This is a genomic window from Paenibacillus faecis, from assembly GCF_008084145.1.
Lineage (GTDB): Bacteria > Bacillota > Bacilli > Paenibacillales > Paenibacillaceae > Fontibacillus > Fontibacillus faecis.
The window spans coordinates 288,358-346,028 of record NZ_VSDO01000002.1; the positions used below are offsets into that span (position 1 = coordinate 288,358).

Annotated in this window: 53 protein-coding genes, 1 tRNA gene, 1 pseudogene and 1 other annotated feature (2 of these 56 only partly in view); of the genes and pseudogenes, 39 read left to right on the forward strand and 16 right to left on the reverse strand. The window is 53.7% G+C overall.

The window, feature by feature from the left end; genetic code table 11:
• From FRY98_RS09115 to FRY98_RS09135, 5 genes are all read left to right on the forward strand, one after another.
• A protein-coding gene (locus tag FRY98_RS09115) for a sensor histidine kinase (protein WP_148451458.1) crosses the window boundary here: on the forward strand, window positions 1-82 show its 3' portion. The gene continues 1,697 nt to the left of window position 1, outside the view; 82 of the gene's 1,779 nt are visible here — the last part of the coding sequence; the start codon falls outside the window, past its left edge; its stop codon occupies window positions 80-82.
• A 93-nt stretch (window positions 83-175) separates the two neighbouring features.
• The gene (locus FRY98_RS09120) at window positions 176-1,156 is read left to right on the forward strand and encodes an ABC transporter permease (RefSeq protein ID WP_148451459.1); all 981 of its coding nucleotides are present in this window, start codon (window positions 176-178) and stop codon (window positions 1,154-1,156) included.
• A 15-nt stretch (window positions 1,157-1,171) separates the two neighbouring features.
• Window positions 1,172-2,074: a carbohydrate ABC transporter permease gene (locus FRY98_RS09125; protein ID WP_148451460.1), complete on the forward strand. Its 903-nt coding sequence runs from the start codon at window positions 1,172-1,174 to the stop codon at window positions 2,072-2,074.
• A gap of 256 nt (window positions 2,075-2,330) precedes the next feature.
• Window positions 2,331-4,058: an ABC transporter substrate-binding protein gene (locus tag FRY98_RS09130; protein ID WP_148451461.1), complete on the forward strand. Its 1,728-nt coding sequence runs from the start codon at window positions 2,331-2,333 to the stop codon at window positions 4,056-4,058.
• Window positions 4,059-4,161: 103 nt separating this feature from the next.
• Window positions 4,162-6,534 (forward strand): glycoside hydrolase family 95 protein, encoded by a 2,373-nt coding sequence (locus FRY98_RS09135; RefSeq protein ID WP_148451462.1) that lies wholly within the window; start codon window positions 4,162-4,164, stop codon window positions 6,532-6,534.
• 40 nt (window positions 6,535-6,574) lie between these two features.
• Here the strand turns inward: FRY98_RS09135 and FRY98_RS09140 are convergent, their stop codons facing one another.
• Window positions 6,575-7,408 (reverse strand): AraC family transcriptional regulator, encoded by an 834-nt coding sequence (locus tag FRY98_RS09140; RefSeq protein WP_148451463.1) that lies wholly within the window; start codon window positions 7,406-7,408, stop codon window positions 6,575-6,577.
• 120 nt (window positions 7,409-7,528) lie between these two features.
• Here FRY98_RS09140 and FRY98_RS09145 point away from each other — a divergent pair, with 120 nt between their 5' ends.
• Both FRY98_RS09145 and FRY98_RS09150 read left to right on the forward strand, forming a co-directional pair.
• Window positions 7,529-9,565, forward strand: coding sequence for a beta-galactosidase (locus FRY98_RS09145; RefSeq protein WP_148451464.1), 2,037 nt, complete (start codon window positions 7,529-7,531; stop codon window positions 9,563-9,565).
• A 116-nt stretch (window positions 9,566-9,681) separates the two neighbouring features.
• Entirely contained in the window at window positions 9,682-10,638 is a 957-nt protein-coding gene (locus tag FRY98_RS09150; RefSeq protein WP_148451465.1) for a phosphotransferase family protein, read from the forward strand.
• 672 nt (window positions 10,639-11,310) lie between these two features.
• Here FRY98_RS09150 and FRY98_RS09155 read toward each other — a convergent pair.
• Window positions 11,311-12,384 carry a M42 family metallopeptidase gene (locus FRY98_RS09155; protein WP_148451466.1) on the reverse strand — a complete coding sequence of 358 codons (1,074 nt, stop codon included), beginning with the start codon at window positions 12,382-12,384 and terminating at the stop codon, window positions 11,311-11,313.
• Window positions 12,385-13,242: 858 nt separating this feature from the next.
• Here FRY98_RS09155 and spoVAC point away from each other — a divergent pair.
• The 17 genes from spoVAC (at window position 13,243) to FRY98_RS09240 (ending at window position 28,967) form a co-directional block, all read left to right on the forward strand.
• The gene (gene spoVAC, locus FRY98_RS09160; RefSeq protein ID WP_148451467.1) at window positions 13,243-13,749 is read left to right on the forward strand and encodes a stage V sporulation protein AC; all 507 of its coding nucleotides are present in this window, start codon (window positions 13,243-13,245) and stop codon (window positions 13,747-13,749) included.
• Window positions 13,749-14,774: a stage V sporulation protein AD gene (gene spoVAD, locus FRY98_RS09165; protein ID WP_148451468.1), complete on the forward strand. Its 1,026-nt coding sequence runs from the start codon at window positions 13,749-13,751 to the stop codon at window positions 14,772-14,774. Before spoVAC ends, spoVAD begins: the two co-directional genes overlap by 1 nt.
• Window positions 14,771-15,121 carry a stage V sporulation protein AE gene (gene spoVAE / locus FRY98_RS09170; RefSeq protein ID WP_148451469.1) on the forward strand — a complete coding sequence of 117 codons (351 nt, stop codon included), beginning with the start codon at window positions 14,771-14,773 and terminating at the stop codon, window positions 15,119-15,121. The genes spoVAD and spoVAE overlap by 4 nt, the downstream gene beginning before the upstream one ends.
• Before the next feature lie 181 nt (window positions 15,122-15,302).
• Window positions 15,303-16,277, forward strand: a complete 975-nt coding sequence (locus FRY98_RS09175; protein ID WP_373317698.1) for an AAA family ATPase — start codon at window positions 15,303-15,305, stop codon at window positions 16,275-16,277.
• 3 nt (window positions 16,278-16,280) lie between these two features.
• Window positions 16,281-17,531: a DUF58 domain-containing protein gene (locus FRY98_RS09180; protein WP_148451471.1), complete on the forward strand. Its 1,251-nt coding sequence runs from the start codon at window positions 16,281-16,283 to the stop codon at window positions 17,529-17,531.
• Window positions 17,528-19,795, forward strand: coding sequence for a DUF4129 domain-containing transglutaminase family protein (locus FRY98_RS09185; protein WP_148451472.1), 2,268 nt, complete (start codon window positions 17,528-17,530; stop codon window positions 19,793-19,795). Before FRY98_RS09180 ends, FRY98_RS09185 begins: the two co-directional genes overlap by 4 nt.
• Before the next feature lie 133 nt (window positions 19,796-19,928).
• Window positions 19,929-20,456 carry a YqeG family HAD IIIA-type phosphatase gene (locus FRY98_RS09190; RefSeq protein WP_148451473.1) on the forward strand — a complete coding sequence of 176 codons (528 nt, stop codon included), beginning with the start codon at window positions 19,929-19,931 and terminating at the stop codon, window positions 20,454-20,456.
• Window positions 20,453-21,580, forward strand: coding sequence for a ribosome biogenesis GTPase YqeH (yqeH, locus tag FRY98_RS09195; RefSeq protein ID WP_148451474.1), 1,128 nt, complete (start codon window positions 20,453-20,455; stop codon window positions 21,578-21,580). The genes FRY98_RS09190 and yqeH overlap by 4 nt, the downstream gene beginning before the upstream one ends.
• A 40-nt stretch (window positions 21,581-21,620) precedes the next feature.
• Window positions 21,621-22,484, forward strand: a complete 864-nt coding sequence (locus tag FRY98_RS09200; RefSeq protein ID WP_148451475.1) for a shikimate dehydrogenase — start codon at window positions 21,621-21,623, stop codon at window positions 22,482-22,484.
• 68 nt (window positions 22,485-22,552) lie between these two features.
• A complete protein-coding gene (yhbY, locus tag FRY98_RS09205; RefSeq protein WP_148451476.1) occupies window positions 22,553-22,843 on the forward strand; it encodes a ribosome assembly RNA-binding protein YhbY in 291 nt (96 codons plus the stop codon).
• Between the two features lie 21 nt (window positions 22,844-22,864).
• Complete coding sequence (locus FRY98_RS09210; RefSeq protein WP_148451477.1) at window positions 22,865-23,458, forward strand: nicotinate-nucleotide adenylyltransferase; 594 nt, start codon at window positions 22,865-22,867, stop codon at window positions 23,456-23,458.
• Window positions 23,442-24,029 (forward strand): bis(5'-nucleosyl)-tetraphosphatase (symmetrical) YqeK, encoded by a 588-nt coding sequence (gene yqeK, locus FRY98_RS09215; protein WP_148451478.1) that lies wholly within the window; start codon window positions 23,442-23,444, stop codon window positions 24,027-24,029. Before FRY98_RS09210 ends, yqeK begins: the two co-directional genes overlap by 17 nt.
• A 52-nt stretch (window positions 24,030-24,081) precedes the next feature.
• Window positions 24,082-24,429 (forward strand): ribosome silencing factor, encoded by a 348-nt coding sequence (gene rsfS, locus FRY98_RS09220; protein ID WP_148451479.1) that lies wholly within the window; start codon window positions 24,082-24,084, stop codon window positions 24,427-24,429.
• Window positions 24,426-25,331: a CvfB family protein gene (locus FRY98_RS09225; protein ID WP_148451480.1), complete on the forward strand. Its 906-nt coding sequence runs from the start codon at window positions 24,426-24,428 to the stop codon at window positions 25,329-25,331. Before rsfS ends, FRY98_RS09225 begins: the two co-directional genes overlap by 4 nt.
• 60 nt (window positions 25,332-25,391) lie before the next feature.
• Window positions 25,392-26,165 (forward strand): class I SAM-dependent DNA methyltransferase, encoded by a 774-nt coding sequence (locus FRY98_RS09230; protein WP_148451481.1) that lies wholly within the window; start codon window positions 25,392-25,394, stop codon window positions 26,163-26,165.
• Window positions 26,166-26,277: 112 nt separating this feature from the next.
• Window positions 26,278-26,961: an SGNH/GDSL hydrolase family protein gene (locus tag FRY98_RS09235; RefSeq protein ID WP_249043376.1), complete on the forward strand. Its 684-nt coding sequence runs from the start codon at window positions 26,278-26,280 to the stop codon at window positions 26,959-26,961.
• Window positions 26,962-27,206: 245 nt separating this feature from the next.
• Window positions 27,207-28,967, forward strand: a complete 1,761-nt coding sequence (locus tag FRY98_RS09240) for a ribonuclease J (RefSeq protein ID WP_148451482.1) — start codon at window positions 27,207-27,209, stop codon at window positions 28,965-28,967.
• A 648-nt stretch (window positions 28,968-29,615) separates the two neighbouring features.
• On the opposite strand, the gene FRY98_RS09245 is transcribed toward FRY98_RS09240, so the two are convergent.
• From FRY98_RS09245 to FRY98_RS09255, 3 genes are all read right to left on the reverse strand, one after another.
• The gene (locus FRY98_RS09245) at window positions 29,616-30,566 is read right to left on the reverse strand and encodes a DUF4179 domain-containing protein (protein WP_148451483.1); all 951 of its coding nucleotides are present in this window, start codon (window positions 30,564-30,566) and stop codon (window positions 29,616-29,618) included.
• Between the two features lie 20 nt (window positions 30,567-30,586).
• On the reverse strand, window positions 30,587-31,573 hold the full coding sequence (locus FRY98_RS09250; protein ID WP_148451484.1) for a DUF4179 domain-containing protein: 987 nt from the start codon (window positions 31,571-31,573) through the stop codon (window positions 30,587-30,589).
• Window positions 31,574-31,709: 136 nt separating this feature from the next.
• A complete protein-coding gene (locus FRY98_RS09255; protein ID WP_225038906.1) occupies window positions 31,710-32,261 on the reverse strand; it encodes a sigma-70 family RNA polymerase sigma factor in 552 nt (183 codons plus the stop codon).
• Between the two features lie 346 nt (window positions 32,262-32,607).
• On the opposite strand from FRY98_RS09255, the gene FRY98_RS09260 reads away from it, so the two are divergent.
• The gene (locus FRY98_RS09260) at window positions 32,608-33,582 is read left to right on the forward strand and encodes a sugar kinase (protein ID WP_148451485.1); all 975 of its coding nucleotides are present in this window, start codon (window positions 32,608-32,610) and stop codon (window positions 33,580-33,582) included.
• A gap of 96 nt (window positions 33,583-33,678) precedes the next feature.
• Here FRY98_RS09260 and kduD read toward each other — a convergent pair whose 3' ends face one another.
• The 3 genes from kduD to kduI form a co-directional block, all read right to left on the reverse strand.
• Window positions 33,679-34,434, reverse strand: a complete 756-nt coding sequence (gene kduD, locus FRY98_RS09265; protein ID WP_148451486.1) for a 2-dehydro-3-deoxy-D-gluconate 5-dehydrogenase KduD — start codon at window positions 34,432-34,434, stop codon at window positions 33,679-33,681.
• Between the two features lie 39 nt (window positions 34,435-34,473).
• Window positions 34,474-35,223, reverse strand: coding sequence for a DeoR/GlpR family DNA-binding transcription regulator (locus FRY98_RS09270; RefSeq protein ID WP_148451487.1), 750 nt, complete (start codon window positions 35,221-35,223; stop codon window positions 34,474-34,476).
• A 64-nt stretch (window positions 35,224-35,287) separates the two neighbouring features.
• Window positions 35,288-36,121, reverse strand: coding sequence for a 5-dehydro-4-deoxy-D-glucuronate isomerase (gene kduI / locus FRY98_RS09275; protein WP_148451488.1), 834 nt, complete (start codon window positions 36,119-36,121; stop codon window positions 35,288-35,290).
• A 299-nt stretch (window positions 36,122-36,420) separates the two neighbouring features.
• Here kduI and FRY98_RS09280 point away from each other — a divergent pair, with 299 nt between their 5' ends.
• Window positions 36,421-37,086, forward strand: a complete 666-nt coding sequence (locus FRY98_RS09280) for a bifunctional 2-keto-4-hydroxyglutarate aldolase/2-keto-3-deoxy-6-phosphogluconate aldolase (protein ID WP_148451489.1) — start codon at window positions 36,421-36,423, stop codon at window positions 37,084-37,086.
• A gap of 616 nt (window positions 37,087-37,702) precedes the next feature.
• On the opposite strand, the gene FRY98_RS09285 is transcribed toward FRY98_RS09280, so the two are convergent.
• From FRY98_RS09285 to FRY98_RS09300, 4 genes are all read right to left on the reverse strand, one after another.
• Complete coding sequence (locus FRY98_RS09285) at window positions 37,703-38,830, reverse strand: Gfo/Idh/MocA family protein (protein ID WP_148452615.1); 1,128 nt, start codon at window positions 38,828-38,830, stop codon at window positions 37,703-37,705.
• Between the two features lie 18 nt (window positions 38,831-38,848).
• On the reverse strand, window positions 38,849-39,583 hold the full coding sequence (locus FRY98_RS09290) for a ThuA domain-containing protein (protein WP_148451490.1): 735 nt from the start codon (window positions 39,581-39,583) through the stop codon (window positions 38,849-38,851).
• Window positions 39,584-39,633: 50 nt separating this feature from the next.
• The gene (locus FRY98_RS09295) at window positions 39,634-40,800 is read right to left on the reverse strand and encodes a Gfo/Idh/MocA family protein (RefSeq protein ID WP_148451491.1); all 1,167 of its coding nucleotides are present in this window, start codon (window positions 40,798-40,800) and stop codon (window positions 39,634-39,636) included.
• 131 nt (window positions 40,801-40,931) lie between these two features.
• A complete protein-coding gene (locus tag FRY98_RS09300) occupies window positions 40,932-41,759 on the reverse strand; it encodes an AraC family transcriptional regulator (protein ID WP_148451492.1) in 828 nt (275 codons plus the stop codon).
• Between the two features lie 192 nt (window positions 41,760-41,951).
• Between FRY98_RS09300 and FRY98_RS09305 the strand changes: the two genes are divergently transcribed.
• The 5 genes and pseudogenes from FRY98_RS09305 to FRY98_RS09325 all read left to right on the forward strand — a co-directional run.
• On the forward strand, window positions 41,952-42,998 hold the full coding sequence (locus tag FRY98_RS09305; protein WP_170287067.1) for an ABC transporter ATP-binding protein: 1,047 nt from the start codon (window positions 41,952-41,954) through the stop codon (window positions 42,996-42,998).
• 6 nt (window positions 42,999-43,004) lie between these two features.
• On the forward strand, window positions 43,005-43,796 hold the full coding sequence (locus FRY98_RS09310; RefSeq protein WP_148451493.1) for an ABC transporter permease: 792 nt from the start codon (window positions 43,005-43,007) through the stop codon (window positions 43,794-43,796).
• A 1-nt stretch (window position 43,797) separates the two neighbouring features.
• Complete coding sequence (locus tag FRY98_RS09315) at window positions 43,798-44,607, forward strand: ABC transporter permease (RefSeq protein WP_249043377.1); 810 nt, start codon at window positions 43,798-43,800, stop codon at window positions 44,605-44,607.
• Between the two features lie 257 nt (window positions 44,608-44,864).
• Window positions 44,865-45,554, forward strand: coding sequence for a helix-turn-helix domain-containing protein (locus FRY98_RS09320; protein ID WP_170287068.1), 690 nt, complete (start codon window positions 44,865-44,867; stop codon window positions 45,552-45,554).
• A gap of 265 nt (window positions 45,555-45,819) precedes the next feature.
• Window positions 45,820-46,428: pseudogene (locus FRY98_RS09325) on the forward strand (IS3 family transposase); the annotation flags it as partial.
• Window positions 46,429-46,565: 137 nt separating this feature from the next.
• Here the strand turns inward: FRY98_RS09325 and FRY98_RS09330 are convergent.
• Window positions 46,566-47,852, reverse strand: a complete 1,287-nt coding sequence (locus FRY98_RS09330; RefSeq protein ID WP_148451496.1) for a Gfo/Idh/MocA family oxidoreductase — start codon at window positions 47,850-47,852, stop codon at window positions 46,566-46,568.
• A 131-nt stretch (window positions 47,853-47,983) separates the two neighbouring features.
• Here FRY98_RS09330 and FRY98_RS09335 point away from each other — a divergent pair, with 131 nt between their 5' ends.
• Window positions 47,984-48,823 (forward strand): helix-turn-helix transcriptional regulator, encoded by an 840-nt coding sequence (locus tag FRY98_RS09335; protein ID WP_148451497.1) that lies wholly within the window; start codon window positions 47,984-47,986, stop codon window positions 48,821-48,823.
• A gap of 109 nt (window positions 48,824-48,932) precedes the next feature.
• Window positions 48,933-49,601: a uracil-DNA glycosylase gene (ung, locus tag FRY98_RS09340; RefSeq protein WP_148451498.1), complete on the forward strand. Its 669-nt coding sequence runs from the start codon at window positions 48,933-48,935 to the stop codon at window positions 49,599-49,601.
• A gap of 751 nt (window positions 49,602-50,352) precedes the next feature.
• Here the strand turns inward: ung and FRY98_RS09345 are convergent.
• The gene (locus tag FRY98_RS09345; protein ID WP_148451499.1) at window positions 50,353-50,721 is read right to left on the reverse strand and encodes a DUF423 domain-containing protein; all 369 of its coding nucleotides are present in this window, start codon (window positions 50,719-50,721) and stop codon (window positions 50,353-50,355) included.
• A 203-nt stretch (window positions 50,722-50,924) separates the two neighbouring features.
• Here FRY98_RS09345 and FRY98_RS09350 point away from each other — a divergent pair, with 203 nt between their 5' ends.
• Together FRY98_RS09350 and FRY98_RS09355 are read left to right on the forward strand one after the other, a co-directional pair.
• Window positions 50,925-51,611, forward strand: coding sequence for a hypothetical protein (locus FRY98_RS09350; RefSeq protein WP_338114595.1), 687 nt, complete (start codon window positions 50,925-50,927; stop codon window positions 51,609-51,611).
• Between the two features lie 202 nt (window positions 51,612-51,813).
• The gene (locus FRY98_RS09355; protein ID WP_249043378.1) at window positions 51,814-52,065 is read left to right on the forward strand and encodes a DUF1266 domain-containing protein; all 252 of its coding nucleotides are present in this window, start codon (window positions 51,814-51,816) and stop codon (window positions 52,063-52,065) included.
• A 195-nt stretch (window positions 52,066-52,260) separates the two neighbouring features.
• Here FRY98_RS09355 and FRY98_RS09360 read toward each other — a convergent pair.
• Window positions 52,261-52,334, reverse strand: a tRNA-Pro gene (locus FRY98_RS09360).
• 161 nt (window positions 52,335-52,495) lie between these two features.
• Window positions 52,496-52,712: a binding site (T-box leader), on the forward strand.
• Window positions 52,713-52,796: 84 nt separating this feature from the next.
• Here FRY98_RS09360 and leuS point away from each other — a divergent pair.
• Window positions 52,797-55,238 (forward strand): leucine--tRNA ligase, encoded by a 2,442-nt coding sequence (gene leuS / locus FRY98_RS09365; protein WP_148451501.1) that lies wholly within the window; start codon window positions 52,797-52,799, stop codon window positions 55,236-55,238.
• On the opposite strand, the gene comER is transcribed toward leuS, so the two are convergent.
• Window positions 55,235-56,086 carry a late competence protein ComER gene (comER, locus tag FRY98_RS09370; RefSeq protein ID WP_148451502.1) on the reverse strand — a complete coding sequence of 284 codons (852 nt, stop codon included), beginning with the start codon at window positions 56,084-56,086 and terminating at the stop codon, window positions 55,235-55,237. The genes leuS and comER overlap by 4 nt on opposite strands.
• 151 nt (window positions 56,087-56,237) lie before the next feature.
• Between comER and FRY98_RS09375 the strand changes: the two genes are divergently transcribed.
• The 3 genes from FRY98_RS09375 to FRY98_RS09385 all read left to right on the forward strand — a co-directional run.
• On the forward strand, window positions 56,238-56,843 hold the full coding sequence (locus FRY98_RS09375) for a ComEA family DNA-binding protein (protein WP_249043379.1): 606 nt from the start codon (window positions 56,238-56,240) through the stop codon (window positions 56,841-56,843).
• Between the two features lie 20 nt (window positions 56,844-56,863).
• Window positions 56,864-57,382, forward strand: a complete 519-nt coding sequence (locus tag FRY98_RS09380; protein ID WP_148451503.1) for a deoxycytidylate deaminase — start codon at window positions 56,864-56,866, stop codon at window positions 57,380-57,382.
• Between the two features lie 90 nt (window positions 57,383-57,472).
• On the forward strand, window positions 57,473-57,671 hold the start of the coding sequence (locus FRY98_RS09385; protein ID WP_249043380.1) for a ComEC/Rec2 family competence protein. It continues 2,486 nt past the right edge of the window; 199 of the gene's 2,685 nt are visible here — the first part of the coding sequence; the start codon lies at window positions 57,473-57,475; the stop codon falls past the right edge of the window.

Consider the following 57,671-nt stretch of genomic DNA (forward strand, 5'->3'; position numbering starts at 1 on the left):
CGGGGAGCCGCATGGCTTGAAGATTTCCAGTAAATACGGCAAAGGGACGGAGATTTCGTTTACCATTCCATGTAATGTCTAATTTTTATATGGTTTTCTCTAAAATCTACCGGGTATTTCCGATTTTCCCCCTGCTTTATCATAGAGGTATAGCAGAGAAGGGGGGATTGGACACATGGAAACGCTGTCAGCAAAACCCGGGACCAGAAATGAAAGCGCCATCCCAAAGCCGCCCAAGAAGCGGAAGCAAGGGTTTTGGAAGAGTGTGGTACAGCAGAAATATCTTTACCTAATGTCCTTACCATTCGTTATTTGGTTATTCGTATTTAACTATCTGCCGATCTGGGGCTGGACGATGGCCTTTCAGAACTATAAACCGGCTAAGTCTTTTACCGATCAGAAGTGGGTGGGTTTTAAAAACTTCGTGGAATTGTTCCAGGACGAGAGATTTTATCTGGTCTTGAGAAATACGCTGGCCATGAGTCTTATGGGCCTGGTCGTAGGATTCATCGTTCCGATCGCTTTTGCCGTATTCCTGAACGAGCTTCGGGGGAAACACTTCAAGCGCACCGTACAAACGGTATCCTACTTGCCTCACTTTGTGTCTTGGGTCGTTGTAGCGGGGATCATTACGAAAATGCTCTCCAGAGACGGCGGGGTCGTGAACGATATCCTGCTGTCGCTAAACATCATTAACGAGCCGATCCAATTTATGGCCGAAGGGAAATGGTTTTGGGGAATTGTAACCGCTTCAGATATGTGGAAGGAAACCGGTTGGAACGCCATTATCTACTTGGCGGCGATTACCGGGATCGATAAAGAACTTTACGAAGCAGCCCGGGTGGATGGTGCGGGCCGGTTCAGACAAATTTGGAACATCACGCTTCCGGGGATCCGAACTACGATCTCTGTGCTTCTGATTATGTCGATCGGTCACCTGATCGGAATCGGGTTCGAGAAACAGTTCCAATTGAGCAATTCGCTTGTAACGGATTACTCCGAAGTGCTTGACTTGTATGCATTGAACTACGGCATTAATATAGGCCGCTTCTCCTACGGTACGGCGATCAGTATGTTTACTTCCGTAGTAAGTATCATTCTGTTGCTGTTGGCCAACGGCATCATGAAGAAAACAACGAAAGAAAGCATCATGTAGGAGGAGGGGACGAAAATGGCGACACAAGCATCATTTAACGCTACCAAGTCCGAACGGATCTTCGATGTCGTTAACGTGATTATTATGACGGTCATCCTCGTCATCACGTTATATCCATTCCTGAACGTGCTGGCGATATCCTTGAACGATTCAACGGATACGGTCCGCGGCGGCATTCATATCTGGCCGCGTGAATTCACATTAGAAAACTATAAAACGATTTTCAGCTACAGCGGTTTGATCCAAGGGTTTAAGATCACGATTCTGCGTACAATTTCAGGAACGCTGCTGGGCTTGCTGAGCGCTTCGATGCTGGCATACACCCTAAGTCGACCGGATTTTACATCACGAAAATTCGTTTCCGTGTTCCTGGCGCTTACGATGTATTTTTCCGGCGGTCTGGTGCCGACGTATATGCTGATGAGACATTTGGATCTGATCGGCACATTCTGGATTTATATTCTTCCCGGGATTGTCAGCGCCTTTAACGTCTTCGTCATCCGCTCCTTTATCGACGGGTTGCCTTATGCGTTACAGGAATCGGCGAAACTCGACGGAGCCAATGATTTTACGATTTACTGGAGAGTGATTCTTCCGCTCTGTAAGCCGGTTTTGGCGACAATCGCGCTGTTCCTGGCGGTAGGCCAGTGGAATTCCTGGTTCGACACGTACTTGTATAACGGGAATAAGCCACATTTGACAACGTTGCAGTTCGAATTGATGAAAATTCTCCAAAGTACAAACCAAGGCGCCAACATGGTGAACGCCAATGACATGGCCAACCAGATGGCACAGGTTTCGCCGGAGTCGATCAAAATGGCTATCACGATTGTTGTTACGCTTCCGATATTGTTCGTCTATCCGTTCCTTCAGCGGTATTTCGTTTCGGGCATGACGCTTGGCGCGGTTAAGGCGTAATAATAGGTGCAGCAAACTGAATGTTACAGTTCCGCCGCTGTCAGGGTTCGGCGCGGCGGAACACGTTTCTTGAAGTAAAGTCAGACCCTTTTAAAAGAGCAACAATGTAAGCCTTTACTTCATTCGAATGGATGAGGGATGTTTCGAAAAAGAATTTGAACACGCTTAAATTGGTAAAAGGTTTCTTAATTGAGGTATATGCAGGAGTACCTGTTATACAATATAGCTTCTATATTTATATGAGGGGGAACTAGAAATGAAGTGGAAAACGCCTAAGACTTTTGCAGCGCTTCTATTGGCAAGCACTCTGCTTGTCGGGGGCTGCGGTAACTCCGGCAAATCCGGTAACGATAGCGCTACAGGAAACAAGGGAAATGCGGGGCAGGAGCAAAAGGCGGACGATAACAGTCCAATTACATTTACTTTCTTCGGCGCTGACGCCAGCCCGAACTGGAATAACATGCAGGACGATGTCGGTAAAGTCATCACCGAAAAGACGGGCGTTACGATCGATGCCGAATACGACGTAGGCAGCGGCGGCGGCGAGCAGAAGATTTCGCTGATGGCGGCGAGCGGCGAAGTGCCGGATATCATTTTCGCTAAAGGCAATCTTGGAAAGCTAATTGACGCGGGTCTGCTGGTTGACCTGGCTCCGTTGATCGAGGAGCACGCTCCTAACATCAAGAAAATTTTCGAAAAAGACATGAACCGTTTGAAATACAGCAATGAAGACCAGGCTATCTATTCGATCATGACCAATGGCGGCGTGGACCAACAATCTTTCGACGCTACCGGCGGTTTCGAGATCCAGCAGCGGGTTCTGAAAGAATTGGGGTACCCGAAAGTTCGTACGGTCAAAGACTTCGAAAACGTACTGAAGCAATATGTGGAAAAGCATCCGACCACCGACGGACAACCTACGATTCCGCTTACTTTGAATGCGGACGACTGGAGAATCATGATTACGGTAACGAATCCGGCATTCCTGGCGACGGGTGCTCCGGATGACGGCGAATACTATGTAAATCCGGAAACTTATGAAGCTAAACTGCATTACAAACGTCCTGAAGAGAAAGAGTATTTCCGCTGGTTGAATCATATGTACAATGAAGGTCTGCTCGATAAAGACAGTTTCGTCCAAAAAGAAGACCAATACAAAGCCAAAATCGCCAGTGGGCGCGTTCTCGGTCTGATCGACCAAGAATGGGGTTATCAAGATGCGGAAAACGCCTTGAAAACGGCCGGTAAAGACGAATACACTTACGCTCATTTCCCTGTAACCTTGACGGAAGAATACGAAGATCATTCCTTCCAATCCGCCGGAGTCGACGGGTACGGTATCTCGATCACGACAGCTTGTAAAGATCCGGTTCGCGCCATTAAATTCCTGGACTGGATGTCCTCCGAGGAAGGCCAAATTCTCCGCAACTGGGGGATTGAAGGCAAGCATTATACGGTTGATGCAAATGAAACGCGCGTAATTCCTGCAGAGATTCAGGATCGTAAAGTCAACGACGCTACGAACTTCCAAAAAGAATCGGGTATCGGGATGTACCTGACTTTGGGCGCCCGTTACGGCGATGGCGTTAAAGATTCGACAGGCAATTATTATACAACGAACTTCCCAGAGCAAATTATTGCCGGCTATACCGAAGCGGAAAAAGAAACGTTGAAGGCTTATAACTTGACAACTTGGAAAGACCTGTTCCCGGCGGAAGACGCCTTCCCTGCGAAAGAGTGGGGCGCACTGTATAACATGCCGGTTCCGACCGATGGCGATTACCAAGTTATTTTCAAGAAGACCCAAGACATTATCCGCAAACGGATTCCGGAAGCGATCCTCGCAAAACCGGCGGATTTCGACAAAATTTATGACGCTTTCCTCGCGGAACTTGACAAAGCCGGAGCAGAGAAGATGGAAGCGGAATACACCGAACTGGTTAAAGCCAGAGTCTCGCTGTTCACAGGCAAAGAGATTCAATAAAATAAAGCGTTTGCAGCAGCCAATATTATAGTATATTTTATGGAAAAGGCCCGTCGTTACGTTCGGGCCTTTTCTACAAGTTTCAGGGAGTGGAGGCGTTAGAATGAAGGATGGGAACAAGCGAACGGAAAGGCACTTGAAGCTGTGGTATAAAGAGCCCGCTTCCCGCTGGGAGGAAGCGCTGCCGATCGGAAACGGTCGGATCGGCGGGATGGTATACGGAGGCGACCGCAAAGAGGTGGTCGCCTTGAATGAAGATACGTTATGGTCCGGATATCCCCGGGATACGCAAAACTACGACGCGCTCCGTCATTTGGAGCGGGTAAGAGAAATGATATTTTCCGGGAAATACAAAGAGGCGGAGCAATTGATCGATGCGAAAATGCTCGCCAGAAGAACGGAGTCCTATCAACCTTTGGGTAACTTGGAGCTGGAGCATCCCGGGGATGCGCCCGCTACGGACTATTACCGGGATCTCGACTTGGAAACCGGGATTGCCGGTGTTTCCTGCAACCGTGGGGACCGGAGGTATAAGCGGGAGATTTTCGTCAGCGCACCGGATCAGGTGATGGTTGTCCATTATACCGCTGCTGAAGGAGCTAGTCTGGACTTGACGGTTGCCTTAAATTCGCCGCTTCCCTATGAATGCAAGGCCATTCTTGAAGGAACGGGTTTGCAAATGAAGGGAACCGCGCCCAGCCATGTCGCCGACAATTACCGGGGAGACCATCCCCAATCGGTTCTGTTTGAAGAGGGGCGGGGGATTGCGTTCGTAACCGAGGTGCGGGTCGTTCAGGAGGGAGGAACTGCCGCTGCCGACCAAGAGGAAATTCGCATAGAAGGTGCATCCTCAATCACCATTCTGCTGGCGGCGGCGACGAATTTCCGCGGCTACCAAGTGATGCCGACGACGGAAGGGGCCGAAGAAGCGGCCGACGCCTGCGCGGCTGTTTTGGATGCCGCCCAAAAGCTCGGGTACCGGGAGCTTCGCCGCAGGCATGTGCAGGATCATCAAGCGCTGTTTAGCCGGGTGGAGATCGAATTAGGCCGCAGCGACAGCAGCCTGCTGCCAACGGATGAACGGTTGGAACGTTACCGGGCGGGTAATGAGGATCCCGCTTTGGAGGCGCTTTATTTTCAATACGGAAGATATTTGCTGATGACCAGTTCCCGACCGGGGACCCAGCCCGCTCATTTGCAGGGGATCTGGAATCCGAGAATTCAACCGCCGTGGAACAGCAACTATACGACCAATATCAATACCCAGATGAATTATTGGCCTGCCGAAGTCTGCAACCTGAGCGAGTGCCATGAGCCTTTGTTCGACTTGATCCGGGAATTGAGCGAAACAGGCTCGAGAACCGCCCGGATTCATTATGGAGCCAGGGGATGGGTCGCCCATCACAACGTCGATCTCTGGCGGATGTCCACCCCGAGCGACGGGGAGGCCAGCTGGGCGTTCTGGCCGATGGGCGGGGTCTGGTTATGCCAGCATCTCTGGGAGCATTTCGCTTTTACCGGAGATGAAGCCTTCCTGCGGGAAACGGCCTATCCGTTAATGAAAGGCGCCGCGGAGTTCTGCCTCGATTGGCTGGTTCCGACCCCCGACGGGCGGCTGGTCACCGCTCCGTCCACGTCCCCGGAGAACAAGTTTTTAACCGGGGACGGGGAACCCTGCAGCGTATCCGCAGGCTCCACCATGGATATCACTTTGATTCGCGAGATCTTCGAGCACTGCATCCAAGCGGCGGGGCTGCTCGGCACGGATCATGAATGGTCCGGGCAGCTCAGCGCAACGCTGGAAAGAATGGCGAAGCCGCAAATTGGTCCGGACGGCCGCCTGATGGAGTGGAGCGAGAATTTCAAAGAGGCGGAGCCCGGACACCGACACGTCTCTCATTTGTACGGTCTATATCCGGGGAACTCCATAACTCCGAAAGAGACGCCGGAATTGGCCGAAGCCGCCCGCCTGTCGTTGGAGAACCGGATCGGCCAAGGGGGAGGCCATACGGGCTGGAGCTGTGCCTGGCTGATCAACCTATATGCCAGACTCGGAGACGGCGAATCGGCGTACCGTTTTGTGCACACGCTTTTGGCCCGGTCGACTTATCCGAATTTGTTTGACGACCATCCTCCGTTCCAGATCGACGGGAATTTCGGAGGCGCGGCGGGGATCGCCGAAATGCTGCTGCAGAGCCACCGTGGCGGAATCGACCTGCTGCCTTCGCTGCCGGAAGCCTGGTCGACAGGACGGGTCGGCGGGTTGAAAGCGAGAGGAGGGTATACCGTCGACATCGTTTGGCAAGAGGGGCGGCTTGCCGAGGCCCGTATCCAAGCCTCACGCCCAGGGTGGTGCAGAATCGTTTGTTTGAACCATACGCTACGCGTATCCCTTTCGAACGGTGCGCAGGCGAAGCGCGAAGGGGACGCCTTTTGGATGGAGGTCGGGAAAACGTATACAGTGACCTTAGCCTAAAAATCGAACAGGCCGGTTTAACGCCCTTCGCTTTTCCGGCTTAGTGAAGCTTGCGGAATTGCTGCGGCGTCATGCCCGTATGTTTGCGGAACGTGGCGACGAAGTGGCTGGTGTCGCGAAAACCGGTTTCCGCCGCAATGCTGGCCACCGTATGGTCCGGAAAGCCGGCCAGCCGTTCTTTGGCTTTGTGAATCCGCTTCCGCACCAGGTAGGCGTAAGGGGACAGCTCGAAAGTCAACTGAAAGAGTTTGCTCAGATGCCGGCTCGAAATGCCGAGCACTTCGGCTAGCGTATCCAGTCCGATATCCGGGTTGCCGTAGTGCTGTTCCATCCAGGCAAGCAGGGGCTCAAGCTTTTCCATGTTGCGCGTAACCGAGATGGCGCTGGGTTGGCCATACTTGCTGAGAAGACCGAGAAACCGGTAGATCCCGGCCGAAGCTTCCAGACCGAACCGGTCGGTTCCGGCTTCAAGCATCCCCAGCATGGAGCTAAGCAGTGCCGTCAAGGGAGCATCGGATTCCCAACGAAAAAAGGCCGGCTCCCGAATCATATACGAAGACAGGATCGAGGGGGCCGCATGACCGCCAAAAGTGAGATACATCGTTCTCCATACACCGCTGCCGCTGGCCTCATACCAATGGGGAAGACCGGGGGGCAGCAGAATACCGCTATACGGCTCCAGAAGGACCGTCTCCGTTCCGTATAACAACGTCCCTTGCCCGGACTCGGTCTGAATCCAATGGTAACAGGGATAACCTTCGGGGCGGACGATGGGTTCCTGGTAAGGATTATAGCCGATGCTTTCTACCACCAGCGGAAGATGGGGGTTACCTGCTGGCGAAAAGACAAACCTGCGAACGACAGGGGGGTTCATTCGAGTCACCTCAAGTACCATATTATTATATACCGTGACAATAATATTATATGTAAAGCCATTTCAATACATTTTACAATGAGAATATAATTATATCATGAATAAAGGATGTGTTCCGCAGTGATCAATGAAAAGCTGCCGAAAATATGGTACGGCGGGGACTACAACCCTGAACAATGGGAGCCCGAGATCTGGAAAGAGGATGAACGGATGTTCAAACTCGCCGGCATCGACGTGGCTACGGTCAATGTCTTTTCCTGGGAGCTGAACCAGCCCGATGAACATACTTACGATTTCACGCAACTGGACGAAACGATGGATCGACTTTATAAGAGTGGCGTTTATGTTTGCCTCGCGACCAGCACAGGGGCTCATCCCGCTTGGATGGCCAGAAAATATCCCGATGTCCTGCGCGTGGACGTGCAGGGGAGAAAACGCAAATTCGGCGGACGCCATAATTCCTGTCCCAATTCGCCGACATACCGGAAATATTCCACGCTTATGGCCGGAAAGCTGGCGGAAAGATACAAGGACCATCCCGGCCTGCTCATCTGGCATATCTCCAACGAATACGGGGGCTACTGCTATTGCGACAATTGCGCGGCCGGCTTCCGCGAATGGCTGAAGGAGCGTTACGGCAATCTGGATGCTTTGAATAAAGCTTGGAACACCCGGTTTTGGGGACATACCTTTTATGATTGGGAAGAAATCGTCCCTCCGAGCGAGCTGAGCGAGGAATGGGGAGGAAACCGCACCAATTTCCAAGGCATTTCCCTGGATTACCGCCGCTTTATGTCTCACAGTCTGTTGGAATGCTATCGGCTGGAATACGAAGAGATTAAGAAGCACACCCCGAATATTCCGGTCACGACCAACCTGATGGGCTTTTATCCGGAGCTGGATTATTTCGAGTGGGCGAAGTACATGGATATCGTATCATGGGACAATTATCCGTCTCTGGATACGCCGGTCAGCTTCACGGCGATGACGCATGACCTGATGCGCGGCCTGAAGAGCGGAGATCCGTTCATGCTTATGGAACAGACGCCGAGCCAGCAAAACTGGCAGGCCTACAATTCCCTCAAACGCCCTGGGGTTATGCGGCTTTGGAGCTATCAGGCTGTCGCGCGCGGCGCGGACACGGTGCTGTTCTTCCAGCTCCGCCGCTCCATCGGAGCCTGCGAGAAATATCACGGCGCGGTCATCGAGCATGTGGGCCATGAGCATACCCGGGTATTCCGGGAGGTTGCCGAGCTTGGCCGCGAGCTGCAGCAACTGGGCGATACGCTGCTGGACGCCCGCACGGAAGCAAAAATCGGCATCGTCTACGATTGGGAGAATCGATGGGCAACCGAATTGTCCAGCGGTCCGACCATCGCTTTGAACTATGTTAATGAAGTCCACAAATATTATGACGCGCTCTTCCAAATGCATGTGGAAAGCGATATGGTGTCGGTCGAAGAGGACTTTGGCAAATATGAAATCGTCATCGCCCCGGTCATGTATATGGTTAAACCGGGCTTTGCCAAGAAAGTGGAGCAATTTGTGGCCGCGGGCGGAACGTTCGTAACCACTTTCTTCAGCGGCATCGTCAATGAGAACGATCTGGTGACGACCGGCGGGTATCCGGGCGAGCTTCGTTCCGTTCTGGGGATCTGGGCCGAGGAAATCGACGCGCTGTTCCCGGACCAAAAGAACCAGATCGTGATGAAGCGGTCTTGGGGGAGTTTGGAAGGGCCGTATGAATGCGGATTGCTCTGTGACCTCATCCATTCCGAAGGCGCGGAAGTGCTGGCGGAGTACGGTTCCGATTTCTATAAAGGTATGCCGGTGTTGACGGTGAATAAATTCGGAAAAGGACGCGCTTATTATGTGGCCAGCAGCCCCGAGGCCGATTTCCTGCAAGGGTTGATGAAGAACCTGTGCGAGGAGAAAGGCATTAAGCCTCTTCTCGATGCTCCGGTAGGGGTGGAAGTGGCCCGCCGGGTCAAGAACGGGCTGGAATATCTGTTCCTGCTGAATCACAACGCGGAAGCTTCCGCGGTGGAAATCGGCGCCTCCGAACGCAAAGATCTGCTTGCGAATGCCGTGGTAACGGGTTCCGTGACGGTTCCGGGCCGAGGGGTTGTCATTTTGGAAAGCAAACCACAGTCCTAATCCTATATAATAGAAGCACAACGAAGAACCGCCGACCCTCGAACAACCGGCGGTTCTTTTTGTTCATTATCCGACGATTCCGTCGGCCAATATTCAGACGATGGGAGTAAGCCGTAATGCAAAATGCGATTAAGCCCCAGCTGTCCGGCCAGGAACTCGAGACTTTGGTTCATCGGGCTTTTCAAGGACAAAGAACGCTGGCACACTATGAAGAATTAACGGACGGGTGGTTCAACTCGGCCTATGCGCTTACCTGCAATGACGGGTTGAAAGCGGTTTTAAAGGCAGCCCCCCGATCAGGGGACGGAATGATGTCTTATGAACGGGACGTGATCCAAGCGGAGGTGGAGGTGCTGCGCTTATTGCGAAACGCCGGGAGTGTTCCCGTTCCGGCCGTCTTTTACGATGAAATCGGATCCGAGGACGGGGCTTGGTTTCTGATGGAGTTTATTGAAGGCAGTCCTTACAACAAAGTGAAGGAAAGCCTACCGGGTGAGGAACGCGTCCGGATCGAGGAGGAGTTGGGCCGACTGAACCGGTGCATCAACCGTATTCAAGGTGAACGGTTCGGATATTACGCCCGGGAAGAATGGCAGGGGGAGGATTGGCCGGCCGTGTTTTCGGGCATGGTTGCGGGATTGTTGAAGGATGCCCGGGTAAAAAGCATAACCCTTCCTGCGGACGAAGACGCCATTTTGGATCTTATAAGCCGGCGTAAAGCCAGTTTGGCGGAGGTAACCGTTCCGAGCCTGGTCCATTGGGACCTATGGGACGGCAATGTGTTCGTAAAAGAAGGGCGGATTATCGCGTTGATTGACTGTGAGCGGGCGTTGTGGGGCGATCCGCTGATGGAATTTTACTTTCGCTCCGTAGCCGGAGGGAGCCAGGCCTTCTTCCGCGGTTACGGGAAGGAGTCGTTTACGTCCGCCGACCGGGAGCGGATGGAGCTGTACGATTTGTATCTGGCTTTAATTTTTCATATTGAGTGCTATTATCGGGGATACAGCGACGAGAATCATATCCGTTGGGCCCAGGAACATCTGGTGAACACCTGGAACACGGTTAACCGGTGATCACCTTCGGGTAAACGGCGGGATGCCGAACAACAAAAAGCGCGGGTATCAGGGGATCACTCTCCTGTACCCGCGCTTTTATTTGGGGCTTTAGCCAGTTGAGCTGGCGAAGCGTGCGAAACCAAAAACCACCTGCTATGCGGGTGGTGTAGTGCTGCTTATGGCAAAAAACGACCTGATGGGTTCGTAACATAGGAGTGTTCAAGCTGCTACTATTTATAACGAAAGGAAAAGGTAGTTTAATGGCTAATCGAAGTGATACGTCACATACAAAGAGGCGCCTAGTGAGTGTGCTTCCAAACTTCGAACTCCAAAAAGATGCAAATCTGCAGGTATTTAAGCCTGATTCCCGAGGGAATGCGAAAAAAGATGCAAATCTGCAGGCATTTCCAGCGATTTTAGAGAAACGGGCCGGTTTCGTCGAAAATTCCTGCAGATTTGCAGGTATTTAGAAATTTTGGGCCCCGAACAAGAAAAAACATGCACATATGCAGGAATTTTATGTTATCAAGGTGGTCGGTAGGGGACTGGTTATAATCGCACCCCTTCAGGGGAGGCAAAAGCGGCAACGGCATAGTAGCTTGAACGAGGTGAAAGCTAGCGCCTTAAGACGCTAGCCAGTAAATAGTCTTAGAGCAAACCACCCGTTCACACGGGTGGCTTTGATTACGGTTAGCTGCGCTCCAAAATCGTATTCAGCGTGGTGCGGTCCAGCCCTTTGACCAGACGGATCAACAATTCCTTGGCCGCCGCATAGTCATCCGTGTGAATGATCGAGGACGACGTGTGGATATAGCGGGAGCAAATCCCGATCACCGTCGACGGCACGCCGATCCCGCTGAGGTGCACTTGCCCCGCATCCGTTCCTCCCGGTGAAACGAAATACTGATACTTGATTTTGTGGGTATCGGCCGTGTCCTGAATGTATTCGACCATCCCGCGATGCGTGAGCATGGTCGGATCGTAAATGCGCAGCAAGGCGCCCTGGCCGAGTTGTCCAAAGGCTTTCTTGTCCCCGGTCATATCGTTCGCCGCGCTGGCGTCGAGGCCGAAGAAAATGTCCGGCTGAATCAAGTTAGCCGACGTCCGGGCTCCGCGCAAGCCGAGCTCCTCCTGCACGGTGGCGCCGCAGTACAGCGTGTTCGGCAGCTTCTCCTGGTGCAGCGCCTCCATCAGCTCGATCGCCAGGCCGACGCCGTAGCGGTTATCCCAGGCTTTGGCCATGATTTTCTTCGGATTAACCATCGGCGTAAATTCGCAAATCGGAACGATTTGCTGCCCGGGACGGATACCGGCCGCTTCGGCTTCTTCCCGGCTGTCCGCCCCGATATCCAGATACATCGTTTTAAGGTCGACCGGCTTGCTGCGCTGGGATTCGTCCAGCAGATGTGTAGGGATCGACCCCACGACGCCGATAATGCGGCCTTTTGGCGTAATGATCTGCAGGCGCTGGGCCAGAACCGCCTGGCTCCACCAGCCCCCGAGCGGCTGGAAATGCACCATCCCGTTGTCGGTAATCCCTGTCGTTATAAAACCGACTTCATCCAGGTGCCCGGCCACCATAACCCGGGGGCCTTCGTCATCGCCGCGCAGGACGCCGAACAGACTCCCCAGCCGATCTTGTACGAATTCTTCGGTATAAGGGGACATTTGTTCCTTAAACCAGGCGCGGAGTTCCCGTTCAAAGCCGGGAGCCGCGGGAAATTCCGTAAGCTGTTTGAACAGCTCCATCGTTTTATTGTTCATCTTTTCGTACACTCCTTTCCATCAATAAATAGTATGTACCACCTTCCCCGGATTGTCCATGCTGCCGGAAGGCGGGTTTTTCGGAAGTGGAGTAAATTCCATCTTTGGAGGTAGCAACGCCCCCCGGGGGCTCATATACTACATCAAGTTCGATTAGGAAACTCGGGGGAGGCAAAGGCGGCCATGATGGAGCGCTACACCAAGGACTGGTTGTTGATCCTGCTCTTATTTATCTTGCTGGTCATCATCCTGGAATTACTATAGGGCGAAAGTGCATGAAACGGCGGTTTTCCACGGGGAAACCGTTTTTTCAAGTTTGACCCACACTATAAGGGCTCCAAGAACAGAAGTACCAAATTACATGTATTTGCTTGATCGTGAATGAGCGGGTCTGAATGTGCTAGTGTTGGTGGTATTGAATTGTCAGATTAACTGGAAAAACTCCCGCTAATCAGGTGCGGGGAAGCTTGCAGCACACGATTAACGGGAATAGCTCCAGTTATTTTTCGGGCGGAGGGCTGATTTATGCCGAAGGGGAAAAATTAGCTGGAGGAATTCCATCTAATGTGGCCAACCGGGGAGAACAGCACCAAATTAGCTGGAGAAAATCCCGGTAATTTGACGGCTGAGCAGCTTCAGTTAGGACGTAATAGGCGTGGAATCCGCTGAATGTACGGCCGCCATATAAAATGATCTTCCGATCGCCGCCCGCCCCAGATTTCTTACGGGATCTCGTCCACTTGGACAGGCCGGATTCCATGGATGATTTACCAATCATAACAAGAAGCCCGATGGCAAATACTGAGGATACAGTGCAAGCCCTGTCTTGAATAGTGATGATAAAAGGAGGAATCGCGCTTGCCAGCGAAAACGAAATCTAAGTCCGGGGCTAGGGTGGAATTGAATACGACGTCCCTGACGGAACAGGATTATCAACAAATTGCCAAGAAACATAAGCCCAAGACCAAAGTTTTCACCAACTGTCTTAAGGCTTTTCTGGTCGGGGGCTTGATCTGCCTGCTCGGCCAGTGTATACAGCAGCTGTTCATGACTTACGGCGGAATGACGTCCCGGGAAGCCAGCAGCCCGACGGTGGCGGTATTGATCATTATCTCCGTGATCCTTACGTCGCTCGGCGTATACGATAAAATCGCCCAATGGGCCGGGGCGGGATCGGCGGTTCCGGTTACCGGTTTTGCGAACTCCATGTGTTCCTCGGCGATTGAATCCAAAGCGGAAGGACTCGTACTCGGGGTCGGGGCCAACATGTTCAAACTGGCCGGATCCGTGATTGTGTTCGGCGTGGTTGCCGCATTTGTGGTCGGTGTCATTCATGTGATCTTCGGTTTGGGGGGCGTACACTGATGATATTGACCGGCGCGCAAACCTGGGAGTTCAAATCGAAGCCCGTTATTATCGGGACGGCGTCCGTCGTCGGCCCGGAGGAAGGCGAAGGCCCGCTGGGCGGGGATTTTGATTTTGTTTACGATAATCTGGAGATCGGCGAGAAGACCTGGGAGAAGGCCGAGCGCAAGCTTCTGGAGCACGCCTCTTCGCTGGCTTTGTCGCATGCGGGGATCACTCGGGAAGAGCTGCAGTTTTATATCAGCGGGGACTTGATGAACCAGATCATCAGCGCCACGTTTTCCGCCCGCAAAATCGGAGCTCCTTATATCGGTGTTTTCGGAGCCTGCTCCACCTCCATGGAAAGCCTGGCCATGGCGGCGCTGATCGTCGATGCGGGCGGAGCAAAGTATACGATGGCGGCCACGGCGAGCCACAATTGTACGGTGGAGAAACAGTTCCGGTACCCCACGGAATACGGTTCGCAAAAACCGCCTACCGCCCAGTACACGATTACAGGCTCGGGAGCCGCGGTCGTCTCCTCTTCCGGTTCGGGACCCCGAATTACGCACGCCACCATCGGCCGCATTCAGGATCTCGGCGTCAAGGACCCCTTCAATATGGGGGAAGCGATGGCTCCGGCGGCGGCGGACACCCTGGTCGCCCATTTTCGCGATACCGGCAGAAAGCCGGAGGACTATGATTTGATCGTTACCGGCGATCTGGCGACGGTAGGACATGCCATTGTGAAAGACGTGCTGAAAAAGGACGGCGTCAACATGGGGGCCACGGATTTCAAGGATTGCGGCCTGATGATTTACGACCGGGAGAAACAGCCCTATGTCATGGCAGGCGGTAGCGGTTGCGGCTGTTCGGCGGTGGTGACGTACGGGCATATTTTGAAAAAAATGAAGAAGGGTGAATTGAACCGGGTGCTGATCGCCGCGACCGGTGCGCTGCTCTCCCCGCTGTCCTATCAGCAGGGCGAGACCATCCCCTGCATTGCGCACGCGGTAGCCTTGGAAAGGGAGGGATTCGAAGGATGATTTTTCTGTGGGCCTTTGTCATTGGCGGCCTGTTTTGCGTCGTAGGCCAAATTATGTTCGATGTGTTTAAAATGACCCCCGCCCATACGATGAGTACCTTGGTCGTGGCCGGGGCCGTCATGGATGCGCTGGGCTGGTACGATCCGCTCGTCAAATTTGCCGGAGCCGGGGCGTCCGTGCCGATTACGAGCTTTGGTAACTCTCTGGTTCACGGGGCTTTGACCGAGCTGCACCGCGACGGCTGGATCGGCGTAATTACGGGGATATTCGACGTCACCAGCGCCGGGATTTCCGCGGCGATCATCTTCTCGTTCCTGGCGGCCCTCGTCGTGCGGCCGAAAGGATGAAGGAAAAAATGTACGATGAAGACCCAAAGGCTTTTAGGCCGACTGGGTCTTTTTTCTTTATGGCGTTCTTTTGTCTACCAAAAGAGTGCTTTAATAAGGTTCAGGGTTAAAGTATACTTCCATATCTAACATCATGTACAATAGAAGTAATATGAAGCCAGCTATAGCACATGTTGAAATTATGTCTGGAGGGAACAACGTGCCCGTGAAAGAGCCATCAATTTCCGTTATAGTCGCTGTTAAAGAAAACTTGGAATCCTGCATTCTTGGCAAATCCTTTGAAATCCAATTGCTGCTTACGGCCTTGCTCGCCGGCGGCCACGTGTTGATTGAAGATGTACCCGGGACCGGCAAGACGCAGCTGATCAAGGCGCTCGCCAAATCCATGGACGGGGAATACCGGCGGATTCAGTGCAATCCCGATATTCTACCGAGCGATATTACCGGTGTTTCGGTATTTCACCCTCATGAGGAACGGTTTGTGTTCCGGCCGGGTCCGGTAATGACAAACATCCTCCTGGCGGATGAAATCAACCGGGCGACGACCAAAACGCAATCCGCGCTGCTGGAGGTCATGGAGGAACGCAGCGTGACCGCCGACGGCGTCACCTATCCGCTTCCTCATCCGTTTATCCTATGCGCTACGCAAAATCCGATAGATTTTGAGGGAACATACATGCTCCCCGAGGCACAGTTGGACCGTTTTATGCTGAAAATCGCGATGGGTTATCCCGATGCGGCCACGGAAAAAAGCATGCTGCAGACCCATAGCCAGGGGCAACCTGTCGACCACTTGAAGCCCGTAACGACGATGGACCGAATTGCGGAGATCCAGCGGGAGATCCGCGAGGTGCATATCAGCGAGGCGCTGGCGGATTATCTGCTGGAGATCGTCAGACGGACCCGCGAGCATGAAGCCGTGCTTCTGGGAGCTTCGCCGCGGGCTTCGCTCGCCTTCATGACCGCAACCAAAGCGTACGCATTCTTGCAGGGACGCGGTTATGTCCTGCCCGATGACGTGAAAATACTGGCGCCTTATGTGCTGGGGCACCGGATTTTGCTGCGGCCGGAATCCCGCCTGGACAGCGTGAATTCGACCCAGGTACTGCAGCAAATTTTACGGCAGGTACAGGTGCCGGTGTCCGCGGGACGGTAACCGATGCGCGCGGTTCTGGATTATTTCAAAACGGGGATGACCTCGATCAATTTTTGGAAGGTGGCGTCCCTCTGGCTGATCTGTCTGTTTTATGTTTTGTTTCAGGGCGGCAAGACATCGTTGATGCTGTTCGCTATGGTTTCGTTGCTGGTCGCTTACTGGACCCTTAGCGGGCTCGGCGGAGTCAAAAGAATCAAAGGAACGCGAACCTTATCGCTAACGGGGGACCGGACCGGGCTTCTCAAGGCGGGCGAACAGGTTCAGGTAAAACTCCATGTTCAGCCTCCGCGGTTTCTCCCGCTTCCCTATATCGTGATCCGGGAGCATCTGCGCCGGCATAACGGGGATTCCTGGATCTTCGAGGACAGCATCATTCCTCATTTTAACCAAGAGGGCTTTCTGGTTTACCAGACACCTCCTTTGGAAAGAGGCAGGTATGTTTTCGCCAGCACGGAGTGTCAATCCGAGGATATCTTCGGATTAATGAAGCATAAGGGCGAGTTCCAAACGGGCGGCGAATTCCGGGTTCTGCCGAGAACGGTGTTTGTGCCGAAGTGGCAGTTGTACAGCCGGAACTCCCGATTGGCCGGTCCCGAGACAGCGGTATCGCTGTCCCGGCGGGAGACGACGCAAATCAACGGGGTCCGGGATTATATGTACGGGGACCGGATTTCGCGGATTCATTGGAATGCCACGGCAAAAACCGGAGCCTGGAAGTCGAAGGAATTCGAGCACGAATCGCTGCCGAAGACGGTTTTGGTGCTGGACGCACATTCGTCCAGTTATTTGGACCCGGCCCAGTTTGAATTGGCGGTATCGACCACGGCTTCGCTGATCGAATATGGAATCCGGGAAAGGATCAGCATGGGAATGTGTACGCTCGGCAGACCGTTCCGCGGGTTTCCGCCCGCGGAGGGATTGCTGGGGCGTCAGCAAATGCTTCAGCATCTGGTGGATATCAACGCCGACGGCTACGGAAACCACCGGGATATTTTGGAGGCCAAACGGGACTTTTTTACGCCTGGTGCGTTCTTTATCCTGATCAGCCCGTTGGCTGATGAAAAATTGCTGAACATCATGCGATGGGCCCGTACCCGCCAAATGATCCCTTATCACATTCACACGGGAAGCTCCTTTCAGGCGGCGACCCGTGAGGGGAGCAGGAGGGTGAACCTTCACAAGCATGGGTTCAGAGGGGTTACGGTTTCGTCGCTGAGCGAGCTTCCGATCGCCTTGGGAGGTGGAAAGCCATGAAACGAGCCGTAAACCGCCAGTACTCGTGGTATCGGATTTTCGCCGTGTTGTGGCTTCTGCTCATAGGCATGCAATGGGTGGATTACACGGAGCCGCTCTGGTTTTCGGAAACTACGACGTTGGTTACGGTTACCTTGCTGACGATTGCTATCATTGAAGTATTGCCCGTCCCTTCGCCATGGAAATGGTCGATCAAGATCATCGCGGTGGTCCTGGGATGGCGAGCCGTACTGGTGGTAATGGGGGCATATGTGCCGTACGGTCCTTTTTTTCCCGATCAATTACAGGGAATGGCCCAGCATTTCGTACCCTATATTTGGTTCTCGCTGGGGGCTTGGGTTCTTTTCGAGTTGGCGCTGGAACTGCTGACCGGAAAAAGAAGCGTATTGTTGTTCATGGCCGCCAATCTGATAACCTTCACGATTCTGGATTCCTTTACTTCCTATTATCTTTGGCAAAATGTAGCATGGACCGTCTTCGCCGGTCTTGGTTGGCTGGCCAGCCTTCACTTTCGAAATTTTCAATTGAAATATCCGCTGGGCTGGAGAAGAATGCGCAGTCAGCCGCTAAAGCTCGCTTTCAACATCCTGGCTATTTTTTCTTGTATTTTGCTGGTGGGTATCAGTATGCCTACGGTGTCCCCGATTTTAACCGATCCATACACGGCCTGGAAGAACAGGGAAAGCGCCTCCGAACCGGCGGATAGCGCGGCGCTGCCCGCGGTTGCGGCCGCCAACACGCCGACGGATCAAGGCGACGACCGGACGGAGGTTCAATCCGGCTATAGCCGGGATGACAGGGAGCTCGGCGGCGGATTCGAATTCAGCTATACTCCGGTCATGTCGGTGGAAACCCCTGTCCGGTCTTATTGGCGGGGGGAGACCCGGAGAACCTATACGGGCGAAGGATGGGCCGGTCTGGGTCAGGAAGGACGCGATTACGAGCTGTTCCATGAAAATCCGACGGGGACGCTGCCGCACAAGGAGCAGGCGCCCAAAACGGAAGTTAGGCGGGTAGAGCAGACGATCACGATGCAAAATGAAGAGGTGTATCCGGTTTTATTCGGCGGGTATGCGATGAAAAGCGTCGAAGTGTTGGATGAAGGCGTCTTCTCGTCCAACCTGGAATGGACCGAGAAGGAAGGGGAGCTGTTCTGGCTCGGGATGGGACAGGCGGTGAATCGTGGCGAGGAGTCGACCCGCCTATACCCGCGGAAATATAAAGTCGTGTCGGACATTCCGATCATCCCTCTGGAAGAGGTGCGGCGCGCGACATATGAGGAGCTATATCCGGAACGAAAGTATAGGGAATACCTGCAGATTCCCAACGGTTTTCCGGACCGGGTTCGTGAATTGGCCGAGCAAGTTACGGCCGAGGGCGCGACGCCTTACGCGAAAATGGAACTGCTTCAGGCGTATTTGCGGCAAAACTACGAGTATACGAACAAACCGGATTTATCACGCAAGAAGAGCAAGGATTTTGTCGACGGATTTTTGTTTGACGTCAAACAGGGCTATTGCGATTATTTCTCCACTTCCATGGTCATGATGGCTCGCTCTTTGGGCGTCCCGGCCAGATGGGTCAAGGGCTATGCGCCGGGTTCCCAACCGGACCCCGAATTTTTGCAGCGTTACCCGGAGAACGGTATGGCGTACCGCGTCAACAATGCGGATGCCCATTCCTGGGCCGAGCTGTATTTCGGGGATTACGGCTGGATTCCCTTCGAAGCGACCCCGGGATTCGACGCCCCGATCTTGTACGATGAAGAAGAGGATGTTCCGGCTCTCGCCGAGACTACGCCGCAGGACGAAACCACATCCAAAGCCAATCCCGGCTTGATGGACCAACTGAATCCGGCCACCGTCCGGACGGTATTTCTGATCGCACTGGCAATCGTTGTAACCTGGGTTGTCTACCACCTGCGGTCCGCGATTTATTACGGGTTCTTCCGGCTGCGGCTCGGCCGGCCTTTGACGTTGTCGGAGAAGGCGGTCATGGAAACGCTGCGTATCGTCGGAAAAATGAAGCGCCGAGGTTTTGCGCGCAGCGGCGACGAAACGCTTCGGGAGTCGTTCGCCCGCTGGAAAGAGCAGGAGCCGGGCATCTCGGCCGTTCTCGACGGACTGCTGCGGGAATTCGAGCAAGCCAGCTACAGTCCGCAGGCGTTTTCGGTAAGCCAGTGGAGAATCGTGCAGGAGCTGGGCCACAAATTAAGCCGCATGACCCGCAAGAGGGTACGGATCCCGTTCTTAACCCGATCCTGATACTCATCTGCGTCAGAACATTTAGCTCCATCCCCGGTGCTTGCGCCGGGGACAATTTATTTTTTAAAATAAAATGATAAGATGGAGTAAGGATATGGTATAGTTTGTCGTATGAAACCGAGGTGAACGTATTTTGTTTGAGAGATTTTTGCCCAAGTTACGCGTGAACAACGTGTTTGATATCGATCTTCAGAGCCTGTATGATCAAGGCTACCGGGGAATTATTACCGATCTGGACAACACGCTGGTCGGAGCCAAGGCTCCGCTGGCCACGCCGGAACTCGTGGAATGGTTTGAAAAGGTAAAGAAAGCCGGGTTTAAACTCGTGATCGTGTCAAACAATAATTTGGACAGGGTATCGGTGTTTGCGACCCCATTAAATATTGAGTATGTATATAAGGCCAGAAAACCGGCCGGGTCCGCTTTCCGAAAAGCGATGGATATGATGGGGCTGCGCCCCGAAGAAACGATCGTGGTCGGCGACCAGTTGATGACCGACATTTTCGGCGGGAACCGGCAGGGCTTGTTTACCGTGCTGGTTCTTCCGATTTCCGTGGCGGACGAAGGGTTTGGAACCCGCATCAACCGCAGATTGGAACGAATCGTCAAGCATCGGCTCGGGAAGTCGGGATTATGGCTGGAGGAGGAAAAACAGAAATGACGGACAAGCAAAACGAAGGGCCGGAACTTCGCTGCAGCGGCTGCGGGATTCGGCTGCAAAGCGAGGAGCAGAACAAACCGGGGTTTATCCCGCAGCAAGCTTTGGACAGGGAGCCGGTGATCTGCCAACGCTGTTTTCGCATTAAAAATTACAACGAATCCTCTTCCGTTACGGTGGAGCAGGACGAGTTTTTAAGACTGCTGGGACAAATCGGCGGCCAAGAAGCGCTGGTGATCCATATCGTTGACCTCTTCGATTTTCACGGCAGCGTGATTTCGGGGCTGCAGCGTTTTATCGGGACCAATCCGGTATTGCTGGCCGTCAACAAGATTGATCTGCTGCCCAAAGTCACCAATTGGAACAAGGTTCGCAACTGGGTGCAGAAAGAAGCGAAAGATCTCGGTCTGAAAGTTGAGGATGTGGTGCTCTGCAGCGCGAAACAAAGCAGCGGCTTCGACCGTTTGCTGGATGCCCTGCAATCTTACCGGGGAGACCGTGACGTTTATGTGGTAGGGGCGACGAATGTCGGCAAATCGACGCTGATCAACCGGTTGATTCGGGACTACAGCGATCTGGAGCAGGAGCTGACCGTCTCCAGATACCCCGGTACGACGCTCGATATGGTGCATATTCCGCTCGATGACGGCAAGGCGATTATCGATACGCCGGGGATTATGTATCCGTCCCGCTATACCGAGTGGGTCAGCCCGCAGGATTTGGGCGTGCTGCTCCCGGACAAGCCGTTAAAACCGGCGGTGTACCAATTGAACGAAGGGCAAACCCTTTTCTTCGGCGGCTTCGGACGTTTCGATTTTATTCAAGGGGAACGCCAGTCGTTCACCTGCTTCGCAAGCGGCCGGGTACCGCTGCATCGTACCAAGCTGGAACGGGCGGACGATCTGTTCAGGGATCATGCCGGTGAATTACTCTCGCCGCCAAATCGCGAAAATCTGGAGAAACTGCCCGAGTGGACCCGGCACGAATTCCGAATCCCTAAAGGAAGCCGTTCCGATCTGTTTATCTCGGGTCTCGGCTGGATGAAAGTCAATAATGATGTCGGCGCGGTTGTAGCCGTCCATGTGCCGAAAGGGATCAAAGTATTGGTCCGGCCATCTTTGATCTAAGACGGCCCGCACTTATGGAACGGACCAAAGGGGGAAAGCTATGAATGCCTTGAAACATACGATGAGTCCCGAACTTCCGCTGCTGCTCGGCGTGATGGGGGACCCCGTCATCCAATCGAAATCGCCGGTCATGCACCAGGCGGCGCTCCGCGCTTCCGGGCTGGCGGGGACGTACGTTCCGCTTCACGTGGAGGCTCGGCGCTTGGAAGAAGCGATTATGGGCGTCCGTGCGCTGGGTTTTCGGGGCGTAAACGTGACGGTCCCCCACAAAGTCGATTGTATCCCTTTCTTGGACGAAGTCGATGAAGGGGCGAGGGCGATCGGAGCGGTGAACACGATCGTCAATGACGGCGGCCGGCTGAAGGGATATAACACGGACGGCATCGGCTATATCCGCTCCTTGAAAGAGGAGGCGGTTTCGGACCTGGCCGGGAAGAACGTCCTCGTGCTCGGCTCCGGCGGCGCGGCACGCGGCATTGTGCATGCGCTGCTCGGCGAGAACCCGGGCCGGGTCACCGTAGCGAACCGAACCGCGGACAAAGCGCGCAGCCTCGCAGCGGAATGGAGCGGGCTGGGGCCGCTGCGAGGCTGCGGAATGGAAGAGATCGCGGGGATCCTTCCCGAAATCGATATTCTGATCAACACGACATCGGTCGGCATGTATCCGCATCCCGGACAAACGCCGATCGATCCGGCGCTGCTGCCTTCCGGCATCGTCGTGAGCGACCTGATCTACAATCCCTTGAAGACGGAGCTGCTGATCCGCGCGGAGCAAAAAGGCTGCCGGATTCACAACGGCCTCGGGATGTTCGTGTATCAGGGCGGCTACGCTTTTGAATACTGGACCGGCCTTACGGCACCGGTCGAAGCGATGCGCAACGCGGTTTTAGGTACACTGGGTTAACCCCTTCCTTCGCAAGAGGTCTTGGGATATGATAACCATTATTAATTTTAGAGGAGTTATGAACTTACATGCTAAGCGGAAAACAAAAACGTTATTTACGGAGCCTCGCCCATCATCTCCAGCCTATTTTTCAGGTGGGCAAAGGGGGAACGAACGATCAGATCATTCGTCATATCTCCGAGGCTTTGGAGCGTCGGGAACTGATCAAGGTTTCCATATTGAACAACAATCTGGACGATCCGAAAGAGATCGCCGAAGAACTGGCCGAAGGCGCCGGGGCTGAACTGGTGCAACTGATCGGAAGAACGATCGTTTTATACAAGGAGTCTCAAGAATATAAGCAGATCGAGCTTCCATAAACGGCTGGGGGGAGAACGGCGATGAGCAGAGTAGGCATCATGGGGGGCGCGTTCGATCCGGTCCATCTGGGCCATTTGCTGGCGGCGGAAGCCGCGCGGGAGCAGTATGGGCTGGAGGAAGTCTGGTTTATGCCTTCCCATATTCCTCCCCATAAACATCAGGCCGGGGTGAGCGGCAAACAGCGCTTGGAAATGGTGGAAGCCGCCACCCGCGCCAATCCGGCGTTTAAACCGCTCGATATCGAGCTTCGCCGCGGCGGGGTATCGTATACGGTGGATACGATCCGGGAGCTGCGGCGCGAGCATCCGGATCTGGACCTCTATTTTATCATCGGTGCGGATATGGTCAATTACCTGCCCAAATGGGAAGGGATCGAAGAACTGACCGGCATGCTCAAATTTATCGGATTGCAGCGCCCCGGGAGCTTTCTGGAGCTGGATGCGCTGCCGGATCATATTCAGCAGGCGGTGCATCTCGCCGATATGCCGCTGGTCGACATCTCGTCCAGTCTCGTGCGCAAAAGACTGGCCAGCGGAAAGTCGGTGCGTTACATGGTTCCCGACGAGGTGCATGAATATATCGTAAGGAGCGGATTGTATGGTTTACAACCGTGAACAACTGATCGGGATCGTCTCCGGTCAGATGCCCGCCAAACGGTGGAAACATGTCGAAGGCGTGATGCAGACCGCGGTAGAATTGGCTCGCCGCTACGGAGCGGATCCCGTTAAAGCGGATCTGGCGGCCCTGCTGCACGATTTGGCCAAGTTCTGGCCGGTGGAGCGGCAGGAAGCCGTTATCCGGGAGAACGGCCTGAATGCGGAGCTGCTGGACCATGACAAACAGCTGCTTCACGCCGAGGTCGCGGCTTTTATTTCACAAAGGGATTACGGCGTCGACGATCCGGAGGTACTGGATGCGATTCGCTATCATACCTCCGGCAGGGTCGGCATGACCCAAATGGATAAAATCGTCTGCTTGGCCGACTATATCGAGCCGGGGAGAGAGTTTCCGGGAGTCGAGCGGATCCGGGAACTGGCCGAAGTCAGTCTGGAGGAGGCGCTTCTAGCCGGTTTCGATTCGACGATTTCGTTTTTGCTGGAGAAGAAAAAGGCCATTTTCCCGTTGACGGTGTTGGCCAGGAACGATTTAATCGCTCAGCTCAAGAAGAGAAACCCGGAATCTTAACGATTTAACGCTAAATTTATAAAACAACCAACTATAACAGGAGGCTGAATGAATGCCGGTATCACCAAAAGAACTGCTTCAACTCGCGGTATCCGCCGCGGAAGACAAGAAAGCGATGAACCTGGTGGCTTTGGATCTGAAAGGAATTTCTCTCATCGCGGATTATTTCGTGATCTGCCACGGTAATTCGGATACCCAGGTACAGTCGATCGCCACCGAGGTGCGCAAACGGGCTCAGGAGGCCGGGGCGCAGATCCGCGGGATCGAGGGAATGAACACAGCCCGCTGGGTTTTGATGGACCTTGGCGATGTCGTCGTCCACGTGTTCCATCGGGATGAACGGGAATACTACAATATCGAGCGTTTGTGGTCGGACGCTAAAGTTGTGGAGAACGTATGAGTCTGGTAGCCGGAACGATCGTCTCCCTGCCCGTGGACCGGGAGGTTTCGCCTTACGGCTATTTCCTTACCGGGGGAACGCAGGATGTTCTGCTTCATTATTCGGAGCTGACGCGGAAGATTCAGCCGGGCGAAACCGTGGAGGTATTTCTGTTTTATGACACGGAGGACCGCTTGGCGGCCACGATGAAGAAACCTTTCCTGACCCTAGGAGAGCTGGCGCTGCTCGAAGTGGCCGATGTACACCCACGGCTGGGTTGTTTTCTGGAAATGGGCCTAGGCCGGCAACTGCTGCTTCCGATCCGCGAGCTTCCCGAGCTCAGGGAACTCCACCCGCAGGTGGGGGATCGGGTCTATGTGATCATGGAGCATGACAAGCAGGGGCGTCTCAAGGCCAAGCTGGCCGGTGAACAGGAGCTTGCGCCGCGAACGTTTCACGCCCCGACCTCCTGGAATAATCAATGGATGGAAGCCATTGTGTACAAACCGCTGCAAATGGGGACGTTCGTCATTGTGGATGGCGGCGTACTCGGGTTCGGCGCGATCGGCATGATCCATTCCTCGGAACGCAATCGCCTGCTGCGTTTGGGCGAGCGGGTCAAAGTCCGCGTCGCGCACGTCCGCGAGGACGGACGCGTTAACTTGTCCATGGCGCCGCGCAAGGAGATCGGCCGGGACGAGGATTCGGAGCGCATCTTGGCCTACCTGGAAAGCCGGCCCGGCGGCAGTATGCCTTATTCCGACGCAACGGCGCCGGATTTGATCAAGCAGAGGTTCGGCATCAGCAAGTCGGCGTTTAAGCGGGCGCTCGGCAAGCTGATGAAAGAAGGCAAAATTACGCAAGAAGAGAACTGGACCTATCTGACCTCCGTCTTGAAGAACAAGCCGGATAACCCCGAATAAAGCGTTTGGCACCCGCCATGAATGGGTTTCGGGAACAGAAAGGGAGAGTGCGGAACATCGATGGTAGCCTACCGGAAATTTGCTTATGTTTACGATGAATTGATGGAAGACATGCCTTACCCGGATTGGATCCGGTTTGCCCGCCAGGCCTGGGAGCGGCTCGGGATGCCCAAAACGGTCGTGGATCTCGGCTGCGGAACCGGCAGCATTACGATCCCCCTGGTCAATGCGGGATTTGAAGTGACCGGCATCGATCTATCCGCCGATATGCTGTCCGTGGCCCGCCGAAAAATGGAGGGCACTTCGCAGGGCGTTCGTCTGTTTCGCGACGGCAGCATCCGCTGGGTTCAGCAGGATATGACGGAATGGGAACTCCCCGAGCCGGTCGATGCGGTCATCTCTTTTTGCGATTGCCTGAATTACCTATTGGAAGAAGAGGATGTCGTCCGTACATTCCAGAGGACCTATAAGGGGCTTAAAGAGGGCGGCACGTTCCTGTTTGACGTTCACCATCCGAACACTTTCCGTCGGTATGAGGAGGAACAGCCGTTTATCTGGGACGAATCTTCCGTAGCCTATATCTGGACCTGTGAACGGGATGCGGCACGGGATGAAATAGAACATCATCTGACGATCTTTGCCCGTGAAGAAGAGAACGGTCCGGGCCTGTACCGGCGTTTTGAGGAGCATCATACCCAGCGGGCTTACGACCCGGCGTGGATGAAGAGCGAGCTGCTCCGCTGCGGTTTCCGCGACGTCGCCTGTTACGCCGATTTCGAGTGGGTGGAGGCGGGCGAGGATGCCGCAAGATTGTTTTTCGTCGCGGTTAAATAAGGTGCAGAAGAGCAAGTTGACGACTCCGCTACGCGGGGTCTTTTTGCATCATGTGAATTCTGTTCTTCGCGCGGGCGCCATTCCTTGCTATAATCGATAATTGGAGAATACGATGTCGTTCATCATGGGAAAAGAGGGATTCGTGTTGAAAAAGAACTGCGTTATTTTGTTTCAGGGCGATTCGATCACCGACGGAAATCGGGACCGGGGGAGCGATCCGAATCATGTTTTGGGGCACAGCTACGCGTATATGATCGCCGGCGAGCTTGGGCATATCCACGCGGAGCGGCAGCCGACATTCCTGAACCGGGGAATCAGCGGCAACCGCGTATCCGATTTGTATGCGCGGTGGAATGAGGATGCGATCAGCCTGAAGCCGGATGTCATCAGTATTTTGATCGGGGTCAACGACGCCTGGAGAATCGTGTCTGAAGAACCGAGCGGGGCTACGGACCGATTTGAAAGGGCTTACGTTCACCTGCTGACCGAGACCCGCGAGGTGATGCCCGAGGCCAAGCTCGTGTTGTGCGAGCCGTTTATCCTGAAGACCGGAGCCACCGCCGCCCGCTGGGAACAGTGGACCGAGTTGATTGCCGGGTACCGGAAGACCCTGCGTGAATTGGCCGAGCGGTTCGACGCGGTTTACGTCCCGCTTCAGGACGCCTTTGATGCGGCCGAACAGCGGAGAGAGGCGGCTTACTGGCTTTGGGACGGAGTTCACCCGACGGCCGCGGGCCATCACCTCATTGCGCAGCGTTGGCTGGAGATCGTAAACAAAAGCGGCATCCTGGACTAATCATCGCTACCCACGTTTTTATAAGTTTTAGAATTTGAAAGAAAGTTTAAAAGTTTTGCGGCGCGGGTAAATCTCCTTTATGGCTTGCAATAAGCCGGTGCTCGGCGGTGTCCGGGTTCCGGCTTGTTTCTTGTGCGCGGCCTAACGAAATATCAAATATAAAAATTAAATAGTTATTATGAGTAGTTTTCAGTATAATTGAGCATAGATTAGTCTGCATAATTCTAGAGAGGATTAACCGCATAATGAATGAAGCAAAATTGAAGGAAGCAAAAACGAAGCCAGCGAATACAGCAAATACAACGGGTGCGAACGCAGCAAACGGGAAGTCCGGCCGACGCTCCAAGTCGTCTCCGCCGCCCGTGCGGATTTTTTCGCTTGGCGGCATAGGCGAAATCGGAAAGAATATGTACGGGATCGAATACAAGAACGAGATTGTGATCGTGGACGCCGGATTGAAATTTCCGGATTCCCGTTTGTCCGGCATCGATTACATCATTCCCGATATCAGTTACCTCACGCAAAATCAGCATAAAATCAAAGGATTGTTCCTGACCCACGGCCACGAGGATCACATCGGCGCCCTGCCGTTTGTCCTTCGGCAGCTGTCGGTACCCGTTTATGGGGGAGCGCTGACGATCGGTCTGGTGCGTGCCAAGCTGGAGGAATACCGGATGCTGGGCGAGGTCAAGCTGCATGTGTTTGATGAGAACGACCGCTTCGATTATCAGCAGCTGTCGGTGCATTTTTTCCGGACGACCCACAGCATACCTGATGCCTACGGCATCGTGATCGATACGCCATACGGTGCGGTGGTGCATACCGGAGACTTTAAATTCGATTTTACGCCGGAGGATAAGCCGGCGAATTTGTTCAAAATGGCCAGCGTCGGCGGGGAAGGCGTGCTTGCGCTTTTGGCGGACAGTACGAACAGTGAAAAAGAAGGCTTCACCCCCTCGGAACGGCGGGTGGGCGGCGCCATTTTGGAAGCGTTTCGGCAGTGCGACGGAAGAATTCTGTTCGCGACGTTCGCGTCGAACGTGCACCGCCTGCAGCAGGTGGTAGATGCGGCGATGCAATGCAACCGGAAGATCGTCGTGATCGGCCGCAGCATGGAGAAGGTGTTCGCGATCGGTCAGGATCTGGGCTATATCCGGGTTCCGGAGGGCATGCTGGTCGATGTGAAGCATATCGACCGGTATGAGGACCGGCAAATCCTCATCGTCTGCACGGGCAGCCAGGGCGAGCCGAACGCGGCTCTCAGCCGGATCGCTTCGGGAGCGCACCGCTCCGTGCAAATCTATCCGGGGGATACGGTCATTTTCTCTTCATCTCCGATTCCGGGAAATGGTCAAAATGTAAACCGGAGCATCGATATGCTGATGCGCGCGGGCGCCCATGTCATCTACGGCTCTATTTTCGACATCCATACGTCGGGACACGGCTGCCGCGAGGATCTTAAGCTGATGCTGAGCTTTATTCGACCGAAATTTTTTATTCCGATTCATGGGGAATACCGTATGCTGTTAAGTCACAAGAACCTGGCGCTGCAAACGGGGCTGACGGAGGACCGGGTGTTCGTCATGAATATCGGCGATACGCTGTCGGTTTACCGGAACCGCGCAAAGCGGGGCAGAACGATCCCGGCGGGCGAGGTCTTTATCAGCAACGGCGAAATGCGCCTCAATGAAGATGAGCTGGTTGAAGAACGTATGGAACTGGCCCAGGAAGGCATCGTCGTGGTCGTTATGACCGTAGACAGCCGGACGGGCAAGATTTTATCCGGTCCGGACATCGTGACCCGGGGATTCGTATACATGCAGGACGCCCGGCCGCTGCTGCGGCGTGCGGAAGCCGCTTTGCGGCGCAGCTTGAACCGTATGGGGGAGAAGGAGACGTACAGCCAAAAGCTTTGGCTGCGCACGACCCAACAAGTGATGCGGAGATATTTTCAGCGGGAAGTCGGCAGAACGCCGCATATCATGCCTTCGGTACTTGAGGTTTAGCGATAGATAAGGATTAGAGGGGGTCCCAAGAGTCATCGTAGATGACTGAGGGGCACCCTCTTTTATTACGCGAAGCGTGCGAAACAACATACCACCTGCTATGCGGGTGGTGTAGTGATACTTATATCAAAACCACCTGATGGGGTCGTTATCATAGGAGTGTTCAAGCTGCTATGTATAACGAAAGGTAAGGTGGTTTAATGACTAATCGAAGTGATTGTCACATACAAAGAGGCGCCTAGTGTGCGTGCTTCCAAACTACCAACTCCAAAAGGATGCAAATCTGCAGGTATTTAAGCCGCTTCCCGAGGGAATGCGAAAAAAGATGCAAATCTGCAGGCATTTCCAGCGATTTTAGAGAAACGAGCCGGTTTCGTCAAAAATTCCTGCAGATTTGCAGGAATTTTGAAATTTTGGACCCCGAACAAGAAAAAAACATGCACATATGCAGGAATTCCATATTATCAAGGTAGCTGAAGGGGTATTAGTAATAAACGCACCCCTTCAGGGGTAGGCAAAAGCGGCAACAGCATAGTAGCTTGAACGTAGTGAAAGCTAGCGGCTTTAGACACGAGCCGGTAATAAAGGAAAGGCTTATACCCCAAAAGCAAACCACCCGTTGGACGGGTGGTTATGACTGCCATCGGTTTATTTTTTTAAGGAAAGCGTAAGTTCCGCATCCTGCAGATAGACTTTTTTCGGAGCCCCGTTACCGTCTTTTTCCAAGCTATACGGCTTCACGACAATAGAGCTGGGAGTGGCCGCGAAGGAAGGATACGTCATATCGAAGTAGCGTTGATTTTTGACGACGCCCTCCCATGTTTGCAGCACAGGGGTCAGGACATTTCCCTTATTGTCCGCGATATCGAATCTCAAGTCCTTTAAATCCTTAATCTGCTTATGAGAGCCTTGCGCAGCCAATTCCAACCGGCTCGAATAAGGGGTTAGCTCTACGCGCTTTACGGTATAACTTAATTTCCCGGCCTTCTTCGCCACAGCCTTATTCAAAACCGTACTTTGCGCAGCTTGTTTTTTGACAGGCACTTTAAAGGTGAAAGGATCGTCCACGCCCGATACGTAAGCTTTAACCGTAAGTTCGAATTGTTTTGGGAAAAATACGGTTCGCGGACCTTTATCGGACTGGTCGTTGAAGGAGATCACCATACTGTTACCGTCATTTATGGAGGATCTTCCGTAAGATTTCAGATCCTGTTTTTTGCCGTTGATATAAATCTCGTGATATAGCAGAACCCCTTTTTTCTCGGCATTGGTCACGTCATCCAGCGTTGTTTCAAGATTGTCGCCTTCTCTTTGCAAAGCGAACGAAACTCTGGCTCCGTCATAGAGATAATCGGTCAATTTCAAGGTGACGCCATCCTTCGTCACTTTTTGATTTTGAACTTTCGTCGTACCCTGTTTGGCCGCTTTTAGGAGACCGGGATCATTTTTTACCCCTTCAAAAAGACTTTGGGTAGAAGCGGTTTCTTGAGTCGCCGCTTTCGCCGTAACCGTACTGTATAGGGCCGTTCCGCTTGCGGTTAAAACCGAAACGGCAAGCAAGGCGGCGGCGACTTTACTTTCAATTCGTTTGCTGATCATTATGTTCAACTCCTCGCAAGTTAGTTATTATTCAGCGGAATCGTCATTTCCAAATCTTCATGATAGATTTTTTCTTTTTCTCCAGCTACCGTCCAGTCCGATTTATTGACCGTATAGGTATAAGGTTTGATCGTAATGGATTTTGGTGTCGTTTTGAACGGGCTGTACAGCTCTTCGTCATGATATTGAGCTTTTGGCGCTTCTTGATAGGACGGGATCAGAATCTGCTCGATCGAGTTTCCGTTATCATCGACAATATCAAAATACATTTTGCTGGCCGCAAACTCGCCGGTTTGTTTCTCAGTCACAGGGACTGTGCCTTTGCTGTCAATCACCACTTTGGTGGAGCCTGGAGTAAGTTGAACCTGTTTAACCGTATAACTGAAATCGCCTTTGCTCATGGTTTTTTCCGGATTTACGGAAAGAGTCGGCTGAACTTTGGTGATCGGGATTTTCAGTTCGAAAGGTTCATTCACCTGGGTGACTTTGGCTACCAGCGTCAATTCAAATTGATCCGGAAGATTCGCCTCTTCCAGGCCTTTTCTTACGTTGAAAATAAAGGCGTCTTTTTGACCGGGAACTTCCCCGCTATCGATAGATAATCCTTTGACGGGTTTGCCGTCAACGATGGCTTCCATCGTGGAACGCCAGTCAATATAACCTTTTACTTTTTCGCTTTGATCGATGGTTTGCCAAGGCATCATGACATCTTTCAGATCCACTCCCTCGCGGGTGATCGATACGCTTAAACGATTTCCATCGTAAAAGGCTTCGGACACTTTCAGGGTGATGCCATCGTGCGTCACACTTGCATTCGGAGAGGACAGAAGCCCTTTTTCAGCGGCAACCCGAAGGCCGGGGTCCTCGTTTTTAAAGATACTGCCGATCACAGGCAGGTTTTCCAAAGTGGCGGCCATGGCTGGAGAAACGAAACCCGAGCCGATCACGGCTCCTCCCAGTACAAGCGTTGCTGCGGCGGTAAGCCCAAGTCTTTTTACCTTTTTCATATGAATAACAGCTCCTTTTTGCTGATTTGAGGTACTCATCTCTTGTTCCATAATCATTTGATAGGTTTTATCCATTCTTTGACGCGTACTTTGGGGCAGTTGATTAGGCTGCTGAGAACGCAATTTTGAGATTTCTTCAGTAAGATGTTCCATAGTTTATTTTTCCCTCCTTCTGATCTTGTTGATCGCTATAAGACTGCATCAGTTTTTGCCGGGCACGAAAAAGCCGTGTTTTTACGGCAGCCGGTGTCAATTGCAAAATGTTGGCTACCTGATTGATATTCATATCCTGGTAGTAATGAAGGACGATCACAATCTTCAGATTCTCTTCGAGACGATCCACCGCATCCCGTAAATCCACTGCGGAGTATTCATTGCGCTGCAAACTGCCGAATTGCGCCGTATCGCTGAAGGCTACGGTTTTTTTATTCCTTTCCAGGATTCTCAGACATTCATTGATTAAAATTCGAAAGATCCATGTCTTGAAATAAGAAGGCTCTCGCAAAGTGTGGATGGATTTAAAAGCTTTTAAGATGGCCTCCTGCATGGCATCATCACAATCTTCCGCTCTTTTGACAATGGCCCAGGCGGTTTGATAGAGCTGCAATTCCGCCTGTTTCATCAACTCAACAAACGCATTACGATCTCCGGCTATGGCTGACCGTATGTTTTCCTCACTAAATTCCACAAGGTTTCACCTCTCTTCTCTTTTAAATCGACTATTAGATCGGCCAACGGCCCGGAAGGTTACATACAAATTTTTTTTAGTGTTATTCTAAATAAGTTGAACTATTGATTTGCGCATTCTTTGGTTCAACTTATATAGAAAACCTTATTTTTAGAGAAAGCGCAAGTTTTGGGAAGTCCGGTTTCTTGCTGCATGCCGGTTTCAAAGGGATTTTTTCGTTCCGGTGTTACTAAAAACATAGTCCGGAAGAGAGAATCATGAGATAATAGAAGGAGCAGCCAATGGACAGATTTGGAACATACCCGACGTGACGGCTCGATCGACTGAGAGAAGGTGAAACGAGAAAATGCATGCTTCCCATTTAACTGAACAACGATTTCCCGAGGTGGTTACTTTTGGCGAAAGTATGGCTCTGTTAATCGCCGAAGGGGGAAAAGGACTGGAGTACGCGAACACCCTGACGCCTTCGTTCGGAGGGGCGGAATCCAACGTGGCCATCGGATTGGCCCGGCTGGGACACACCTCGGGATGGTGCGGACGGCTCGGCGATGATCCGTTCGGGCACCGCGTGATCAAGGCAATCCGGGGAGAAGGGGTGGACGTCTCCCGTGCACAGCTTACCGCTGAAGCCCCCACCGGGTTGATGATCCGGGAAAATGTCGCGGGCAAAAGCTCGGTCTATTATTACCGCAAGCTGTCCGCCGCCAGCCGGATGCGGCCGGAACATCTGGACGAGGCTTATATTGCCGGCGCGAAAATCCTCCATGTCACCGGCATTACACCGGCGCTAAGCGACTCCTGCGCGGAAACGGCGGCCGCCGCCATGGATCTGGCCAAGCGCCACGGCGTGAAAGTCAGCTTCGATCCGAATTTGCGGCTGAAGCTATGGGACCTTGAAGCGGCGCGGAAGGTGCTTTTGCCGCTTGCTATGAAAGCGGATTATTTTTTGCCGGGGCTGGATGAATTGAAGCTTCTGTACGAGACCGAATCCCTGGAAGAGATCCTTTCCCGGCTGAACGAGCTTCCCGGTGTAAGCGTTATTAAGGGCGGGAAGGACGAAACCTATTTGTTCGAGCACGGCAAGTTGACTCCGGTTCCTTATTATAAAGTCGATCATGTAATCGACACGGTGGGTGCCGGGGACGGCTTCTGCGCAGGCTTTCTATCCGGCCTGCTCCGGGGATACCCCCTGGAAGAAGCGGTCCGGCTCGGGAACCTGATCGGATCCCAGGTTATCCAGGCTGTTGGCGATTGGGAAGGACTGCCGAGCGCCGCGGAAATCGACAGGTTGTTGAGCGGAGTAGGGCACGTGGAGCGGTAACCCGCTCGGGATAAGAAGATACTGCAACGAGAAGAAACCCGCCAGGAGATATGCTCCTTGGCGGGTTTCTTCGTTTGCCGGATATCGGCGGCAGGTTTATCTGGCCATCCATCCACCGTCGACGCAGAGAATGTGCCCGTTTAAATAGTCGGATGCGGAGGAAGCGAGGAACACGGCGGGGCCCTTCAGGTCCTCCGCGGTCCCCCAGCGTCCGGCGGGAATCCGCTCCGTAATGGAGGCGGTTCGCTTCTCATCGGCCCGGATCGGCGCCGTATTGTCCGTCGACATGTAGCCTGGGGCGATGGCGTTCACCTGGAGGCCGCTTTGGGCCCATTCGTTGGCGAAGGCTTTGGTCAAACCGGCCACCCCGTGCTTGGAGGCGGTGTAGCCGGGAACATTGATGCCGCCCTGGAAGGACAACATCGAGCAGATGTTGATGATTTTGCCGCTGCCTCGTTCAAGCATCGGTCTGGCGGCAATTTGCGACAGCAGGAACACTGTGTTCAGGTTGATGTCGATTACGTCAAACCAGTCCTTCTCACTGTGATCCTTGGCCGGGGTCCGACGGATAATCCCCGCGTTGTTGACGAGGATGTCGATCTGCCCGGTCAGCTTGAGCGATTCGTCGAAGACGGACTGAAGCGCGTCATGCCGGCTGAGGTCCGCTTCGATAGCGGAGGCTTTTCGGCCCAGGGCTTCAATACGAGCCGCCGTTTCCTCACTGGAGGTATACGAGACGCAGACGACGTCGGCGCCCGCTTCCGCCAAGCCGAGCGCGATGCCTTGTCCCAGACCGCCTGAAGCCCCGGTCACTAGCGCGGTTTTTCCTGTAAGGTCAAATAAAAGATGCATAGGGCGAACACTCCTTTATGAAATTGGATGATATATAAATCACTCGATAGGGATTCCCGCTTCGGCAAAAGACTTCACCATTTCCTCATCCAGGCCATGGTCCGTAATAACCCGGGTAAGCTCCTGCAGGGAGGCGAATGTCCGGAGCGCGGTCTGACCGAATTTGTGATGATTGACGACCGCGATCACCTCGTGAGCCGTTTCGATCAAAGCTCTCTTGAACTCGATGAAGTCGCCGGTATAAATGGAAAGTCCGTGTTCCGGATGAATGCCGGTCGTGGAAATAAACGCCTTGCGGATGTTCAGCTTTTTGATGTAGGCCGTTGCTTCGGGACCGGCAAGCATATTGCGGACCCGGTAACCGCCCGGTACGACGAGACGGATCTGGTCCTTTACAACCAGCTCGCTGATGATGTACACATCATTGGTAACCACGGTGAGCGGCTGGTTGTCGAGACGGCGGGCGATTTCCAGCGTCGTGCTGCCGCCGTCCAGGGCGATGATGTCGTTTGGTTGAATGTGAAGCAGGGCTTTGCGGGCGATCTCGCCTTTCTCCTCGGCATGTTTCACCACGGGCTCCTTGGCGGGGAGAATGCCGAACTGGTCTCCCTGCGCCAGGACGGCTCCGCCGTGGACACGCACGATGAGGCCTTGCTCCTCAAGACGGGTCAGATCCTCGCGGATCGTTTTGCCCGTGACTCCCAGCTTTTCGCTCAGCTCCGCCACGGTAACCTCTTTGTTCGTCAGCAGAACTTCCATAATTTTTTCGTATCGTCGTATCGAGCTCATTGAGGCGTCAACTCTTCCGTTAGAAAATGAATTCGTTACATAGTCCGTAACTGGCTTATCTCCCTTATTTTAAATCCTTCATCGGAACGGCGTCCATATCCGCGTACGCTTTGTTGTCTCCGGCCATGCCCCAGATAAACGTATAATTGCTCGTGCCCACCCCGCTGTGAATCGACCAGCTCGGGGAGATCACGGCCTGCTCGTTCCGCATCACGATATGGCGCGTTTCGTTCGGCTCGCCCATCAGATGGAACACCACCGCGTCTTCGGGCAGATCGAAATACATGTACGCTTCCATCCGGCGGGGATGAACATGCGCGGGCATTGTGTTCCACATGTTGCCGGTTTTAAGCTGGGTCATGCCCATGACCAGCTGTGAGCTTTGAATGCCGTTCTCATGGATGAAGCGGTGGATCGTACGCTCGTTGGAATTCTCAATAGAGCCCAGAGCGCCGGATTCCGCTTCGGCGAGGGTGGTTTTCGCGGTAGGGAACGACTTGTGGGCCGGCGCCGAATTCAAATAAAACTTGGCGGGATTCGCGGCGTCCTTGCTCTTGAAAATAACCTCTTTGGACCCCATGCCCACAAAGAGACAATCTTTATGTTCCAGTTCATACGCTGCGCCGTCCACGACAATCGAGCCCGGACCGCCGACATTAATGGCTCCGAGTTCCCGGCGTTCCAGGAAATACGCCACCCCAAGCTCCTTGAGGTCAACTTCAAGTTTCACCTCTTCCCGTACGGGGGCCGCCCCTCCGATGATCATGCGATCCTCATGCGTCAACACCAGCTCCAGACGATCCGGTGTGAACAAGGTCGGGATATGAAACTCCTGACGTAACCGCGCTGTGTCAAACTGTTTGACTTCATTGGGATGGGAAGCGTAACGTCGTTCCATAAAAAACACTCCTCTTTTGGTTTATTTAGGTTTATAATGTTCATATAGGTTTACATTAAATCTTTTAAGTTCGTTTTGCAAGCGGTTTACCGAAAAATGAAGGTGGATGGAGTGATGCGCATCGCGGAGAAGCATTTCAGGAGAAGATCTGAATCCGGATGGACAAATAATTCATGAATCTTTAAAAAACAAGCTTTAGCCGACCGGCTAACCATGATAGGATAAAGCATAGGAAAAGGCTTTCAAAACATGGGGCACGGGATATTTATACTAAGTGTAAAGGGAAGAGGGGAACAGAAGTGAAGAAGCTGCAGCTTATCCAAAAAATCGCCGAAGAGGGCGTTGTGGCCGTTCTGCGCGGCGAGACGCCGGAGCAGGTGGTGGAGATGGCCGAACAAGCTATCGCGGGCGGGATTAAAGTAATCGAGGTGACGATGACCGTTCCGTTTGCGCTGCGGGCGATTGAAACCTTGGCCCGCAAATATGCCTGGAACGCCGCGGATCCATCGGCGTATGCGATTATCGGCGTCGGTACGGTGCTGGATCCGGAAACCGCGCGCGCCGCCATCCTGAGCGGAGCCGAGTTTGTTGTCGGGCCGAGTCTGAATCGGGAGACCGTCATGCTGTGCAACCGGTACCGGATTCCGGTGATGCCCGGGGCGATGACGATCAAGGAGATTCAGGAGGCGCTGGAACTCGGCGTGGACATCGTCAAGCTGTTCCCGGGCAACCTGTACGAGCCGTCCATGATCAAGGCCATCAAAGGTCCGCTTCCGCAGGCGAATATTATGCCGACCGGGGGCGTGTCCCTGGACAATCTGGGCCAGTGGATTCAGGCGGGGGCCGTGGCGGTCGGAATCGGCTCCGATTTGACCAACGAAGCCTTAAAGCGGCAGGACTTCTCGCTGATTGCGAGCAAAGCAGCGGCATACAAGGAAGCGTTCCTCCGGGCCAAGGCCCGGTAATGGGGGAGAGAAGGCGGGGTCCGTGGACTCCGCCTTTTTTTTGAGGATTTCCGCTTACCGAAGATAACGGAAAATGTAATTTAGGCGGCCGTATAGGTGAGCGGGGAGTTGGTGAGTCGGGTGAGTCGGTAAGTAGGGGGAGTAGATGAGTTGGTGAGTCGGTGAGTGGGGAGAGTTTGGTGAGTCGGGTGAGTCGGCGAGTGAGATGAGTCGGTAAGTCGGTGGGTTGGGAGTCGGTGAGTTGGTGGGTCGGGAGTTGGTGAGTCGGCGAGTGAGGTGAGTCGATAAGTCGGTAAGTCCGCGAGTCGGAAGTCCGAATTAGCTGGAAAAGTACCCGTTAATCTGGTGCGGAGTGAGTGCGAGAGTTAAAATAACTGGAAAATCTCCAGTTAATTTGTGCGTAAGCGGCCGATTTGCACGGATGAGGCGGAATTAGCTGGAACAATTCCAGGTAATAGAGCGAATAGCGAGCAGAGTTTCAAAATAACGGGAGAAAATCCCGTTAGTTAGGGCATTAATCATAGAGCGGGCATACCGAACAGGGCGTCCATGCGAAAAAAAGCCGCTGAGTAATTCAGCGGCTTTGGGTTGTCGCTAGGTTCCGCGCAACTCCGCGCTAGTCCAGCGTGTACGGGGGCAGCCCGGTCGGCAGCGCCGCGGGCCGCTCGCACCGGCTCTGCATCGCGTAGTAGCTGCCCGTGTCGGACGAGGCGTGGAACGCCCACATCGCCTCCAGCACATGGTAGGCCAGCTCGCCGCTGGCCCGGTGCGGCCGCCCCCGCAGGAGGGCGCTCGCCATATCGGCCGGGCCGATGCCGCGGCTGTTGGCCTCGTAGCCGGGCAGCAGCGGCTGCTCCGTCCACGCTTCCTCGCCGGTGCGCCGGTATTTTACCGGCCCGCCGAAGGTGTTCGGGTCCGGCACCAGCAAGGTGCCCTCGGTCCCGTGGATCTCGATCGGCGGAAGCGTGCTCCCGCCGAAAATATCAAAGCTCGTGATCAGGCTCGCAATCGCTCCGCCATGAAATTCCAGCGTGCCGGCTACATGCGTCGGCACCTCCACGGCGACCCGGGCCCCGCGCTTCTTCTCGCTCGTGATGGTACGCTCGGGCAGCGCTTTGCCGGTAATGCCGGCTACGCGGCGGATTGGCCCGAGCAGTTGCACGAGCGCGGTCAGGTAGTACGGTCCCATATCGAACATGGGACCGCCGCCCGGCGCATAGTAAAATTCCGGGTCGGGATGCCAGTGCTCATGTCCGCGGCTCATCATGAACGCCGTGGCCGAAACCGGGCGCCCGATCGCGCCTTCTTCGATGAGCGCCAGCGCGGTCTGAATGCCGGCACCGAAGAACGTCTCCGGCGCGCATCCGACCATCAGGCCCCGCTCCTTCGCGGCCTCAAGCACCCGCCGCCCGTCTTCCAGCGAAATGGCGAGCGGCTTCTCGACATAAACATGCTTGCCCGCTTCCAACGCCTGCAGGCTGACTTCGGCGTGCACGGCCGGGATCGTCAAGTTCAGTACAAGGCGGATTTCCGGATCGGCCAGCAGTTCCTCCGGCGTGTACACCCGGGGAATACCGTATGCGGCGGCTTGCTCCCGGGCGCGGTCCGGATTTAAGTCCGCGCACGCAACCAGGTCGAGAACGCTGAATTTTTGGCAGTTTTCCATATAAATGCCGCTGATTTTACCGCAGCCGATAATTCCCACTTTAATCTTGTCCGCGTTGTCGTTCGTCTCCAGGTTCATACTCAAATGATAGCCCTCCTATGCTCGATACTGGCTGTCGCCCATCCCGGTATAGCTTGCGCCTGCCGAAGAGCCGGCGCTTGAAAGGGCCAGCTTCTTGCCTTCGGCCGCCCACAGCAGTCCACGGGTCATCAGTTCCTTCACGGGAGGCAGCGCAACGATATCCGCATGGTGGCCAAGCGAGTTGTAATAGATGCGTCCGTATCCCCACCGTTTGGTCCATACGACCGGCATGTCGACCGCTTTGTTGAAGCGATGCGGACCGTCCACTACCGGGAACCGGGTTGTGGCCAGCACTTCGACGGCGGGGTCCACGTGAAGATAGTATTGCTCCGTCCGGACGACGAAATCGTCCATGCCGTCCACCAGCGGGCTGGAGCTCTGCTTGATCTCCACTTTGTACTCCACCCCGTCGTTTCCGGGATGCGCCACCCACTGGCCGCCAGTCATAAACTGCCAGTCCACGTTGTTGCGGAAGGAATCGCACATGCCGCCATGGCAGCCGGCGAGCCCGGTCCCGGCCTGGACGGCCGCGGACACGTTGTTCACCAGCTCCTGGGCGATGTCTCCCATCGTCCATACCGGGACGATCAAGTCCAGTCCCATCAGTTTCTCGGCATCGGCATAAGCTTCCAGCGTATCCGAGACTTCCACCTCGAACCGATGCTCCCGCAGGACGTCGGCGAAAATCGCCGCCACTTGCTCCGGCTCATGGCCGTCCCAGCCGCCCCATACAATCAGCGCTTTTTTCATGTTCTCCGTCTCCTTTGAACCGGATCAGACCGGTTCTCTAATATTAATCGCTACATTTCCGCAAGGCTGACCCAACGGCGTTCGAGAGCCGAGCGCTCCACCGCTTCCAGCACGGCCTGGCACTGCACGCCGTCCCTGAAGTTCGGTACCGGTTGACGCCCCTCGGAGATGGCCTGGGTGAGCTCCAGCACTTCATGGATGAAAGTATGTTCAAAGCCGATCGTGTGGCCCGGCGGCCACCAGGCCTCGGCGTACGGATGCGCCGGATCGGTAGCCAACACGCGCCGGAAGCCCTGCACGTCCTCTTCGTCGGAGGTAAAATAGACCTCCAGCTCATTCATCCGCTCAAAGTCAAACTTCACGCTGCCGAGGCTTCCGTTAATCTCAAAAGCGTTCGTGCTGCGATGCCCGGCCGCAAACCGTGTCGCCTCGAAGCTCCCCAGCGCCCCGTTCTCGAAACGGGCCAGAAACAGGGTGGCATCGTCCACGGTAACCGGACCTTTCGGCGCGTCTTTCCCCTTGGCGCCTTTGGCGCTGAGCCCTGTCATTTCTTCGGCCAGCGGACGTTCCTTGATGAAAGTTTCGCTCATCCCGATCACTTCGCGGATGCCGCCTACCAGGTAGTGGGCGAGGTCGATCAGGTGCGCCCCAAGGTCTCCGTGGGAGCCGGAGCCGGCGATATCCTTTTGCAGCCGCCAAACGAGCGGGAAATCCGGATCGAGAATCCAGTCCTGAAGGAACCAGGCCCGGAAGTGATAAATTTTCCCGAGCCGCCCGCTCTCGACGAGCTTCTTGGCCAGCTTGACCGCGGGAGAGAAACGGTAGTTGAAGCCGACCATGTGGCGTACACCGGCCTGTTCCGCCGCCTCCAGCATTTCGCGGGCATCGCTTAGTGTAAGCGCTAACGGTTTTTCGCAAAAAATATGTTTCCCCGCACGGGCCGCAGCCAGCGCGATTTCTTTATGCGCGTCGCTGGGAGCGTTGATATCGATCAAATCGACATCATCCCGGGCGACGAGCTCCTTCCAGTCGGTGACGTAAGCCTGCCAGCCCAATTGATCCGCCGCTTCGGCCACGGCTTTGCCGTTTCTTCCGCAAAGGACGGCCATTTCGGGTTTTACCGCTTGGGGGAAGAACATCGGGAGGGAACGATAGGCATTGCTGTGGGCTTTTCCCATAAACTTGTAACCGATCATACCTACACGCAATTGATTCATAACATTCCTCCATCACGGGTGATTTGGATCCTTCATAGCATATTCGGGATACCCCTATTATAAAAACCCGGCGGACGATTCTCTCGCCACTTTATGCTCAAGCACTGGCCAAAAATTGCACTTCGTCGCGTTCATTTCATCTCCTTGCGGAATTCGGAAGGAGCATGGCCCTGGAATTGCCGGTATACCCGGTTAAAGGTGCGGATGCTGCCGAACCCGCATTCCAGCGCGATTTCCGTGATGCTGGTTCCGCTGTTTTCCAGTTTTCGTTTGGCGCTGTGCACCCGAATCGTATTGAGAAACGTTTTGAAATTCATGCCTACGTTTTTTTTAAACATGCGACAAAAATAAGAGGGTCCCATTTTAAAATGAGACGATATCGTCTCGACGGACAAATCCTCAGGGTAGTGGTTCTCGATGTAGGACAGAATTTGCTGAATGCGTTCCCGCCCGGGGTCCGCCTCGTCCTGAGCCGACGGCAAGTCGGTGAATTCAAGCCGCCGCAGCAGTGTCCCGCACAGTTCGGACAAACTCGCCTGGATGAACAGTTCGTGGCCGGGCAGGGCGTCTCTTTTTTCGCGGAATATCCTCTCCAGGAGAGGACGTATTAACGGAGCAAGGTCCTGCTGACGTCCGCAAATGAACGGGGTGTCGAAACGGACGCCTGACGGCCACCCCCCGGCTTTGCCGATCATCTCCGGGTGAAAAATGACGATGTAGATCACGGAGCCAAGCCCCCGGCTGTCGTAATAGTGAATGTCGTTGCTGCCGATGACGGCCATGTCGCCTTGGCCCAGCAGCCGGCTTTCTTTATTGACTCCGACCCGGATTTTGCCCGATTTGACATACACGAACTCCACCTCGGCGTGAAAGTGGGGGTAAAAATCGAGATCCTTGGACCGGTGAATGACCATCGGCAGCCCTTGATCCAACTCCCAGTTTTGATAAAAAGAATTCATGGGTCCTCCTTTCCCGCAGCCGGGCGCGGCGGTTCTTTTGTCCACATCATATCGGGTAGCTGCGGAATTGTCTAATGCCGGCATGAAGCTTTAAAAAGTAGGGGATAGATTTACTAATTATTAGGGTAGGAAGGCGGGCGGATTTCCTTTATATTAGTAAAGAACTGGAAGCGGAAAGGAAGGGATGGCCACTTGAGTCTGATCGAAACGAAAGGCCTGCGGAAAGTGTTCCGGCAGGCGGTGAAAGAACCCGGATTGGCGGGGGCGGTCAAGCATTTGTTTACCCAGCGTTATCGGGACAAATCCGCGGTGGAAGGCATCGATCTCACGATCGAGGAGGGGGAAACCGTCGCTTATGTCGGACCGAACGGTGCGGGCAAGTCGACGACGATCAAAATGCTAAGCGGCGTGCTGGTGCCGTCCGGCGGGGAAATTCGGGTGGACGGGCTCGTCCCCCACAAGCAGCGGATGGAGAACGCCCAGCGCATCGGGGCGGTTTTCGGCCAACGCACCCAGCTATGGTGGGATATCCCGGTTCGCGAATCGCTCGGACTGCTCCGGGATATTTATCAGGTTCCGCCGGAAACGTTCAAAAGAAATATGGATGCGTTTACAGAATTGCTCGGGATGGAGGATTTTCTTCATTTATCCGCCCGCAAGCTGTCGCTCGGTCAGCGGATGAGGGCCGATTTGGCCGCGGCGCTGCTGCATGATCCCAAAATCGTTTATCTGGATGAGCCGACGATCGGTCTTGACGTGGCGGTGAAGCATCGGATTCGGGACTTTATTAAAGAAATGAACCGGAATAAAGGCACGACGATGCTTCTGACCACCCATGATCTCGGGGATATCGAAGATTTGTGCGAACGGCTCATTATTATCGACCAGGGCCGAATAATCTACGACGGCAAACTGCGGGAAGTCAAGGATGCTTTCGCAAGGGAACGAACGATACATATGCAGCTAAGCTCACCGATTCCGGAAGCGGAGAGCCTGTTCCGGGACCTCCCGGATGTCCGGGTCGTGAGGCCCGCGGAGGATCAAGGCGCCTCCTCTTTATCCGTCCGGTTCGACCGCTTCCGCTGCACGGCCAGCGATATTGTCAAGCGGCTGATGAACCGGGGGGAAGTCGTCGATTTCCGCATTGACGAGCCGAGCATCGAGGAGATCATCCGCCGCGTTTACGAAGGTCAACTGGACTCCGAGTCCTTGTTGTTGGCGGGAAGGGGGAGCGCCTGACCGGCTATGAAAAAATACGTTTCTCTGGCGCTCTGCTCCATGCAGAACACACTCGCTTACCGGCTTTCCTTTATATTGAACTTTGTGGCCAATTTTATCGGGCTGATCGCGATGTACTGTCTCTGGCAGGCCATCTATACCGGAAGGGCGGAACTGTCCGGCTTTACGTGGGGACAGATGCAGTCGTATCTTCTGATTACTTTTTTCGTCAACTCCATGCTGTCCTACTATTCCGAATCGAGCATCACCAACAAAATTATCGACGGCAGCGTCATGATGGACCTGCTGCGCCCCATTCAGTTTCAAAAAGCCCGGCTGGCGGAATCGCTCGGCTCCTGTGTATTGGAAGGCCTGTTGAGCTGTCTGCTGATCGGCCTGGCCGCCGTGTTCACCTTGGGGATTCAGCTCCCGAACGACGCGGCGACGCTGCTGTTGTTCCTGTTCAGCATGGCCTCGTCGATTCTGGTCAAGTTCGGCATCGTTTATTTGTCGGCGCTGCTCTGCTTCTGGACCACCAGCGGGTTCGGGATCTATTGGGCGAGAACGTCGATCACCAATCTGTTGTCCGGGGCGCTTGTGCCGCTGGCGTTCTTTCCTTCTTGGCTGCAATCCACGGCGATGCTGCTCCCGTTTCAGGGCATCGTCAACACGCCGGTGACGATCGGCCTCGGGATGACGGAGGGCATCGAGGCGCTGCGGTTGATCGGGATCCAGTGGGTCTGGATCGTTCTACTGTGGCTGCTCGGCAAGTGGATGTGGTCCGGGGCCGTCCGGCAAATCACGATTCATGGAGGGTAAGATGACCATCAAAAATTCACCACGGCGGATCCTGTATTTATACTGGCGTCTTTACAGCCAGCAATTGAAGGCGATGATGGAGTATTCCGCCGATTTTTACATTATGATCGGGGCGGCCGCCTTGACTCAAATTACCGGTTTTCTGTTTCTGTGGGTCGTTTTTTCCCGCATCCCGGACATTCAGGGCTGGGGGCTCTGGGAAATCGCTTTTATGTACGCGGCGATTTACGTGTCGGAGGGCTTCGGCTCGCTGTTTTTTGAAGGAACCTGGCGGATGCTTCGCCTGGTTAACCTGGGTGAACTGGATCGCTACCTCGTCCGGCCGGTGCCGATCGTTCTGCAGATTTTCTGCACGGGAATCGGCATGAACGGGCTCGGAAACATCGTGATCGGCGGGGCGATCATCGCGATGTCGCTGTCCCCCATCGATATCGTGTGGAACCTCCAGACCATTTTTATGGCGCTCCTGATGTTCGCATCCGCCATGACGATACGGGTCGCCATCAACCTGGCCGCGAATTGCTCGGCTTTTTGGATACGGAGCAGCGGCAACGCCTTTCCGATCATGATTCATAATCTTGGCGAATTCGCCAAGTATCCGATTACGATCTTTTCCATGGGCCTGCAACTGCTCATCTCCATTGTCGTCCCGTTTGCGTTCGTCAGCTTTTTTCCGGCGGCAGCGCTGTTCGGCAGGGAGCCCTGGAGCTGGTGGGGGTGGCTGAGTCCACTCGTGGCCGCCTACTTCGTCGGCCTGGCTTTGCTGATCCTGCGCATCGGTCTGCGGCGTTATGAGAGTGCGGGAAACTGAGGCCGGGTTTCGGAATATAAAGATGAGGGCCGCTTTTTATTTTGATCCAATCGTGGTATAGTTTGGTTAGAAGATACGAACAATGCAAAAGGAACCGTGCGGCTAACACGGTTCCGGATGCAATAGCCGCTTTTAAGGGCGGCGGCTTTACGGCTTGACAGTCAGAAATAGACCGCAACCTTTGGATGATATGCTCCCATCATAGTAGACAGTAGAAAAAACAAAACTCTACTTCTACCATGATGGGAGTTTTTGTAATGTCCAAAAGAAGCCCGATTTCATATGAAATTAAGATACAGGTTGTAAGACGTTGCCTGCAACATGAATCCAATCCTAACCACGAGGCAAAACAACTGGGGGTCCATAAAAACACGGTTACCGATTGGATAAGAAAATACAAAGAAGAGGGAGAAGAAGGATTAAGAGAATCCAGGGGATGGAAATCTTACTCCAAAGAGCTAAAACTATCCGCCATTCAAGATGTACTCTCTGGTAAACACTCTGTACGAGCGGCGGCGGAGAAGTACCATATTTCGAGTAAATCTGTGTTAGATAACTGGATTTCCAAGTATACTGAAGGGGTGAAAATAAATCCAACTTGGAAAAGGATTGAATCTCCTCATATGAATAAAGGACGGAAAACCACTTACGAAGAACGTGTTGAAATTGTACAATTTACCCTCGCTCATGATTTGAATTACCAGAAAGCCATCGACAAGTACGGTGTCTCTTACCAGCAAGTGTACGCCTGGGTTCGGAAATATCAAGCAAACGGTCATGAGACGTTAAAAGACCTCCGAGGTCGTAAAAAGCCACTAGAGGAGCTAGATGAACAGGAGAGACTAAAGCTTCGGATTAAGGAACTCGAAGCACGTAATGAGTACCTTGAAATGGAGAATGCACTCGCAAAAAAGTTGGCAGAGATCCGGCGAAGAAATACGCGCTAACCTTCGTTCGGCATGCAGACATCTATCAAGCGATTAAGGAACTACATGCCGAAGAGGGATATGCGATCACCAAGCTCTGTGAGCTTGCAGGAATCGCCCGATCTGCCTATTATAAGTGGCTGAAATGGATGCCATCCAGCAGGGAACTCGAAAATCTTGCACTAGCCAAGGAAGTCAAGTGTCACTATGACAAACGAAAAGGGATACTCGGTTATCGCCAAATGCGTATTCAGTTGAATCGTAAGCTGAAAAAAATTACAACCGTAAACGGTATAACCGCATCATGCGCGCCCTTGAATTAAGGGCAGTGATTCGCAAAAAACGGCCAAATTACGTGAAAGCTCCAGCCCTTCATATCGCCGAGAATGTCATGAACCGGAAATTCCAAGCGGATGCTCCCAACCAAAAGTGGTGTACCGATGTAACAGAGTTAAAGTACGGAACTGGCCGCAAGGCCTATCTGAGTGCCATTATTGACGGCTATGACAACTCTGTGGTGTCATGGGTGCTCAGCCATTCCAATAACAATAAGCTTGTCATGAATACGGTAAAGAAAGCTTATAAAAGAAACCCTAAGGCTACGCCGCTCTTGCACAGTGATCGTGGCTTTCAGTATACTTCGCTGGAATACAAACAACTTCAAAAGAGATACAAGTTTACAAAAAGTATGTCTCGTGTAAGCCGGTGTTTGGACAACCAACCCATTGAACGATTCTGGGGTACCTATAAAGCAGAAAGCTTTTATCTGGAGAAGTACGATACGTATGACAGTCTCCTTCGAAGTGTAAGAACTTATATCCATTATTACAATAATTTTCGATACACCGAACGACTAAACGGCTTATCCCCTAACGAATATCGACGAACAGCATAACTAAGAAAAATAATCCCCTCAGCTTTGATAACCGAGGGGATTGAACACTTATGATTTTGTTTTTTGGTCTGTCTACTTGACAGGGTGCACTTCAGGATGAGGGCGGTCTATTTCTTTTTGAGGTAGGTCGCTTAGTTTCAGCCTTTCCAAAGCTCGTCGATTTTGACCGGCTGTCCGGTTTGCATGGACCGGTTGGCGGCGATGCCGGTCATGATGGACAGGGCGCCGTCGATATGGGACGCGGCCCGGTTGAACCGATCGGGCTCGGCCTTGCCGAACAGGTCCCGAAGCAGGAGGGGGTCGCCTCCGCCGTGGCCGCCCGCGCTTTGTTCAATGTTTACCCGATACGGCTCGCTGAAATGAGGATAAACGATCATTTGGATGCCCCCGAGCGCGCCCTCGTTCTCCTTTTTCCCGCCGGAGTTGACATAGGATTGCTCCGTAACGCGCACCTCCAGGCGTCCGAGCGTTCCGTTAAATACAACGATAAATCCCTCCCACGGCATGTAGGCGTTGAGCGAGTAATTCATAACGGCTTTATTTTTATATTTCACCATGACGCTCATCGTATCCTCAATGCTGATATTGTCGCCGAAAACGCTCTGATCGCGCTGGTATCCGTCTTCATGCTCGGCTTCGAGGTACATTCGCTTCAAATGCTCGTTCCGGTCCAAATGCAGGGCGAAAGGATCGTTCTCGGCGGCCGGACTTCCGTAGGCACGCTGGTAGAATTGCGTGATTCCCCGTTGTTCGGCGTTTTCCTTCCCGTAAAATCTCAAGTCCCCCATCGCGAAAACCGTATCGGGCTTTGTAGCGAGCCAAAAGTTCATCAAGACGAAATGGTGGGTCGATTTATGGACGAGCAAGCCTCCGCTGTTGCGTTTATCGCGATGCCACCTGCGAAAATAGTCGGCTCCATGCTCCGTATTCAGCAGCCACTCGAAGTTGACGGACATCACCTCGCCAATCGTCCCGTCCATGATCAATTCCCGAATCTTCGTGTTATGCGGCGCGTACCGGTAATTGAACGTCACGCGCAATTGCCGGCCCGTTCGCTCGATCGCGTCGAATATATCCAGGCATTTTTCCGCATCGACGGTCATGGGTTTTTCCGTGATCACATCACAGCCCAGCTCCATAGCACGGATGATGTATTTATGATGGGTGCGGTCAATCGTACAAACGAGGACGACGTCCGGTTTCCGCTCCCGGATCATCAAATCGAAGTGCTCCGCCTTATAGGTTGGAACAGGGGAATAATCGTACTTGTCTCTCAACAGCTCGTTCGCATAATTCATACGCGTTTGGTTGACGTCGCAGACGGCGACCAGTTCCGTAGTTTCCTTATAAGCCGTTGCCAGCGCGCTGTAAAAGAATTCCGCTCTACCGCCGACCCCCACGATCGCGTATCTCTTTTTTCCCAAGACCATCCCTCCATTTACATGAACTTGGATCTATCATATAGTATTTAAAATGCAAATTTCTAAACATTTCCTGCTTATTCGGTCAAAAAGTATGCCTATTTTATCCTATGCGGACGCGGAGGATGACACGGATGGTACATGTGCCGATGTTAAGTGTTGAAAAAATGAAACGTACCGGTTCGTTCGATATGGACTTCAGCCATATGCACGATACTTATGAAATCTATTACTTGCTATCGGGAGAAAGGTTCTATTACATCCATGACCGGGTCTACGCTCTTCAGGCGGGAGACGTCGTGTTCATTCATAAGAATCAGCTTCATCGGACAACCAGCAAGGGCCGGAACCCGCACGAACGGATTCTGATCAACTTCGATGATGCTTCGGTTCGGCCTTTCGTCGAGATGGGACCCGGACAGCTTCCTTTGTTTGGGGGCGAAAGTTATTTGCTGCGGCCGAGTGTCCAGGAACAAGGGCGGATCGCCGATTTGCTGTTTTTGATGCTGCGGGAAGAAAAGGAAGGGCAGCTTTGGCGCATGCCGTACCTTCAAACGTTGCTGATCCAACTGCTCATCCTGCTCAGCCGGATTCGGGAGGGAAAGGCGGAGCCGGTAAAGCCGGAGTTTACGGAGCCGCAGCAGCGGGTATACCGGATCGTCGAATATTTGAACGGGCACTACGCCGGGCCGCTTAGGCTCGAGGAAATCGCGGAGCGCTTTTTTATCAGCACCACTTATTTGTGCCGGATTTTCAAGCAGACAACCGGGTTTACCGTGGTCGAATATTTAACTTACGTGCGGGTTCGCGAGGCGCAGGCCCTATTGGTCCGGACGGATTGGAAAATTACGAAAATCGCCGAGGAGGCGGGATTTGACAGTATCGCTCATTTTGGCAGGGTATTTAAAAAGATTACCGGCCGCTCTCCGCTGCAATACCGCAAGCAGAAAAAGGCTGAGCCGGCTAACGCATAGGCTTCGACCTAAGCCTCGGGAGTGGGTCCGGCCCGTTTGTGTTTGCTAGATTCAGCCGGCTTCGCTAGAATTAAATACTAGAGAGGTTCAACGGGAGGTTGGAAACGACATGTTCGGTAATGATTGGGATGAAGTTTTGCAGGAAGAAGTGCAGAAGCCATATTTTCAGGATTTAAGATACACCTTGGCCAGGGAGTACAAGCAGCATACGGTCTATCCGCCCAAAGAGCTGCTTTTCTCGGCGCTGAAGCTGACGCCTTATGAGCGGACGAGAGTGGTGATCCTTGGCCAGGATCCTTACCATGGACCGGGGCAAGCGCACGGGCTCAGCTTTTCGGTGATGCCGGGGGTTCGCATCCCGCCTTCGCTGCAAAACATTTATAAAGAGTTGGAATCCGATCTCGGGATTTCGGCTCCGAATCACGGATATTTGCTGCATTGGGCGGAGCAGGGCGTGTTGATGCTGAACGCCGTGCTCACGGTGCGCGAGGGGCAGCCCAATTCGCACAAAGGCCTCGGCTGGGAACGGTTCACGGACGCGATCATGATGAAGCTGAATGAGCGTCTTGAACCGCTCGTGTTTATTCTCTGGGGGAGCTATGCCCAGCAGAAAGGCGCCTTTATCGACCGCCGCCGCCACAAGGTCATTCGCTCCCCGCATCCGAGTCCGCTTTCCGCGCATCGCGGTTTTTTGGGCAGCCGCCCGTTTTCGCAGACCAACGACTTTCTGCGGGAACAAGGCTTGGGGCCGATCGATTGGGCTTTACCGGATCTGTAAAATGCCGATAGCGTCGGCAGTTTAATTAGACCGCTGTCTTTATCAAGCGCGCCCCGCTTGTTAGGCATCATCCAACAGTTGGAGGCGCAGTTTCAATGCAGGCGGCGGTCTATTTTGGTAAGCATCCGGGTTTGTCGGGGGATGCGGCCACAAACGGAAGCCGGCCCTTCGGCGCTGCTTAGGCAGCGTGGGCTAAAGGAGGCTAATGGGGGCTGACAGGGGCTAACTGAGGCTAACGGAAATAATAGCGGCTATTTTGCGATAAATGGCGGTTTCGGAAATCTAACGGAAATAATAGCGGCTATTAGCGTCCTCCGCCCCTAAAAGGGCGGGGATTTTGCGAAATAGGCGCTACTGTGTCCGTTAGAATGGCAAGCCGGCCTAAAAGTGCAAAATAGGCGCTACTGCGTCCGTTAGAAATCCGGCGGCGGGGCGCGGGGTCTCAACCGGATCCCGGCACTCCCGCGCTTCTTAAGCAGTGGAGGTCAATGGAGGCTAACGGAAATAATAGCGGCTATTTTGCGATAAATGGCGGTTTCGGAAATCTAACGGAAATAATAGCGGCTATTTGCGTCCTCCGCCCCTAAAAGGGCGGGGGTTTTACGAAATAGCGGCTACTATGTCCGTTAGAATTGTAAATCGGCCTAAAAGTGCGAAATAGGCGCTACTGCGTCCGTTAGAAATCCGGCGGCGGGGAGCGCGTTCTCAAACGGCCCCCGATCCTTTTTGACTGCTATTCTTCCCGCAGAGCCTACCCGCTTACAGCGGCGATGACTACGATCACCCAGCCTGCGAGGAAGCACAGGCCGCCCAGGGGCGTGATCGCGCCGAGTTTGCGGACTCCCGATATGCTCAAGGCGTACAGGCTGCCCGAGAATAGCACTATACCGATCAGAAGCAGCCATCCCGCCGTTATCAACCGGGAAGGATCGGCGCTTTGCCCCGCAAGGCTCCCCAGCAGCAGCAGCCCCAAACTATGGGCCAAATGATATTGGACACCGGTTTGATATGTTTTTGCCCGATCTCCCGTCAGCTTATGCTTCAATGCATGCGCGCCGAAAGCGCCAAGCGCCACGGCAAGGAACATCATGATTCCGCCGAGTGCGAGTAATGTATACATAACGTCGATCACCTCGCTACTATGTTACTCTACCCTGAGATAAAAGGGCAATCTTTCCGATATGCGTAAATAAACGCTATGCCGTAAACTTTGGCACTTTGAACGAGAGGTGTTCCGGATGTCGGAATTCTGCAGTTGCTAGACGCGTCTATTTTCTATTATTGAGGAGAGAGGGGGAAGAATCCTGTAGAAGCTGAGGCAATTTGATTCAGGTCTTGTCCGCCTCGACAACAGGGTTTCATAAAATGCCCATGTACAATTTCAAGGAACTTTTTGCAGCCAGAACTCATTGTATGATTTTTCAAGCTCAAGCAAGTCCGTGTACAGAAGAGAGTCATGGTTGGATTGGTGGAAAAGCACCCATGTTCTTTGACGATAAGACTGAAACGGTAAACAGGAACGGAATTAAGCATTATTTTTATTTAAGCTTGGTTCATCCTTTTCGGCCTGAACGCATGATTTCCGTTTTTATTCCAGAAGAATACGATGAGTATTTAGAGAACAATATTTATCCCAACTGTTCGATTCAAGTATTTGACCACCCCATCTCGAAAGAAAGTACGAGCGAAATCTATACGCATCCGGGGCTTATAAAGCATTCAATTATTGGTGGAGATCTGATGGGGGATAAGGACTCCGCGGAACAATCGTTTTTAATCAAACTTGGCGGGACTCCTGGGCTCATTCAGGATGAAAACTATTATTTTACGGGGCTGGCCGAAGATGGATTTGATTTTTTATTCCAAGTGGATGAGGATGGTTATCCTGATACCTTGCTTGACGGGAAATTTAGTTATCCTTTCTCTTTTGGTGCAATGTACGTGTTTGCCCAGATAATTAGTGATCGTGAATTTAGCAGTCCGGTCGCCGGGTTCTGGCAATATTCGTAACAAGCTGCTTGCTATAAAAATCCGCTCATTCATTTCTGATTAATGGTATAGGAGGTTGATTGTTGGAAGGGCCTAGGACCTCCCTGTTAAAAAAAGGATGGGTGAAACGCAAACGTGAAAATCTCACTTATCATTCTCGGCGTGATCAGAGGTCTGTTTGTACTGGTGGTTCTCGGCTTGATCTTGCGGCCAGCAAACGATTGTGACCAACACGCGGAAGGAGAACTCACGGCTGGAGAGCCATTACGGCCTGCCCGAGGAACACCGGCGCTTGCTTGCTTACGGGGCAGTGCTTGCCCTGTACCGCGTTGAATCTCCGCGCATCCTCCACCTCAAAGTCCCGCTGGATCAGCTTCGCGAGGGACTGGAGTCCGCTTGGGGAATCGCTGGCCGGGAAGACGCATTGAACACGCTGGAGTGGCTGCTTGAGGAAGGAGTTGCCATACATTCGTAATGAAGGCGAAGCCCCAGGCTTCGCCTTTTTGCATTGAATCACTGCTCTGCATGAACCATAGATGTAGTTTGTGACGAAAAAAGACAACTCTTACCGGGATCAAACATCCCTAAAGCAGTTGTCTTCTTCATATGCAAGGCGGCTTCGACCCAAACGCATCGTGCAGGGAGGAAGCCTTATATATAATTACAGAAATCGAGACGACAGGATTTGAACCTGCGACCTCTTGCTCCCGAAGCAAGCGCTCTACCAAGCTGAGCCACGTCTCGGCAACGAAAATGAAATGGTGGAAACATTAATAAATTATACTCTTTTCCAACAAACTGTAAAGGGGGTTTTTCATGTTTTTTACGGACCTTCGTTTCGTTGCGGCCCCATTGACGGCGGCGGTTTGGTTTTATATAATGGATGGTGATTTAACTGCAAAATGAATTAAACATTGAAGAGGAATATTAGTTTTCAATGCTGCCACCCCAGAGAGCCGGCGCTTGGTGAAAGCCGGATGGAGATTGAAGACGAACTCGCCTCGGAGTTATGATGCAAAACATCATCGTCTTACCCGCGTTAAGGGTGTAAAGGGAGCGAACGACAAAGCATGTCCGACGCTAACTAGGGTGGTACCACGGGAATTTCCTCTCGTCCCTAGCGATGATACGCTATGGATCGGGAGGTTTTTTTATATTCTGCACAGGATATATTTGACAATGAATGATTTTAGGGAGGATTACATTATGGCGGACAAAAACGTGCCACACGACGTTTACCAAGCCCAAAGCATCGAACCGAAATGGCAAGCTTACTGGGAGAACCATAAAACGTTTAAAACGAAAGAAGATGAGGGGAAACCGAAGTTTTACGCGTTGGATATGTTCCCTTACCCTTCCGGCGCGGGGCTGCATGTAGGCCATCCGGAAGGCTACACGGCTACGGATATCGTATCCCGCTTCAAGCGGATGCGCGGGTATAACGTGCTTCATCCGATGGGCTGGGATGCCTTCGGTCTGCCTGCGGAGCAGCACGCCCTGGATACCGGCGAGCACCCGCGGGATATCACGGTCAAGAATATCAACAACTTCCGGCGCCAGATCAAATCGCTCGGTTTCTCGTACGATTGGGACCGGGAGATCAGTACGACCGACCCGGAGTACTATAAATGGACGCAGTGGATTTTCATCCAGCTTTACAAGAAGGGCTTGGCTTACGTGGCCGAAGTTCCGGTGAACTGGTGTCCCGCCCTCGGAACGGTGTTGGCCAACGAGGAAGTCATCGACGGCAAGAGCGAGCGCGGCGGACATCCGGTCATCCGGAAGCCGATGCGCCAGTGGGTGTTGAAAATTACGGAGTATGCCGAGCGTTTGCTTGAGGATCTGGAAGAGCTGGATTGGTCCGAAAGCATCAAGGATATGCAGCGGAACTGGATCGGCAAATCCGAAGGTGCGGAAGTGGTATTCGCGATCGAGGGGCACGAGGACTCGCTTACCGTGTTTACGACGCGCCCGGACACCTTGTTCGGGGCCAGCTACGCGGTGCTTGCACCGGAGCATGAGCTGGTCAAAACGATTACGACGGACGCCCAGCGTGAAGCCGTGCAGGCCTATCAAGACCAAGCCGCGCGCAAGAGCGACCTGGAGCGTACCGATTTGGCGAAGGAGAAAACCGGCGTTTTCACCGGCGCTTATGCCGTAAATCCGGTAAGCGGGGCGAAGCTGCCGATCTGGATTGCGGATTACGTGCTTGCCGGTTACGGGACCGGTGCGATTATGGCCGTTCCGGGTCATGATGAACGCGACTACGAATTCGCCAAGCAGTTCGACCTGCCGATTATCGAAGTGGTGGAAGGCGGCGATTTGTCCAAAGAGGCATACGCCGGGGACGGACCGCATGTGAACTCCGACTTCCTCAACGGACTTCGCAACGAAGAGGCGATCAAGAAAATGATCGCTTGGCTCGAAGAGAACGGTAAGGGAAAAGGCAAAGTAACCTACCGTTTGCGCGATTGGCTGTTCAGCCGCCAGCGGTACTGGGGCGAGCCGATTCCGATTCTTCATCTGGAAGACGGCACGATGAAGCCGGTGCCGGAAGATCAGCTTCCGCTCGTTCTGCCGGATGTGGACGCGATCAAGCCGTCCGGTACCGGAGAGTCCCCGTTGGCCAATGTGACCGAATGGGTGAACACGACCGATCCGGAAACGGGGATGCCGGCGCGCCGGGAAACCAACACGATGCCGCAATGGGCGGGAAGCTGCTGGTACTACCTGCGGTATATCGATCCGCACAACGACAAGGAGCTTTGCTCCAAAGAGAAGCAGGAGCAATGGTTGCCGGTCGATCTGTATATCGGTGGAGCCGAGCACGCGGTTCTTCACTTGCTGTATGCGCGGTTCTGGCATAAAGTCCTCTACGATCTCGGCGTCGTGTCGACGAAAGAACCGTTCCACAAGCTGGTCAACCAAGGTATGATTCTCGGCACGAACAATGAGAAGATGAGCAAATCGCGCGGCAATGTCATCAATCCGGACGAAATTGTGAACGAGTACGGGGCGGATACGCTGCGGGTTTACGAAATGTTCATGGGACCCCTGGAGGCGACCAAGCCTTGGAACGCCAACGGCGTTGAAGGGACTCACCGCTTTTTGTCCCGCGTATGGCGCTTATTTGTGGGCGAGGACGGCGGTCTGAACGCGAAAATTGTGGACGGCGAAGGCAGCGACGAGTTCAAGCGGACCTGGCATAAGACGATCAAAAAGGTGACGGAAGATTTCGAAGCGTTGCGTTTCAACACGGCGATCAGCCAGTTGATGATTTTCGTCAATGAAGCCTATAAGACCGATATCGTTCCGAAAACGGCGGCGGAGAACTTCGTTCAGATGCTGTCCCCGCTGGCGCCGCATCTGGCGGAAGAATTGTGGGAGCGTCTCGGCCACAACGAGACGGTCACCTACGAACCGTGGCCGACTTATGACGAGGCTTGGACGGTGGACGCCGAAGTGGAAATCGTCGTCCAGGTCAACGGCAAAATCGTCGACCGGACGAAGATTTCGAAGGATCTGGACCAGGCGGCCATGCAGGAGCATGCCTTTGCCCTTCCGAACGTGAAGCAGGCGGTGGAAGGCAAGACGGTCCGCAAAGTGATCGCCGTGCCCGGCAAGCTGGTGAACATCGTCGTCGGCTAAGCTTCCTTGTCGGCGCCGCTACCCGGCTTCGCGCCGAACAGAAGGTCGAGCCGTCCAAGATCATCGTCGTACTTCCGGTGGGTCGCTTCGATGAGCTGTTTAAAAACACCCTGCAATCCGTTTTGCAGCACGGCGATACCCTCGGCGGTGACGCCACCCGGGACGGCGACGCGCCGCTGCAGCTCTTGAGGCGTAAAGCCACCCTCGGTCAACAGTTTGCCTGTGCCGTGCAGCATCTCGGCACCCAGCCTGACCGCCTCGTCGAGGGTTATTCCCGTGAGCTTCGCCGCCTCTTGCGCCCATTGCTGAAGGATAAAAGCGATGAAGGCGGGACCGCAGCTGGCGATGTCCGAGGCGATTCTCGTCTCGCTTTCCCGGATGGCTGTCGGCAGGCTGATCGAGGACATGAGCTGTTCCAGCAGCAGCCGGTCCTCGGGCAGGATGCGGCTGCCGTAAATGCAGAGCGAGGCTCCGGCCAGGGCAGAGTGCGTAATGCTGGGGATGATTTTAGCCACCTTGGAAGGGATGCGTCCTTCCAGCAGAGCAATCCCCACGGGACTTGTAATGGACACGACGATTTGCCCCTCGTTCAATACGTCCGTCAACTCTGTGACGACGGACGGATAATCGAGCGGTTTCACGCACAAAAAGACGATATGGCTCCCGTTTGCGGCTTCCGCATTACAATGGGTAATGCGAAGTCCGGGATGCCGTTTCGCCAGCAGCTCCGCTTTCGGCTTGGAGCGGTTGCTGGCGCAAATCTGATGCGGGTGCAGCGCACCGGAACGCAGGAAAGCTTCGATCAGCAAGCTTCCCATGGATCCTGTTCCGATGAAGGCCACTTTCATCCCGGTTCCCCCTTCCGTGCGCAACCATTTTTATGCACAACCTATTTATATATATGCACCTTGATGGGATCTTCATGACCATAACCTCGGCGTGAACATGATTCATATAAGAAACGGAAAGGTGTGTTTCGGGTTGAAGAGGGGATATGCTATGACGGCGGTCATATCGGCGGTGATCGGGGCGGGACTGATGTTCCTGGCGCTCGGACCGGGCCGTCCGTCCGGGATTGAAGGCTGGACGCCGTTAAACGAAAGCGTCGAAGCGGCGATCGCGAGCAGAACGCAGCTCTCGGTGAAAGCGGAGACGAGGTCGGCGAGAACGGAAGAGAAGGCCGAGGCGGCAGCCGGCAAGGACGACAAGGAAGCTTCCGGCCGTAGAGGTACGGATCAGCCGGATGCGGCCGTGAAGCCCGGCACAACGAAGCCGCCCGGATCGACAGACGGATTGGCGGCGGGTTCCCTACCGGGAAATGGCGCCGTTTCAAATCCGGGTAATCCGGTCGCGGCCGGAGGACCGGGCGCGGAAGCCAGATCCGAAACGGAACCGGAACCGCTTGTGCAAAACGGGCTGATCAGCATCAATACCGCCGGAACCGTCGAATTGCAGGAAATTCCCGGCATCGGCGAGAAGAAGGCGAAGGCGATCGTGGACTACAGGAATGAACACGGGCCGTTTAAGTTGGTGGATGAATTGACCAACGTCAAGGGAATCGGCGAGAAAATGCTGGAAAAAATGAGGCCTCATATCGGGCTGTAAGAACAGGAGTAATGGCAGGGATGATACCGGATCATCGTAAAGATTGGGATACGTATTTTATGGATATCGCTTATATGGTGTCAACGCGTTCCCAGTGCAGCCGCCGCCATGTCGGCGCTGTGCTGGTCCAAGGTAAAAAGCTGCTGGGCACCGCTTATAACGGAGCTCCGTCGGGCGTTCCCGATTGCTCCGAGGCCGGGTGCATGATTGCCGAGGAATATGAACTTACCATGGTGGACGGCAAGGAGTCCATGATCAAGAAGCAGCGCTGTGTCCGGACGATACACGCGGAACAGAATCTGCTGCTGTTTACGGACCGGATCGACCGCGAAGGCTCAAGCGTCTACGTAACGGACGAACCTTGCTGGACCTGCGCCAACATGCTGGCGAACAGCGGGATCACGGAAGTGGTGTTTCATCGTCCTTATCCGAAGGATTCGGGGAAAGTAACGGCGATGATGGGGCAGAAGGGAATCACGTTCCGGCGCCTAGAAACCTATGAGCCGCCGCGCGAAACCGCGGCCCAAATTGAAAATTGACGGACTTAATGGATGTAGGAAGAACCTCGTCTGCTTGAAAGCAGAGGGGTTCTTTTTTTACGGACATATATGAGAGAGACGGGAGCGAGGATGATGCATCGCAGACCTCTAGCGGCGTTCGCCTGCTGTTGGATTGCCGGAAACGGCCTATCCTATTGCGCCGACGGCTATATGTTTTGGCTTTTATGGAGCGGCTTGAGTTTGATCGTTCCGCTTCCGGCCGCTTTGGGACGGATATCTTGGAAACGAGGGGTAATGTTGTGGGCGGCTTTTTCGCTGGGGGCGGCTT

Coding starts and splice junctions, on each gene's coding strand:
- leuS (WP_148451501.1), top strand. CDS start 52,797: ATGGCGGACAAAAACGTGCCACACGACGTTTACCAAGCCCAAAGCATC.
- kduD (WP_148451486.1), bottom strand. CDS start 34,434: ATGCATCTTTTATTTGACCTTACAGGAAAAACCGCGCTAGTGACCGGG.
- FRY98_RS09240 (WP_148451482.1), top strand. CDS start 27,207: ATGAATGAAGCAAAATTGAAGGAAGCAAAAACGAAGCCAGCGAATACA.
- FRY98_RS09345 (WP_148451499.1), bottom strand. CDS start 50,721: ATGTATACATTACTCGCACTCGGCGGAATCATGATGTTCCTTGCCGTG.
- FRY98_RS09270 (WP_148451487.1), bottom strand. CDS start 35,223: ATGAGCTCGATACGACGATACGAAAAAATTATGGAAGTTCTGCTGACG.
- FRY98_RS09310 (WP_148451493.1), top strand. CDS start 43,005: ATGAAAAAATACGTTTCTCTGGCGCTCTGCTCCATGCAGAACACACTC.
- FRY98_RS09260 (WP_148451485.1), top strand. CDS start 32,608: ATGCATGCTTCCCATTTAACTGAACAACGATTTCCCGAGGTGGTTACT.
- FRY98_RS09120 (WP_148451459.1), top strand. CDS start 176: ATGGAAACGCTGTCAGCAAAACCCGGGACCAGAAATGAAAGCGCCATC.
- FRY98_RS09300 (WP_148451492.1), bottom strand. CDS start 41,759: ATGAATTCTTTTTATCAAAACTGGGAGTTGGATCAAGGGCTGCCGATG.
- FRY98_RS09140 (WP_148451463.1), bottom strand. CDS start 7,408: ATGAACCCCCCTGTCGTTCGCAGGTTTGTCTTTTCGCCAGCAGGTAAC.
- FRY98_RS09250 (WP_148451484.1), bottom strand. CDS start 31,573: ATGAAAAAGGTAAAAAGACTTGGGCTTACCGCCGCAGCAACGCTTGTA.
- FRY98_RS09125 (WP_148451460.1), top strand. CDS start 1,172: ATGGCGACACAAGCATCATTTAACGCTACCAAGTCCGAACGGATCTTC.
- spoVAD (WP_148451468.1), top strand. CDS start 13,749: ATGATATTGACCGGCGCGCAAACCTGGGAGTTCAAATCGAAGCCCGTT.
- yqeH (WP_148451474.1), top strand. CDS start 20,453: ATGACGGACAAGCAAAACGAAGGGCCGGAACTTCGCTGCAGCGGCTGC.
- FRY98_RS09185 (WP_148451472.1), top strand. CDS start 17,528: ATGAAACGAGCCGTAAACCGCCAGTACTCGTGGTATCGGATTTTCGCC.
- FRY98_RS09295 (WP_148451491.1), bottom strand. CDS start 40,800: ATGAATCAATTGCGTGTAGGTATGATCGGTTACAAGTTTATGGGAAAA.
- rsfS (WP_148451479.1), top strand. CDS start 24,082: ATGCCGGTATCACCAAAAGAACTGCTTCAACTCGCGGTATCCGCCGCG.
- FRY98_RS09200 (WP_148451475.1), top strand. CDS start 21,621: ATGAATGCCTTGAAACATACGATGAGTCCCGAACTTCCGCTGCTGCTC.
- FRY98_RS09290 (WP_148451490.1), bottom strand. CDS start 39,583: ATGAAAAAAGCGCTGATTGTATGGGGCGGCTGGGACGGCCATGAGCCG.
- FRY98_RS09225 (WP_148451480.1), top strand. CDS start 24,426: ATGAGTCTGGTAGCCGGAACGATCGTCTCCCTGCCCGTGGACCGGGAG.
- FRY98_RS09135 (WP_148451462.1), top strand. CDS start 4,162: ATGAAGGATGGGAACAAGCGAACGGAAAGGCACTTGAAGCTGTGGTAT.
- FRY98_RS09285 (WP_148452615.1), bottom strand. CDS start 38,830: ATGAACCTGGAGACGAACGACAACGCGGACAAGATTAAAGTGGGAATT.
- FRY98_RS09315 (WP_249043377.1), top strand. CDS start 43,798: ATGACCATCAAAAATTCACCACGGCGGATCCTGTATTTATACTGGCGT.
- yhbY (WP_148451476.1), top strand. CDS start 22,553: ATGCTAAGCGGAAAACAAAAACGTTATTTACGGAGCCTCGCCCATCAT.
- FRY98_RS09335 (WP_148451497.1), top strand. CDS start 47,984: ATGGTACATGTGCCGATGTTAAGTGTTGAAAAAATGAAACGTACCGGT.
- yqeK (WP_148451478.1), top strand. CDS start 23,442: ATGGTTTACAACCGTGAACAACTGATCGGGATCGTCTCCGGTCAGATG.
- FRY98_RS09380 (WP_148451503.1), top strand. CDS start 56,864: ATGATACCGGATCATCGTAAAGATTGGGATACGTATTTTATGGATATC.
- FRY98_RS09230 (WP_148451481.1), top strand. CDS start 25,392: ATGGTAGCCTACCGGAAATTTGCTTATGTTTACGATGAATTGATGGAA.
- FRY98_RS09375 (WP_249043379.1), top strand. CDS start 56,238: ATGACGGCGGTCATATCGGCGGTGATCGGGGCGGGACTGATGTTCCTG.
- FRY98_RS09175 (WP_373317698.1), top strand. CDS start 15,303: ATGTCTGGAGGGAACAACGTGCCCGTGAAAGAGCCATCAATTTCCGTT.
- FRY98_RS09155 (WP_148451466.1), bottom strand. CDS start 12,384: ATGAACAATAAAACGATGGAGCTGTTCAAACAGCTTACGGAATTTCCC.
- FRY98_RS09235 (WP_249043376.1), top strand. CDS start 26,278: ATGTCGTTCATCATGGGAAAAGAGGGATTCGTGTTGAAAAAGAACTGC.
- FRY98_RS09245 (WP_148451483.1), bottom strand. CDS start 30,566: ATGATCAGCAAACGAATTGAAAGTAAAGTCGCCGCCGCCTTGCTTGCC.
- FRY98_RS09130 (WP_148451461.1), top strand. CDS start 2,331: ATGAAGTGGAAAACGCCTAAGACTTTTGCAGCGCTTCTATTGGCAAGC.
- FRY98_RS09320 (WP_170287068.1), top strand. CDS start 44,865: ATGTCCAAAAGAAGCCCGATTTCATATGAAATTAAGATACAGGTTGTA.
- FRY98_RS09180 (WP_148451471.1), top strand. CDS start 16,281: ATGCGCGCGGTTCTGGATTATTTCAAAACGGGGATGACCTCGATCAAT.
- ung (WP_148451498.1), top strand. CDS start 48,933: ATGTTCGGTAATGATTGGGATGAAGTTTTGCAGGAAGAAGTGCAGAAG.
- FRY98_RS09150 (WP_148451465.1), top strand. CDS start 9,682: ATGCAAAATGCGATTAAGCCCCAGCTGTCCGGCCAGGAACTCGAGACT.
- spoVAE (WP_148451469.1), top strand. CDS start 14,771: ATGATTTTTCTGTGGGCCTTTGTCATTGGCGGCCTGTTTTGCGTCGTA.
- comER (WP_148451502.1), bottom strand. CDS start 56,086: ATGAAAGTGGCCTTCATCGGAACAGGATCCATGGGAAGCTTGCTGATC.
- kduI (WP_148451488.1), bottom strand. CDS start 36,121: ATGGAACGACGTTACGCTTCCCATCCCAATGAAGTCAAACAGTTTGAC.
- FRY98_RS09210 (WP_148451477.1), top strand. CDS start 22,865: ATGAGCAGAGTAGGCATCATGGGGGGCGCGTTCGATCCGGTCCATCTG.